Raw genomic sequence first — 57,188 nt, 5'->3', positions numbered from 1 at the left:
CCTGTGGGAGCGGGCTTGCTCGCGAAGGCGACCTGCCAAACACTACAAAACCCGCTGACACCCCACCCGCACAACCCCAACCGAACATCTATCCTTCATAAAGGTCAACCAAGGGAATACCGGGACCGGAGGATCGTTCATCGTGCATATCGCTGACATCACCATGTTCTACGCCCCTGCCAGCGGTGGCGTGCGCACTTATCTGGATGCAAAGCACCGTCGCCTGGGCATCAAGCCGGGCATTCGCCACAGTTTGCTGATCCCCGGATCGTCCTTGAGCGAGCAGGATGGCATCTTCACCGTTCCAGCCCCTGCCTTGCCCTTCGGCAAAGGCTATCGCTTCCCGCTGCGTCTCGCGCCCTGGCGCAATGTCCTGCAGGATTTGCAACCTGACCTGATCGAAGTCGGCGACCCCTACCTCACCGCATGGGCAGCGCTGGATGCACGGCGGCAACTCGATGTACCGGTCATAGGTTTCTATCACTCGGACCTGCCGCTGCTGGTCAGCAACCGCATGGGCAACTGGGTGACCAATAACGTCGAGGCCTATGTCAGCAAGCTCTACGGCAACTTCGACCGGGTCCTGGCGCCCAGTCGGGTCATGGCCGACAAACTCACCGGGCTTGGGGTCAGGAATGTGTTCGTGCAACCCTTGGGCGTCGACCTGCAAACCTTCAATCCCATTGCCAGAGACCCCGGGCTGCGGGTCGAGTTGGGCCTGGACGACAACACCCGGCTGCTGATCTTCGCCGGGCGCGGTTCCAAGGAAAAAAACCTGCCAGTGCTGCTCGACTGCATGAAACGCCTGGGCCGCCGCTATCACCTGCTGCTGGTTGGCTCGTCGATGCCGACAGCCGTGCCGTCCAATGTGACAGTGATCGACCAGTTCTGCCCGGCGCCACAGGTGGCCCGCCTGATGGCCAGCGCCGACGCCTTGCTGCACGCCGGCGATCAGGAAACCTTCGGTCTGGTGATACTCGAAGCCATGGCCAGCGGTATTCCGGTAGTGGCCGTGGCGGCCGGGGCTTTCGAGGAAATCGTCACCGAGGACTGCGGCCGGCTTTGCGCGCCGAACGATCCAGCCGCGATGGCCACCGCTGTTCGAGACCTGTTCGGCTCGGGCAGCGTAGCCCTGGGCCGCCAAGCGCGGTTACATGCCGAACGGCATTACGCCTGGGACACGGTGGTCACCAGTTTGCTGTGCCACTACCACGCCGTGCTCGGCAGCCAATGGCCGCTGACAGCCAATGGTTGAGTCCATGAACAGGCCCGCTTTACTGCTGGTACTGCACGACGTGGCACCCCCCACCTGGGCCGATTACCAACCGTTCGTCAAAGCCGTCGACGCCTTGGGGGACGTGCCGATCACCTGGCTGGTGGTTCCCGATTACCACAAACACAACAACCTGGACGCCCATCCGCCGTTATGCCGCCAGCTCAGTGCCAGGGTCGCCCGGGGCGACGAACTGGCACTGCATGGCTATTTCCATAGCGACGAGGGGCCGATGCCCCTCAATCCCCGCGACTGGTTCATGCGTCGGGTCTACACCCACGAAGGCGAGTTTTATCGTTTGTCACAAGAAACCGCCCTCACCCGCCTGCGCTCGGGCATCGAGATGTTCCACCGGCATGACTGGCCGCTGGAAGGGTTCGTCGCCCCGGCCTGGCTGATGAGCCAGGGCACTCGCCAGGCATTGCGCCAACTGCCGTTGAGTTACACCAGCGACTCGCAGCATTTATACCGGCTACCGGATTTCACCGCGATCGAGGCGCCGGGGCTGGTCTGGAGTGCGCGCAGTGCCTGGCGCCGGGGTGTATCGAAGCTCGTCAGCGACCACCGTGAACAACGCTGGCAGCACGCCCCGGTGATTCGCCTGGGCTTGCACCCGGTGGACATGCGCCACGAGTTCTCGCACCGATACTGGCTGCAAACCCTTGAACGCCTGCTCGATAATGGACGCATTCCGATGACCAAGTCCCAGTGGCTGGCGCTGCAAAACAACCGGGTGGGCTGCGCCGCATGAGTCGCGCCCTGCTATTGCTCGTCGGCCTGCTCGCGGCAGTGCTGATTCCGTTACTGTTGGGCGGCAGCGAAATCGGTTCCCGGCTGAGCGGTTTTCCGCTGCCGTGGCTGTTGATCATGTTCGGCATGATCCTGCTGTGCTGGGGGGTGAACACCCTGCGTTTGCGCCTGTTGCTGGGGGATCAACGCCACAAGGTCAGCCGGTTCAGGAGCCTTGGCGTGGTGATGGCCGCCGAATTTGCCTACTGCGCCACGCCCGGCGGCAGCGGCGGGCCGCTGACGATCATGGCGTTGCTGGCGCGTCACGGCGTGCGTCCGGCCAGGGGCAGTGCCGTGTTTGCCATGGACCAACTGAGCGACTTGCTGTTTTTCCTCTGCGCCCTGAGCGGGATTCTTGTTTACGCCCTGTTCCAGCACCTCAGTCAGCGCATGGAATGGATGCTGATGGTCAGTGCTGTTTCGCTGTTCGGCGGCTTGATCACCTGCGCCATGGTCGCCCGCTATCACCGCTCGTTGATTCGCCTGAGCGGTCGATGGCTCGCCCGAGTCAATGTCAAGGCAGCCACGCGAATGCGCTGGGCACGCAAGCTCCTGCAGTTTCTGGCGGCGTTCACCGACACGCTGAAATTGCCCGCGCAGACCTTGATCAAGGTTTTCGTCCTGACCTGTGTGCATTGGCTCCTGCGCTACAGCGTGCTCTATCTGGCGTTACGCGGGCTCGGCGCGGATTTGCAGTGGGCCTGGAGTTTTCTGATCCAGATGCTGGCGCTGAGCGCCGGGCAATTCAGCCTACTGCCGGGCGGAGCCGGGGCTGCGGAACTGACGTCGGCAGCGCTTTTGGCACCCATGGTCGGGAAATCCACGGCAGCCGCGGCGATTCTGATCTGGCGGGCGGTGACGTATTACTTCTATTTGCTGGTCGGTGGGCCAGTGTTTCTGCTGATGCTGGGGCGGCCGCTGCTGAAGAAACTGATGAAAATCAGGCAGGCCTGAAAAGATCGCAGCCTGCGATCTTTTTAATCCTTCCCGGTTTCATCGTCAGACTCCTGCTGCAGTTGCTTCCACAACTCGGCTGCCCCCGGAAACTCTGTACCGTCTTCAGGTCCCATGTCATCCGGGTCGTAGCGGCTCAGGCAACCTTCGCCCAGCGTGGCGGGAGCCTTGGATGTTGCTTTGTCCAGTGGATCGGCCATGGTCATGTCCTCGGTGCAAAAACGGCGAAGGGCCTGGAGCGATTGAACGCCCAGGCCCTTCGAATATCAACTGTCCCGCAGGTCTATCAGAAGACGACGGTTTTGTTGCCATGCACCAGCACCCGGTCTTCCAGGTGATAACGCAGGCCACGGGCCAGCACCATCTTCTCGACATCGCGGCCGAAACGCACCATGTCTTCGATGCTGTCGCTGTGGCTGACACGCACCACGTCCTGCTCGATGATCGGGCCGGCATCCAGCTCTTCGGTCACATAGTGGCAAGTCGCGCCGATCAGTTTCACACCGCGCAGGGAGGCCTGGTGATACGGCTTGGCACCGACGAACGACGGCAGGAAGCTGTGGTGAATGTTGATCACCTTGTGCGCATATTCGCTGCACAACTCGGGCGGCAGGATTTGCATGTAACGGGCCAGCACCACCACTTCGGCGTCGTGCTGTTTGACCAGGCGCGATACCTCGGCGAAAGCCGGCTGCTTGTCCTGCGGATTGACCGGGACGTGGTAGTACGGAATGCCGTGCCACTCCACCATGCTGCGCAAGTCATCATGGTTGGAAATCACGCAGGAGATTTCGCAGTCCAGTTCATCGCTGTGCCAGCGATGCAGCAAGTCGGCCAGGCAGTGCGACTCGCGGCTGGCCATCAGCACGACACGCTTCTTTTGTTCGGTATCGGTGATACGCCAGTCCATCGAGAACTCTTCGGCGATCGGGGCAAAGGCTTCGCGCAACGCTTCGATACCAAATGGCAGGGAGTCGGCACGGATTTCGTGACGCATGAAGAACCAGCCACTGAGATTGTCCGAGTGATGGCTCGCTTCAGTGATCCAACCGTTGTGTGATGCCAGAAAGTTACTGACTTTGGCAACGATGCCAACACGGTCCGGGCAAGAAATCACCAGACGAAAAGTGCGCATGAGGGGGAAACTCCAGAACTTCGCAAAGGCCGCCATTCTAGCGATTGCGCAGCAAAACTGCAGTATTGTTGACGTTTCGTCCTGCCGGAAGGTCGGTGCGGCTGGAGCGACAACACCCGTGCCGGTTCGTCCGGATGCTCTAGCGGTGCCGGGCAATTGTTAAATTATGTATATCTGACGGACCGGGATCACACTAATAACGGCATTACCAATGTGCACCCGAGACACAGCAACTAAATTAAATAAAGTTGTCTTAAATGTTTACTTGATGAAACACCGTGACTATTATTGCCGCACTGTCATCTGCCATCCAGCGTACAACATAAGGTAGTTCCCATGTCCTTGATCAACGAATATCGCGCCACCGAAGAAGCTATCAAAGAGCTGCAAGCCCGTTTGAAGAACCTGTCCCAAGACGACAAACTGCAAACCGAGCTGGAATTCGAAGGCAAACTGCGCACCTTGATGGGTGAATACTCCAAGTCCCTGCGTGACATCATCGCGCTGCTGGATCCAGAGTCGAAAACCAAGGCACCACGCGGCGGTGCAGTGAAAACTACCGGCACCAAGCGTGCTCGCAAAGTTAAACAATACAAAAACCCGCACAACGGCGAAGTCATCGAAACCAAAGGTGGCAACCACAAGACTCTGAAAGAGTGGAAAGCCAAGTGGGGCGGCGACGTGGTAGAAGGCTGGGCTACCCTGCTGGGCTAAGCCTCAGAGCCTGTCGCAGATGGATCCGTGACAAAAAAAGGAACGCCAGCAAATGCTGGCGTTTTTTATGCGCGGTATTTAAGCACCGGCAGGTTCGATTTCAAAGATGCAAACGCTGACGCAATCCCAGGACATAATCCTGCCACTCACCGAGCACCCCCTGCTGAAACGCAGTGGCACTAACGCTCAATTGGGCCGCAGCCTCTACAAAACTTTCGAGGGTATTTGGCGCCCCCCATCCGGGGTCTGACAAACGCTTCTGACAGAATATTCGCCAGCGCTCTTGCTCCTCGGCATTCAACGTATCGGGAAAGTTGCGTGCGCGATATCGAAATAATAATTCAGGCAAGCGTTCGTCATCGAAAGGCCACTGCTCTTGTGCCAACTGCATCGGGTCAACGGTTCTGACTTGTTCGCACAAACGCCGGTCCCGATCACCGATGAATCCATCGTATAACTGTTGCTCCGGATCCTGGCTCTGGGAAAAATCTTCGCGGGCATAAATCGCCAGGACTTTATCCAGCCAAACTTTCCGCGTGTCATTTAGCTGCAGCACTCGCTGCTGATACAACGCCATGTCCAGACCCAGGCGCTGCTGATCATCCTGGCGAAGTACCGACAACGGGGCCACCACCGGGCACTTGTTGATGTGAATCAGCTTCAACGGCACTGGCAACTCCCCCTCGGCCAGTTCGTCGTGGCGGGTATACAAGCGCTGACGCAAACTTTCGGCATCCAGGTCGAGCAGGCCCTGGGGGTCGAGGTGCAGGTCACAGACAATCAGGGCGTTTTTGTTGCGTGGGTGCCAGGCCAGCGGCAACACCACCCCCACATAGCTGCGCGCCGCCGAAAAGCGTCCGGAAACATGCACCAGCGGTTGCAGCAGGCGTATCTGGTCCATGACTTTTTGCTTGCTGCGCAGTTGGAACAGCCAGGCGTAGAGCTTTGGCTGTTTTTCCCGAATGAGGCGCGCCAGGGCAATTGTCGCGCGAACATCCGACAGCGCCTCGTGGGCATTGCCATGATCGATGCCGTTGGCCGCGGTCAGGCGTTCAAGCTTGAGGGTGACCCGCCCTTCGTCGTCCGTCGGCCATTGCAGGCCATCGGGGCGCAAGGCATAAGAGGCGCGCACCACATCGATCAGGTCCCAGCGGCTGTTGCCGCCCTGCCATTCCCGCGCATAAGGGTCGAAAAAGTTTCGGTACAGGCTGTAGCGGGTCATCTCGTCATCGAAACGCAGCGTGTTGTACCCCGCGCCACAGGTGCCCGGTGCCGCAAGCTGGGCATGCACCCGTGTCATGAAATCCGCTTCGCTCAAGCCCTGCGCCTGCAGTTGCCCGGGCGTGATTCCCGTGATCGCACAAGCGGCCGGGTGCGGCAGGATGTCGTCGCTGGGTTGGCAATACAGATTGACCGGCTCGTCGATTTCATTGAGATCGAAGTCGGTGCGCAGGCCGGCCATTTGCAACGGACGGTCGCAACGGGGATTGATGCCAGTGGTTTCGTAGTCGTACCAGAAGATGGAGGTCACGGGCGGTTCCTGAACTGAAGATCGGCAAAGTCTAGGCGTTCACCTCCCGCCACGGCCAGTAGTCTTGTCATTCAAGCAGCTTGCCCGGCTCACCATGCAATACATGGTTATGTCATTTCCCTGCGCCCCCGCCCCTCGAATAGGCTGCTAGCATCGGATAGACAGAGAATCCCGACCCAGGTCACATCATCAGGTTGCCCATGCTCGAGACCACAGCACAGCCACGGAATGCGCCGCTGTCACCCCCGCTGGATACGCGGTACCAGGTCGAAACGCCGGAGGGCGTCGACCTGCCACTGCGCCCGGCCGGGTTGATGGTTCGTGCGCTGGCGTTCGCCATCGATCTTGGTTTGCGCGGCCTGGTCCTTGGTGTGCTGTTCATTGCGCTGGCGATGCTCGGCAAATTGGGCGCCGGGCTGGGGTCGATCCTGCTGTTCGGGGTGAGTTGGTGGTACATGGTGCTGTTCGAGGTGCTCAACCAGGGGCGCTCGCCGGGCAAGCAATGGATGGGACTGCGGGTGGTGCACGACGATGGCACCCCGGTCGGCTGGTCCGCGTCGCTGCTGCGCAACCTGCTGCGCGTTGTCGACCTGTTGCCCTTCGGTTACTTCCTCGGGGCCATCAGCTGCCTGCAACACCCCCACTTCAAGCGCCTTGGCGATATCGCCGCCGGGACCCTGGTGATCTACCGCGAACGCTCGCACACCCGCCCCGAACTCCCCGAAGCCCAGCCCCGCCGCACGGCATTTGCCCTGACGCTCAGCGAGCAACGGGCCATTCTCGGGTTTGCCGAGCGCCAGGGCGAACTCTCCCGGGCGCGGGTCGATGAACTGGCTGCGATCCTCGCCCAACCGTTGCACGTCCCGGCCGCGCAGGCGGTGACCGAGCTCAATGGCATCGCCCGCGGCCTGCTGGGGCCGACATGAAGCAAAGCCTTTTTGAACGTCGGCACAAGGCCGAGTGGGACCGTTTCTGCGGGCTGCTCGAGCAGTTGGAACGGGACGGCAAGGTCACCGACACCGGCAGTTTCCCGAAGGACTACCGACGCCTGTGCCAACACCTGGCACTGGCACGGGAGCGTGGCTACAGCAGTTTTCTGATCGACTCGTTGCAGCAACAGGTGCTGCGCGGGCATCAACAGCTTTACCGTCACCGCAGCCGCCTGGGGGCCAATGCGCTGGCTTTCATCCTCGCGGATTTCCCGCGCCTGGTGCGCGAACAGTGGCGCTTCGTGCTCGCCGCCAGCCTGATGTTCTTTGTCAGCCTGGCCGGTTTCGGGGTGCTGGTGTACCTGTTCCCGGACCTGATCTACAACCTGATCCCCGCCGAACAGGTCAGCGAAATGCAAAGCATGTACGACCCCGTTGCCGGTCACCTCGGACGCACGGCGGAACGGGTCGCCAGTGAAGACTGGGTGATGTTCGGCTACTACATCATGCACAACATCGGCATTGCCTTTCAGACCTTCGCCAGCGGTTTGCTGTTCGGCCTGGGCAGCGTGTTCTTCCTGATTTTCAACGGCCTGATGATTGGTGCGGTGGCCGGGCACCTGACCTACGTCGGCTACGGGCAGACCTTCTGGTCATTCGTGATCGGTCATGGCGCTTTCGAACTCAGCGCCATCGCCCTGGCAGGCGCCGCCGGTCTGAAGCTGGGTTGGGCGTTGGTCGCCCCGGGGCGCCTGCCCCGCGCCGAGTCCTTGCGATTGGCGGCGCGCGAGAGCGTGCTGCTGATCTGCGGGGTCATGCTGTTCCTGTTGATCGCGGCGTTTATCGAAGCCTACTGGTCATCGATGACTCGCCCTTCGTACCAGACCAAGTACCTGGTCGGCGCGGCGCTCTGGTTGCTGGTGGTGGTTTATTTCGTATTCGCCGGACGTCGCCGCCATGCGCCTGAATGACGCCAGCGTGGTCATTCGCCCGCGCTCGACCTGGGAAGCCATGGACCTCGGCGTGCTCCTGAGCCAGCGCCACCGACGCCTGCTGATGACCAGTTGGGCGTTGCTCACGTTGCCGGTGTTCGCGTTGCTCAGTTGGGGGCTCTGGGACTCGCCTTCTCTCGCCGTGTTGATTTTCTGGTGGCTGAAACCGGCATTCGACCGTTTGCCCTTGTACATCCTGTCCAAAGCCATGTTCGGCGAAACACCCACGGTCAAGCAGGCCCTGCGGCAATGGCCGCGGTTGCTCAAAGGGCAATTGCTGGCCAGCCTGAGCTGGCGACGCCTGAGTCTGCAGCGCAGTTTCGTGATGCCGGTGGCGCAACTCGAAGGCCTGGACGGACAACAACGCCAGCAGCGTTTAGCGGTGCTGCTGCAGCGGGACGCCGGCGCCGCACGCTGGCTGACGATCATCGGCGCGCACCTGGAAGGCGCGCTGTGGATCGGCTTGATGGTGTTGTTCTATCTGCTGTTGCCACAACAGGTCGCGCTGGACTGGAGCTGGCAGTCGCTGATCTCTGCGGCCACCCAGGACTGGCGCTGGCTGGAACACCTGACCAACCTGTTTTATGCAATGGTGTTGGTGGTCTGGGAGCCGATCTATGTCGCCTGCGGTTTCAGCCTTTATTTGAACCGGCGCACTGTGCTGGAGGCCTGGGATATTGAACTGGTGTTCCGCCGGATGCGCCAGCGTCTGATCAGTGCGAGCAGCGTGCTGTTGATTGCCGTGATGTTGCTGATGTCACCTGCACACAGCGTGTGGGCCGCCGAACCGGCCATTTCACCCGACAGCCCACGCCTGCTGGACCAACCCCTGAACACCCAGGTCGCCAGGGACAGCATAAAGACAATCCTCGAACAGCCGCCCTTCAAGAACCGGGAAACGGTGACACGCTATCGCTTCAGCAAAGCCCCGCCGGACGCTGAAGCGTCCGGCGACGGGCAGACACCGCAATGGTTGAAGTCCCTGTTGAAGCTGTTTGAGGGACAGCACTTCAGAGCCTTGGCGAACCTGATTGAAATCGCGCTGTGGGCCATCGTCATCGGTGCTGTCGGCCTGTTGATCTGGCGCTATCGCGACTGGGTGCAGGCGTTCGTCAGCCGGCGACCGACCCTCGGCGCCAAAGCCGTGCACCCCTTGCCGCAGCAGGCGTTTGGACTGGACCTCAAGCCCGAGTCCCTGCCCGCCGACATTGCCACCCGCGCCGAAAGCCTCTGGCAGAGCCATCCGCGCGAAGCCCTTGGCTTGCTCTATCGCGCCCTGCTCAGCCGCCTGTCGCACGACTTCAACATCGCGCTCGAGGCCGCCGACACTGAAGGGCAGGTGCTGCAGCGCATCGAGCAATTACAGCAACCAGCCTTGCTGGCCTACAGCAAAAACCTGACCGGGCACTGGCAAGACATGGCCTACGGTCACCGCCTGCCCCCCGCACAGGTGCAACAGGAACTGTGTAACGGCTGGCGCGTGTTGTTCGACCCGGAAGCGCTCCGTTGAGTCGGCGCCGGGGGACGATCGCCATTGCCCTGCTCGCTGTGCTGGTGGCTGCACTGGGTGTTTATCTGTACCTCAAGGCAACCCCTTACCAGGTCGAAATCGACCACGGTCCTTCTCCCGAAGCCAGGGCCAACCCTTATCTGGCGGCGCAGCTGTTCCTGCGTCAGCAAGGCCTGAGCGTCGATCACGCCAACGGCCTGGACATCCTGCCCAGCCTCGATCCGCATCGACACAGCCTGTTGTTGCTCGGGGACCGCTACAACATGACGCCACGGCAGATCGACCAGGTGATGAACTGGACCCGGGGCGGCGGCCGGCTGCTGTTCGTCGCCGAGTCGTTGTGGGATGAAAAAATCGGCCACAGCAATGACCTGCTGCTTGACCGGGTACAACTGCGCCAGTCCTTGAGCAAAGACCTCAAGGAGTCGCCACCGGATGTCGGCGACGATCCTTACCCACAACTGACCAAGCTCTATCTGGAAGACGAAGACGCCCCGGCCTATGCCGGTTTCGATACCGCCTTCCATCTCGAAGACCCGAAAAACCTCGCCCAGGCCTGGGCCAACAGCGCCAGGGCGACGCACATGATGCAACTCGATTACGGACTCGGATCGATCATCGTGGTCACCGATGCCGACCTGTGGAAAACCCCGGCCGTCGAGCAATACGACAACGCCTGGCTGCTCTGGTACCTGACCGCCGACACCCGCGTGACGCTGATCTTCAATACCGATCACGACAGCCTGCCGACCTTGCTGCTGCGTGACTTCCCCCAGGCGCTGGTCGCGTTGTTCGCCTTGATCGGCCTGGGTTTCTGGCACTTTGGCGTGCGTCAGGGGCCGTTGCTGGAACCGGCACCGAAAGCACGCCGGCAACTGCAGGAGCACCTGCGCGCCAGTGCCGACTTCCTGTTGCGCCGCAACGGTCAAGCCGGCTTGCTGCAAGCCTTGCAGCAGGACATTCTGCGGCGCGTGCGCCGTCGCCATCCCGGCTTTGAACAACTCGCCGTCGCCGAACAATGGTTGGTGCTCGCACGCCTGAGCGGCCAACCCACACGCGCTATCAGCCAGGCCATGAGCCCGCGTCCGAATCAACGGCTTTCCAGCGTTGAATTCAGCCGACAGGTCGCCCACCTGCAATCCCTGAGGAACGCCTTATGATCTTTATGGCGATTCAGTCTTGGTCCATGGGAAATCAGTGCTCGCCATGAACCTTTCGCGAACATACTCCACAAATTGTTCGGCTGGCAGTGGCGGGGAAAACAGGAAACCCTGGTAGGTCTGGCAGCCATGCTTGACCAGAAAGGTGCGCTGAGCTTCTGTCTCCACACCTTCTGCAATCACCGAAAGCCCCAATATCTTGCTCAGGCTCACAATCGCGCAGGCGATGGCGGCGTCGTTGGAATCAACCAGCACATCTCTGATAAAGGACTGGTCGATCTTGAGTTGATCCAGCGGAAGGCTCTTGAGGTATGACAGTGACGAGTAGCCGGTTCCGAAATCATCCAGCGAAAGGCCTATGCCGATCTCTTTCAACTCGATCATTTTGGCGACAGTACCTTCCATATCCTCTATCAGCAGGCCCTCGGTCAGTTCCAGTTTCAATTTCTTCGGATCGGCCCCCGTGTATCTCAGTACTTGCAGTACCTCCTCGACGAAGTCCGGATGGTGAAACTGGCGGGCGCTGACATTCACAGCCATACCCAGCCGGGCGGTTTCCGAATGCTTTGCCCAGGCAACCAGCTGAGTACAGGCTGCCTGCAGCGCCCAACGGCCTAACGGCAGAATCAACCCCGTTTCCTCTGCCAATGGAATGAACTCGCCTGGAAACACGACTCCGCGCTCAGGATTCTGCCATCTCATCAGTGCCTCTGCGCCAATGATACGGCCCTCACTATTGACCTGCGGCTGGTAATGAAGAAGGAATTCGTTGTCCTGCAAGCCTTGGCGCAAGTCCACTTCCAGTCTGGCGCGTGCCGTGGCAACCGCCTGCATTTCCGGATCGAAGAAGCGCATGGTGTTGCGGCCCGCCGCCTTGGCGCGATACATCGCCAGGTCAGCGCGCTTCAAAATATCGTCCGCTGTGCTCAGCTGCCCCTGGAACAGCGCAATGCCGAGGCTGGGGGTGCTGTGGTGCTCATATCCATCCAACTGGTAGGAAATGTTCAGAGAGTTGAGAATCTTTTCGCCAATAGCCTTGGCCTGGATAGCGGCTTCTGGAGGATTTTCATTAAGGCCATCCAGCAGGACGACGAATTCGTCTCCGCCCAGGCGAGCCACGGTGTCGCTCTCGCGTATGCAGCCGCAAAGGCGCAGAGCAACTTGCTGCAGCAACATGTCGCCTCTGTCATGCCCCAGCGTGTCGTTCAGTGCCTTGAAGTTATCCAGGTCAATGAGAATTATCCCGCTCGTATGCAGCCTACGGGAGCTGCCCGCCAGCAGATGCTGTAACCGGTCCAACATGAGCCGCCTGTTGGCCAGCCCGGTCAACTGATCGTAGAAGGCCAAACGCTGGACCTCTTGCTCAGCGGTCTTACGGTGGGTGATGTCTGTATTGATCGACAGAACGGATTGCGGCTGGCCATCATCGTCTCGCACCAGGGTGCGATGACTTTCGAGCGTGATGGTGCAGCCATCCCGGCGTCTAAGTGTCACTTCGTCCGCCCAGTCACCCGTTTCTATCAGGCTGTTAGTGGCCGCATTGAATGCGGCGCTACCCTGGTAGATCAGCTCCTGTGCCGATTTGCCGAGTGCCTCTTCCTTTGACAGACCGTAGAGACGCTCGGCACTTTTGTTCCAGTACAGGATGCGGTTATCCATCCCGTGAACGACAATGGCGTCCTGGGCCTTGTCCAGCAGCGATGCTTGCTGGCGGGCCTGCTTCTCGCTTTCGCGCAGCACTGCCAGATAACCTTCCCTTTCAGCTGCTTGCGACTCCATTTCGCGCCTGATCTTGCCCCCGTAGATCATGGCCGCACTGACCATCAACAGCACGAACACCATGATCGCGTATTCGACCCGGCGCAGTTCTTCGACCGACTCAAGCTCCTCCTCCAGGAGCTTGCTTTGAATCAGGCCAACGCGATCGCGCACGGTACTGAGTGAGGCGAGCAACTGGGCAAACTTCCTGTCCATCGTTGCCATGCGTTTGCCAGCATTATCCGACTGCCCCTCCCTGAAGTAGGAAAAGATCAGCAAGGCCTCGTTCACCATTTCGACCATCGCGGCATCAACTGCACCCACCTCATCCTTCAATGCAAGGGTAAAGGCTTGGATATCTGCACTGTGTTCAGCCTCATGGGCGATCCGTTCTTCCAACTGTTTTTTAGCCATTGCCAAATGCTGGTTGAAGGCGCGCAAGGCTTCATTCATGTTCCGCGATTCGGCTTCAACATTATGTGTATCGAATACATTATTTCCCGGCGCATTGACTGTGGAAGCCAGGCTGCCCAGCGTTGAATAGCTCGACAGCTGTTGGACCCACGACTGGTTTGCCTTGATGGAGCGGTGATAGGTATCGACGATCAGGTGATTCAATAGCACGCTCAGCACAACAACCAGCACGTCGAATCCCGCAAGAAAAAAGTACATGCGGTGCCATTTGGTCGAGCGTGGCTTATTTGGACTGGTGGGTATGGCTTGCTTTGCGGCGCTTTTATCCCTGAAAGAATCCATTTCACAATCTCCAAACATAATCCTTCTAAATTGACCAATAGAAGCGGTATTCGGAAACCAATCAAGCTTTTGTGCCGACACTAAGAAATGCATTTGGCGATGCTAATTTCATGGTGAAATTTTTTACTCTCGGAAGCAGTCTCTTAATATTTCGGCGATAAAGCGAAATCATTTTCATTTGTTGTGTTTGACATCATCGTTTCAGGTAACGATTCTCCTCGCTCTCCATTGTAGAACTGAACGTCGGCAATCACTTTTGCCAGATGTTCTGTACCTTTCAATTTCCTCAGCCTCGTTCTGCACCTATGGCGAGCGTGCAGACCAAGCTTAGCTACTAATCTGCCATTATTCTGTTCGCCGACTGCTCCAGGTCGGTAGTAGCCCTTGATGGTCGGCAGCTTTGCGCTAGAAGCTGACCTTCGATCGAGGCAGGCAATGTCGGCAGTTGCACTTCAGGGTGGGCGAGTGACGGCTGAGATAGACTAACCTCCACCTCTGACGAATGCTCAAATGTGGGGTTGCCATGGGATTGCAATGAAGCAGATTGGCAGTCACTCACTCCTTCCACGCGTAAAAAAACACGTGAAAAAAGTTAGATTAGGTAAGTGACTGATTTATGGAAGATAAAACCAATGTAGCAGTTAGCAGGGCTCCGGAACCAATGAATGAGCCGATCGAGTCCGACGCAACGAGCCATGCCGCTCAACAGCGCCAACGTGCCGGCCATCTGGCCCAGGCCGTACGCAAAGAATTGCAAAAAGCCGTGATTGGCCAGGACAGCGTGATCGACGACGTGCTGACCGCGCTGATCGCTGGTGGCCACGTATTGCTCGAAGGCGTGCCGGGGCTGGGCAAGACCCTGTTGGTACGCGCCCTCGCCCGCTGCTTCGGCGGTGAGTTCGCGCGCATCCAGTTCACCCCGGACCTGATGCCCAGCGACGTCACCGGGCACGCGGTGTATGACTTGCAGACCGAGCAATTCAAGCTGCGCAAGGGGCCGCTGTTCACCAACCTGCTACTGGCCGACGAGATCAACCGCGCCCCGGCGAAAACCCAGGCGGCGCTGCTCGAAGCCATGCAGGAACGGCAAGTCACCCTCGAAGGCCAGCCATTGCCGATCCCTCAACCCTTCATGGTGCTCGCCACGCAAAACCCGATCGAACAGGAAGGCACTTACCCGCTGCCGGAAGCCGAACTGGATCGCTTCATGCTCAAGGTGCGCATGGATTACCCGGACGCCGAGCAAGAGCTGGACATGGTGCGTCAGGTCAGCCGCTCGACCCGGGCCGACATGCTCGATGTCCAGCCGATGCGCACCTTGTTGCAGGCCAGGGATGTGCTGGCCCTGCAACGCATCGCCAGCGACCTGGCGCTGGACGATCAGGTGCTCGATTACGCCGTGCGCCTGGCCCGCTCCACCCGCAGTTGGCCCGGACTGATCCTCGGCGCCGGCCCGCGCGCGTCCATCGCGCTGGTGCGGTGTGCCCGTGCCCGTGCGCTGCTGCGCGGCGGGGAGTTCGTGATTCCGGACGACATCAAGGGTTGCGCCCTGGCTGTGTTGCGTCATCGTGTGCGCATCGCGCCGGAACTGGACATCGAAGGGCTGGATGTCGATCAGGTGCTCCGGCAGATGCTCGACCAAGTACCGGCACCGCGGCAGTGAAACCCTCGCGCCTGCTATTGATCTGGTTAACGTCGCTACTGGCCATCGGCATCGTGCTCGGCAGTCTGCGGGCGTTGGAGCTGGCGGTACCGGCGAGCATCACGCAGATCAATTGGGGACTGCTCCTGGCATTGCTGGTCCTGGCCCTGCTCGATGCCTTTGGGCTGAAGCGACTACCCTCGCCCCGGCTGAGCCGTGAGATACCCGGCAGTCTGGCCCTCGGTCGCTGGAGCGATGTGCAACTGATCCTTGAACACGACTTTTCACAACCGCTGAGCGTACAGATCTTCGACCATGTACCCTCGGGCCTGGACTTCGAACTCCTGCCGCTGACTGTCGAGTTGCAACCGGGCCAGCACAGCCGAATCGACTATCGGCTACGTCCACTCAAACGCGGGCACTTCAGCTTTGAGCACTGCGAAATCAACCTGCCAAGCCCCTTGGGTTTGTGGTCAGACAAACGCATTCTCGATGCCGCGGACAACACCCGCGTCTATCCCGACTTCGCCCGCCTCTATGGCGGCCAGTTACTGGCTGTGGATAACTGGCTCAGCCAACTCGGCGTACGTCAACGCCAGCGTCGCGGCCTGGGTCTGGAGTTTCATCAGCTACGAGAATTTCGCGAAGGCGACAGCCTGCGCCAGATCGACTGGAAAGCCACCGCTCGCCAGCGCTCGCCCATTGCCCGGGAGTATCAGGACGAACGCGACCAGCAGATCATCTTCATGCTCGACTGCGGCCGGCACATGCGCAGCCAGGACGGCGAGCTTTCGCACTTCGACCATGCGCTTAATGCGTGTTTGCTGCTCAGCTACGTCGCGCTACGCCAGGGCGACGCGGTGGGCCTGAGTACCTTTGCCAGCGAGCAGCCGCGCTACCTTGCGCCGGTAAAAGGTACCAGCCATCTCAACACACTGCTCAATCGCGTCTATGACTTGCACAGCAGCCAACGTAGCGCCGACTACCAAGCCGCCGCTACGCAACTGCTGGCACGGCAAAAACGCCGGGCACTGGTGGTACTGGTGACCAACCTGCGCGAAGAGGACGACGATGAGTTGCTCCCGGCGGTCAAGCGCCTGAGCCAGCAGCACCAGGTGCTGGTCGCGAGCCTGCGCGAGAACGTGCTCGACACCTTGCGCCAGTCACCGGTACAGACCTTGCCCGAGGCGCTGGCCTATTGCGGGACCGTGGACTATCTCAATGCACGCGCCGAACTCCATGAGCGCTTGAACGCTCATGGCGTGTTGGTGATGGATGCGCTACCCGGCGAGTTGGGGGCGGCGTTGGTGACGCGGTATCTGGGCTGGAAAAGAGCTTGAGCCTGAGTGATCTCAAGCCGAGGCCGGCAACGACTGAAAACTGAAGTACTGCTTCAACGCCCTCACCAATTGCCCATACTCCGGCGGTGCCCGTTGCAGGCTGAAACCGGCGTCGTAATGTTGGGGGGTCGCGTCTTCGTGGCACCACAGGCAACAGGCCTGCAGGTCGATGATCCGCTGGCCGCCTTCGGTCGCCGGGATTTTCAGGCGCAGGTTGAAGTCCGCGCCGATCATCATTGGCAGCTGGCTGATCAGCATCAGCCCGTCTTCGGAGACATTGCCCAGGTAGCCGATGGGTTTGCCGGTGATACCGTTGAATACTTTCAGGAAATACGGCAGTTGATGCCGCTCGATTCGGCGGTCGGTGAACATGTGCGTTTTCGCTATGCAAGGCTCTTAAGCAGAGCCGCACTACTGCTTCGGAACGGGTACTCATTGAGTCTTGGCCCGCTCTCCCCGCTCCCGGTGCGCCAGTCCTTACGGCGCTGAGTCCTGCTTTTGCCGGTCACAGGTGTTGCCCCGATTCAGAGGCAAGGCTCTAAAACCGGTTCCTTGGACTATAGCTCACCGCCGCCGGGGAGCCAGCGATGGAATGCTCGCCTGCCATCAGAACTGCGTCGGTTTTACCGCCGCGGCACTGCGCAGCGGGTAGTGGCCCAGGCTCTGCAAGGTTTCCAGGCGGGCGCGGGCGCGGTAGGCGTATTCGCTTTGCGGATAGGCGGCAATAATGAACTGGTAGGTCTGGGCCGCGTCGATAAACATCTTCTGCCGCTCCAGGCACTGGCCGCGCATCATCGACACTTCCGGCCATACGTAAGGCCGCGCGCGGCTGTCGCGTTCGACCTTGGACAGTTCGAGCATCACCTGCTCGCAATTGCCCCGGTCATAGGCGCTGTAGGCATTGTTCAAGTGATGGTTCATTGCCCAACGGGTGCAGCCCGTGGCACTGAGGGCGCCGACGGCAAGGGCAGCAATGAGTACGAATCGCATGGGGATCTCCTGTCTTGAACGTTGTATCGACCCGTGGGCGAAAATCTTCAGGCTGCCTGGCGCAAAGTTGTCAGGTTCAATAAAGAAAGAAAAAAGTAGTGCATACGAACAATGACTACACCTTCGGAGCATAGTAGCCTCACTCAGCGCTTGAACTCAGGAGTCTTTGCATGTCCGTCCGTCGTACCAAAATCGTCGCCACCCTTGGCCCGGCCAGTAACTCGCCGGAAGTTCTCGAACAGCTGATTCTGGCTGGCCTGGACGTCGCCCGCCTGAACTTCTCCCACGGCACCCCCGACGAGCACAAGGCTCGCGCAAAGCTGGTGCGTGACCTCGCTGCCAAGCACGGCCGCTTTGTCGCCCTGCTGGGTGACCTGCAAGGCCCGAAAATCCGTATCGCCAAATTCGCCAACAAGAAGATCGAGCTGAAGATCGGTGATCAATTCACCTTCTCCACCAGCCATCCTCTGACCGAAGGCAACCAGCAAGTGGTCGGCATCGACTACCCGGACCTGGTCAAGGACTGCGGCGTGGGCGACGAGCTGCTGCTCGACGACGGTCGCGTGGTGATGCGCGTCGATACCGCCACGGCCACCGAACTGAACTGCACCGTGACCATCGGCGGCCCGCTGTCCGACCACAAAGGCATCAACCGTCGCGGTGGCGGCCTGACCGCTCCGGCCCTGACTGAAAAAGACAAGGCCGACATCAAGCTCGCTGCGGAAATGGAAGTCGACTACCTCGCGGTGTCCTTCCCGCGTGACGCCGCCGACATGGAATACGCCCGTCAACTGCGCGACGAAGCCGGCGGCACTGCCTGGCTGGTGGCGAAGATCGAACGCGCCGAAGCCGTGGCCGACGACGAAACCCTCGACGGCCTGATCAAGGCGTCCGACGCGGTGATGGTTGCCCGTGGTGACCTGGGTGTGGAAATCGGCGACGCCGAACTGGTGGGCATCCAGAAGAAGATCATTCTGCATGCACGCCGTCACAACAAGGCGGTGATCGTCGCGACCCAGATGATGGAGTCGATGATCCAGAACCCGATGCCGACCCGCGCCGAAGTGTCCGACGTGGCCAACGCCGTGCTCGACTACACCGACGCCGTGATGCTCTCGGCCGAAAGTGCCGCTGGCCTGTACCCGCTGGAAGCCGTTCAGGCCATGGCGCGTATCTGTGTCGGTGCCGAAAAGCACCCGACCAGCAAGACCTCCAGCCACCGCATCGGCAAGGAGTTCCAGCGCTGCGACGAGAGCATTGCGCTGGCGACCATGTACACCGCCAACCACTTCCCGGGCGTGAAGGCGATCATCGCCCTGACCGAAAGTGGCTACACCCCGCTGATCATGTCGCGTATCCGTTCCTCGGTGCCGATCTACGCGTTCACCCCGCACCGCGAAGCCCAGGCTCGCGCGGCAATGTTCCGTGGCGTGTACACCATCCCGTTCGACCCGGCTTCGCTGGCACCGAACGAAGTCAGCCAGAAGGCGATCGACGAGCTGGTCAAGCGCGGCGTAGTACAGAAAGGCGACTGGGTCATCCTGACCAAGGGTGACAGCTACCACACCACCGGCGGCACCAACGGCATGAAGATCCTGCACGTTGGCGATCCGATGGTCTGAGTGACCGGTTGCTGAAAATCAAAAGCCCCGCCATGTGAATGGCGGGGCTTTTTGTTTTCTTATCCATTTTTTGTTTTGCCTGATCCGCCCCCTTCGCGGGCAAGCCCGCTCCCACAGGGGTTTCCGTTGGACACAGGTTTTGTGAACAACACCGGCTACTGTGGGAGCGGGCTTGCCCGCGAAGGGGCCGGCCCTGACACCGCAAGTTCAATGCCGCTTGATAAACCCGGTCAACGCCGCCAACGCTTCCGGCGAACGCAACCGCTGGGTGAACAACGCCCCCTCCTCTTCAATCACCTTGCGCAACAACTCCCGATCCGGCGCTTTCATCAGTTGCTTGCTGATCCGCACCGCTTCCGGCGGCAGCGACTCAAAGCGCAAGGCCATCTCCCGTCCCTTGGCCAAGGCCTCTTCGCCACTGCCCAAGGCCTCATTGGCAATGCCCCAGGCAGCCGCCTGTTCACCGCTGAAACCTTCACCCAGCAGCAACAACTCCGCCGCTTTGGCCTGCCCGAGCAAGCGCGGCAGGATCAGGCTGGAACCGAACTCAGGGCATAACCCGAGATTGACGAACGGCATGCGCAGGCGCGCATCGCGGCTGACGTAGACCAGATCGCAATGCAGCAACATCGTCGTGCCAATGCCCACCGCCGCCCCGGCCACGGCGGCGATCACTGGCTTGCGGCATTCGAGCAGATTGAGCATGAACTGGAACACCGGGCTGTCGAGGCTGGTCGGCGGTTGCTGGATGAAATCGGCGATGTCGTTGCCGGCGGTGAAGCATTCGGCAGAGCCGCTGATCAGTACGGCATTGATCCCCGGGTCGTTGTCGGCCTGTTTCAGCGCCTCGGCCAGTTGGCTGTACATGGCGCGGGTCAGGGCGTTTTTCTTGTCCGGGCGATTCAGGCGCAGGGTCAACAGGCCGCGTTCGCGTTCAACTTGGATGGCATCGGTCATGGCAGGACTCAGCGGTGCGAAGTCAGAAGATTTCATTGTGGCGAGCGAGCTTGCTCGCGCCGGGCTGCGCAGCAGCCCCAAAAACCTGTGAGCGCTGCGCACTCAAGCGCGAGCAAGCCCGCTCGCCACAACAGCGGATTCAGCGCTCAACCACGGGGCAGGAACACATCGGCCAGCAGTTGATTGCGCGGCAAGCCCGCCAGGTACAGGCGCCGGGCAAAGGCATCGACACTGTCGGGGGCTCCGCAGAGTAAGGCCAGGGTTTGCCGGGACACAAGCCGCAGTTGCGCCAAAGCCGCTGGCAACTCGGCCGGGGTCCAGAGTTCGACACTCAGGTTCGGACGGCTGGCGACCATGGCCTGCAGAGGCTTGGCCAGGTAGTGCTCATCGGCATCATGGGCCAGGTGAATGACACGGATGGCACCCTGGTGATCCTGACGCAGCGCTTCGCGCAACACACCAAACAACGGACCCAACCCGGTGCCGGCTGCCAGCAACCACAATGGCCGGGTATGCCAGTCCGGATCGTAATGCAAGGCACCGCCGCGCAATTCACCGAGACGGATCGGATCGCCGATGCGCAATTGTCGGGCGGCATCGCTGAACTCCCCGGGCTGGCGGCAATCGAGATGAAACTCGAGAAAACGGTCTTCCTGCGGCAGGCTGGCAAGGGAATACGGCCGCGCCACGTTACCCGCCCACAACACCAGGTGCTGGCCGGCGCTGTAGCGCAACGGTCGCTGCGCGATCACCCGCAAGCGCAGCACCGTGGTGCTCAGCCAATCGACGGCGGCGACCTCGGCCGGTTGACCATCGACCTGCGGGTCGAAAGCATGCACCTGCAAGTCCTCGACCACCTGGCACTGGCACGCCAGGCGCCAACCCTGTTCTCGCTGCTGCGCACTCAGGGCATCCGGCCGGCTGTCGCTCGGCAGGCCCCGCACACATTGCACCAGGCACGCATGGCAACTGCCGGCGCGGCAACTGTAGGGCACCGGCACGCCGTTCTGATTCAGCGCGTCGAGCAGATTTCTGCCCGCCGCTACCGACCAGTGGCGCTCGCCAACCCGCAACTCAGGCATCGACGTTCTCCCACGCCGCCGCGCATCGGTTACGACCGTCACGCTTGGCCCGATAGAGCGCCTGATCGGCCCGTTGCAGCGCGTCATCGAGGTCGTCGCCCAACTCCAGCAGGGTCATGCCGGCGGACAGGCTGAGATTGCGCACATTCAGACCGATCAACTCGACATCGGTGAAGGCGATGCGCAGCCGTTCGCAGCACGAAGTCAGACTGTCGGCATCGCAATCGGGCAGCAGCACCACGAATTCTTCGCCGCCGTAGCGAGCCAGAACATCGCTGTCACGCAGGCACGCGGTAGCAACGCCGGCAAAGGCTTGCAGCACCTGATCGCCGGCGGCATGCCCGTGCAGATCGTTGATGCGTTTGAAATGGTCGAGGTCGATCAGCGCCAGGCCATGTACGACACCGGCTTCCATGGCGTTCAACTCGCGGGAAGCCAGGCGCAGGAAATGCCGGCGATTGAACAGGCCTGTGAGTTCGTCGGTGGCCACCAGGTCTTCGAGCTGGCGCATCATCCCGCGCAAGGTGTCCTGGTGCGCCTGCAAGGCAAAACGCCGCTGACGCATGCGTTGTCGTGAAGCCTGGACGTAGCGGGCATACAACACCAGCCACACCAGCACGATGAACAGCACGCACACCTGCAACACCGCCATGGCCGGGTCGGGCAACTGGAAGTGGTAGCCCTCCCACAGAGTGATCGCGCTGAAGCTGAAGAACACCAGCAATGCGCATCGCACAAAGGATCGGCGTGACAGATGGAACAGGCCGAACAGCAGGATAAGAACGTAAAACACCAGGAACGCCCCCCGGGCTTCGTCCAGATGGGCGATCAGCCAGGTTTGCCAGCCAAGCCCCAACAACACTTGCGCCTCGGTCAGGCTGGGGTCGGCGAAACGCAGGTTGCAGCCGCTGTAGAACACCGCGAACAGGATGGCCTGGCTGGTCACGACCAGTGCGCTGCCGATGGCGACACTGGCCAGCGGCGCGTCGTAGTGACCGGTGAAAAACGCCAGCCACAGCAATAGCAATGCCAGGGCATAGGTGCCGGCCGCGAGGGCGAAACGTTTGAGCAACAGGCGCTGGATGGCGTTATGGGTCAATCGTTGACTCACCAATTGAAAGGAGACTGACAGAGCGTCCTACTCTACAGACCGAATGTCACTTTAGTGGCGTGGCCGATAAATGACCATTCAATTTTCGGGATGACCCGATTCCCCTGCAGGAGCTGCCGCAGGCTGCGATCTTTTGATCTTGCCCCTTAAAAGATCGCAGCCTTCGGCAGCTCCTACAGGGGCCAGGTACGACAATGAGACCAAGGTTTGACCACTGGCGCGTGTGCCGCTCAACGAGGCGCGGTATACTGCCGCGCCTTTTTAGCGTCGCGCCAGCATGCCCGGCGTGCCTTGTGACCCTGAGGGTCAGCCTCAAGCCTCAAGCTTCAAGCGGCAAGTTCAGAGCGGAACGCGCACTGCTTCAGCTTGCCGCTTGAAGCTTATGGCTTGAAGCTGCCCCATTGAATGTTCCCGTCTTTTAGAGGAGCGCGACTCATGACCGTGATCAAGCAAGACGACCTGATTCAGAGCGTTGCCGACGCCCTGCAGTTCATTTCCTACTACCACCCCGTGGATTTCATCCAGGCGATGCACGAAGCCTACCTGCGCGAAGAATCGCCAGCGGCCCGTGACTCCATGGCGCAGATCCTGATCAACTCGCGCATGTGCGCCACCGGCCACCGTCCGATCTGCCAGGACACCGGCATCGTCACCGTGTTTGTCCGCGTGGGCATGGACGTGCGCTGGGATGGCGCCACCATGGGCCTGGACGACATGATCAACGAAGGCGTGCGTCGCGCCTACAACCTGCCGGAAAACGTCCTGCGCGCTTCGATCCTCGCCGACCCGGCGGGCGCTCGCAAGAACACCAAGGACAACACCCCGGCAGTCATCCACTACTCCATCGTTCCGGGTAACACCGTGGAAGTGGACGTGGCAGCCAAGGGCGGCGGTTCCGAGAACAAGTCGAAAATGGCCATGCTCAACCCGTCCGACTCGATCGTCGACTGGGTGCTGAAGACCGTCCCGGAAATGGGCGCCGGCTGGTGCCCACCGGGCATGCTCGGCATCGGCATCGGCGGTACTGCCGAGAAAGCCGCCGTCATGGCCAAGGAAGTGTTGATGGAATCCATCGACATTCACGAGCTCAAAGCTCGCGGCCCGCAGAACCGCATCGAAGAAATGCGCCTGGAGCTGTTCGAGAAGGTCAACCAGCTGGGCATCGGCGCCCAGGGCCTCGGTGGCCTGACCACCGTGCTCGACGTGAAGATCATGGACTACCCGACCCACGCCGCTTCGCTGCCGGTGTGCATGATCCCGAACTGCGCCGCCACCCGTCACGCGCACTTCGTGCTCGACGGTTCCGGCCCGGCCTCGCTGGAAGCGCCACCGCTGGACGCCTACCCGGAAATTGTCTGGGAAGCCGGCCCGTCGGCCCGTCGCGTCAACCTCGACACCCTGACCCCGGAAGACGTGCAGAGCTGGAAGCCGGGCGAAACCGTCCTGCTCAACGGCAAGATGCTCACCGGTCGCGACGCTGCGCACAAACGCATGGTCGAGATGCTGAACAAGGGTGAAACCCTGCCGGTGGACCTGAAAGGTCGCTTCATCTACTACGTCGGCCCGGTCGATCCGATCGGTGACGAAGTGGTTGGCCCGGCAGGCCCTACCACCGCGACGCGGATGGACAAGTTCACCCGTCAAATCCTCGAGCAGACTGGCCTGCTGGGCATGATCGGCAAGTCCGAGCGTGGCCCGACCGCGATCGACGCGATCAAGGACAGCAAGGCCGTGTACCTGATGGCCGTCGGCGGCGCCGCTTACCTGGTCGCCCAGGCGATCAAGAAGTCCAAGGTGCTGGCGTTTGCCGAACTGGGCATGGAAGCGATCTACGAGTTCGAGGTCAAGGACATGCCGGTGACCGTTGCAGTCGACAGCAAGGGCGAGTCCGTACACATCACCGGTCCTGCCATCTGGCAGAAAAAGATCAGTGAAAGCCTGGCGGTGGAAGTGCAATAAACGGCACTGATGTCTGCTGAAAAAACCGGTTTGTCGGCGACGACAGGCCGGTTTTTTTTCGGCTGGATCTCGATACTCCGGCGAGAGCAGAGCGCCCTTCGCATGCTATGGTGCCTTCCCCTATTTTGGCCTGTTGCTCACTGCATGTTGCCGACCTCCCGAACCCTGCGCCTGGCGCTCTACACCCTGCTCATCATCGCCGGCGCCGCCATCGCCGCGACCCTGGCCATGCGCCACGCCGCGCGCCAGTCAATGGTCGAAGACGCCGCCCGAGCCAATCAGCAACTGGCGCTCTATGCCACGTCGCTGCATACCCTGATCGAACGTTACCGCGCCCTGCCCGCCGTGCTGGCGCTGGATCCGGAGTTGCGCTCGGCACTCAAGGGGACGGTGAGCCCCGGGCAGCAGGATGCGTTGAACCGCAAACTGGAAAAGATCAACGGCGCCGCCGAATCCTCGACCCTGGAATTGCTCGATCGCACCGGCCTCGCCGTAGCGGCGAGCAATTGGCGTTTGCCTAGCAGTTATGTCGGCCACAACTACGGTTTCCGTCCCTATTTCAACCAGACCCGCACTCAGGGCACCGGGCGTTTTTACGCGGTAGGCGTGACCAGCGGGATTCCCGGCTACTTCCTCTCCAGCGCGGTCAGCGATGACGACGGGCAGTTCCTCGGCGCCATGGTGGTGAAACTGGAATTTCCCGAACTGGAACGCGAGTGGCGCCAGGGCAGCGACACGCTGTTGGTCAGCGACGCGCGCGGGATCATCTTCATCGCCAACCAGCCGGGCTGGCGCTATCGCCTGCTCAAGCCGCTCGGCGACAGCGATCACGCCGAACTCAAGGCCACCCGCCAATACGACAAGCAGCCCCTGACACCGCTGGAGTTTCAATCGTTGCGGCGTTTCGACGACAACAGTGACCTGGTCCGGGTCGATGGCCCGGACGGCAAGGCGGACTACCTGTGGGAGTCCCTGCCGCTGACAGCCGAGGGCTGGACCCTGCATCTGCTGCGGCGCCCGCAAGTCGCCTTCGAAGACAGCCGCAATGCCGCCCTCGCTGCTGCCGGCTTGTGGCTGACCCTGGTGTTCCTGCTGCTGTTTCTCAATCAGCGCTGGCGTCTGGCCAGACTGCGTCAGCGCAGTCGCGAAGAACTCGAACGACTGGTAGAAGAACGCACCCGCGACCTGCGCACCGCCCAGGAGGGTCTGGTGCAGTCGGCCAAACTCGCGGCGCTGGGGCAGATGTCCGCGGCCCTGGCCCATGAAATAAACCAGCCACTCACCGCCCAGCGCATGCAGTTGGCGACCTTGCGCCTGCTGCTCGACCACGGCCGGGTCGACGACGCCTACAAAGCGCTCAAACCGGTGGATGAAATGCTCACGCGCATGGCCGCCCTCACCGGCCACCTGAAAACCTTCGCCCGCAAAAGCCCCAGCGGTTTGCGCGAACGCCTGGACCTGGCGACAGTGGTGGACCAGTCGCTGCAACTGCTCGACACCCGGCTGCGCGACGAACAGGTCAGCACCGTGTTGCACCTGACCCGTCCGGCCTGGGTGCGCGGCGATGCGATTCGCCTGGAACAGGTGCTGATCAACCTGCTGCGCAACGCCCTCGATGCGATGCAGGACAAACCCTGCAAACGCCTGGAAATCCGCCTCGAAGCCGACGAACAATTGTGGCGCCTGAGCGTGATCGACAACGGTGGCGGTATCGCCGAAGAGAACCTGTCCAAGGTGTTCGATCCGTTCTTCACCACCAAACCGGTGGGTGATGGTCTGGGCATCGGTTTGGCCGTATCGTTCGCCATCGTCCACGAATCCGGCGGGCGCCTGACTGCCGACAATCATGACAAAGGTGCCGTGTTTACCCTGACCTTGCCCATCGACCAGGAGGTGCATGAACCATGCTGAACTCAGTGATGGTGGTGGACGACGAAAGCAGCATCCGCAGTGCCGTCGAGCAATGGTTGAGCCTGTCGGGTTTCGAGGTGCAGCTGTTCAGCCGCGCCGATGAATGCCTGGCGCAATTGCCCAGGCACTTTGCCGGGGTGATTCTCAGCGATGTGCGCATGCCCGGTATGACCGGCCTGGAACTGCTGGCCGAGGTGCAACGCCGGGATGCCGATTTGCCGGTGATCCTGTTGACCGGCCATGGCGACGTACCGATGGCCGTCGAGGCCATGCGCGACGGCGCCTACGATTTCCTCGAAAAGCCCTTCAGCCCGGAAACCCTGCTCGGCAGCCTGCGCCGCGCCCTCGACAAGCGCCGGCTGGTGCTGGAAAACCGCGCACTGCACGAGCAGGCAGACAACCGCGCCAAACTCGATGCCACGCTGCTCGGCGTGTCCCGTGGCCTGCAGACCCTGCGCCGGCAGGTGCTGGACCTGGCAGCCCTGCCGGTGAACGTGCTGATTCGCGGGGAAACCGGTAGCGGCAAGGAGCTGGTCGCACGCTGCCTGCATGACTTCGGGCCGCGAGCCGACAAGCCCTTTGTCGCACTCAATTGCGCGGCCATCCCGGAGCAACTGTTCGAGGCCGAACTGTTCGGTCACGAGAGCGGTGCGTTCACCGGGGCGTCCGGCAAGCGCATCGGCAAACTCGAATACGCCGACGGTGGCACGCTGTTTCTCGATGAAATCGAAAGCATGCCGCTGGCCCAGCAGGTGAAATTGCTGCGGGTGTTGCAAGAGCAGAAGCTTGAGCGACTGGGTTCGAACCAGAGCATTCGCGTGGATTTGCGCATCATTGCCGCGACCAAACCGGACCTGCTCGACGAAGCCCGGGCCGGACGTTTTCGCGAAGACCTGGCCTATCGCTTGAACGTCGCAGAACTACGACTGCCGCCCTTGCGCGAACGCCGTGAAGACATCCCGCTGCTGTTCGAATCCTTCGCCCAAAACGCCGCCGAACGGCTGGGACGTAAATTTCCACCGTTGAGCGGTGCGCAGTTGAGTCACCTGCTGAGCCACGACTGGCCAGGCAATGTGCGCGAACTGGCGAACGTCGCCGAGCGTCAGGTGTTGGGGCTTGGTGAGCCTGTACCGGCAGGGATCGAGCCCGGTCAGTCACTGGCGGCGCAGCAGGAGGCCTTTGAAGCACAGTGCCTGCGCGCGGCGTTGACCCGGCACAAGGGTGATGTCAAGGCGGTGCTTGAAGAGCTGCAACTACCCCGGCGAACCTTCAATGAAAAGATGCAGCGGCATGGGTTGAGCAGAGAGATGTTCCTGTAGCGTCTGAACTGGCCTCTTCGCGGGCAAGCCCGCTCCCACAGTGGATCTGTGTACGCCGAACATTGTGGGAGCGGGCTTGCTCGCGAAGAGGCCGGCAAAGGCAATATAAATACCCCTCCTGTTAAGCAAATTTCCGCTCATCACCCACCAAAAATAAGCGGATTTCCGCTCACCAAACCTTCTTCCCCCCTCTAAACCGGCCCTCTCACCCTTGGCACAGCTCCTGCTATAGCCCCTGCAGGCTGCGTTTAAACGCGCTCCACAAAAACAATTAAACGAAGGATCCTTCAATGGATAACTCCAACTCCCTGCCGCTTGGGTCGGCTGCCGTGCCGGCCAAAGAAAGAACCACGTCCAGCCGCATCAAATCGATCTTCAGCGGTTCGGTCGGCAACATGGTCGAGTGGTACGACTGGTACGTCTACGCCGCCTTCTCCCTGTACTTCGCCAAGACCTTCTTCCCCAAGGGCGACACCACCGCCCAACTGCTCAACACCGCCGCGATCTTCGCCGTGGGCTTCCTGATGCGTCCGATCGGTGGCTGGCTGATGGGGCTGTATGCCGACAAGGTCGGGCGCAAAAAAGCCCTGATGGCCTCGGTGTACCTGATGTGCTTCGGCTCGCTGCTGATCGCCCTGAGCCCGAGTTATGAAGTCATCGGCATCGGTGCGCCGATCCTGCTGGTGTTCGCGCGCTTGCTGCAAGGCCTGTCGGTGGGTGGCGAATACGGCACCTCCGCCACTTACCTCAGCGAAATGGCGACCAAGGAACGTCGCGGCTTCTACTCCAGCTTCCAGTACGTGACCCTGATCTCCGGCCAGCTCATCGCCCTGGCGGTGTTGATCGTGCTGCAACAACTGCTGACCACCGAAGAGCTGTACGCCTGGGGCTGGCGCATCCCGTTCGCCATCGGCGCGCTGTGTGCCGTGGTGGCGTTGTACCTGCGTCGCGGCATGGAAGAGACCGAGTCCTTCACCAAGAAGGAAAAAGCCAAGGAAAGCGCCATGCGCACCTTGATGCGTCACCCCAAGGAACTGATGACCGTGGTCGGCCTGACCATGGGCGGTACCCTGGCGTTCTACACCTACACCACGTACATGCAGAAATACCTGGTGAACACTGTCGGCATGAGCATTTCCGACTCCACCACCATTTCCGCCGCCACGCTGTTCCTGTTCATGTGCCTGCAACCGATCGTCGGCGGGCTGTCGGATAAAATCGGTCGCCGGCCGATCCTGATTGCCTTCGGCATCCTGGGAACCCTGTTCACCGTGCCGATCCTCACCACCCTGCACACCATCACGACCTGGTGGGGTGCGTTCTTCCTGATCATGGCGGCGCTGATCATCGTCAGCGGCTACACCTCGATCAACGCTGTGGTGAAAGCCGAACTGTTCCCGACCGAAATCCGCGCCCTGGGCGTGGGCCTGCCGTACGCACTGACCGTTTCGATCTTCGGCGGCACCGCTGAATACATCGCGCTGTGGTTCAAGAGCATCGGCATGGAGACGGGTTACTACTGGTACGTGACCGCCTGTATTGCCGTGTCGTTGCTGGTGTACATCACCATGAAAGACACCCGCAAACATTCGCGGATCGTCACCGACTGATCACCGACCGGCGCTCACCGCAACGGTGAGCGCCAGGCCCTTCGCGGACGGTTTCGCGAAGGGCACCATTCGTCTCCCCCTCCACCAGGATAATCATCGGTTAATGCACCGGCAGCAGCCTGCAGCTGAGTGCATCCAGATCGACAGGACGCACGTATATCCGTTACAGGCCTCGAAGGAGTGCCTGAACGCACCCATAGCGAACGTACCTGGAGTACCTGCCATGAAAACCCGATTGATCCTTGCCCTGACCCTTTCCGTGCTGGCTGCCAATGCCTTTGCTGCCGACGGTTACGACAAGACCGGTTCGGCCTCCTACGGCTCCGGCACCAGCGCGGCCATCGAACGCAACCACTCTGAAGCCTATGCCTCTGACGGTTTCGACAAAACCGGCAGCGCAGAAGCTATCGGCTGAATGTGGAGGGAAATTCACAGCCCGGCTTCGGCCGGGCTTAGTCTTTTTTGGAGGAACACAAAGCCTGGTAATCACATAAAACCTGTGGGAGCGGGCTTGCTCGCGAAGACGGCGGCAGATCCAACATCAATGTGACTGGCACACCGCTTTCGCGAGCAAGCCCGCTCCCACAGAGCGATCTAGTCATTCCAGGTACCGAATCCGACTGGAAATCTGCGGCGCGTGCTTGCACCATGCACGTCTCCCCGCCAGCTCTGGAAATTCCACCCAATGCCCGACGACATCCACTTCTACGAACCCGCCAACGGCCACGGCCTGCCCCACGATCCGTTCAACGCCATCGTCGGCCCGCGCCCTATCGGCTGGATCTCTTCTCAGGATGCCGAAGGCCGCTTGAACCTGGCGCCCTATAGCTTCTTCAACGCCTTCAACTACATTCCGCCGATCATTGGTTTTTCCAGCGTCGGACGCAAAGACAGCCTGAACAACATCGAACAGACCGGCGAGTTCGCCTGGAACCTGGCCACGCGGCCGCTGGCCGAGCAGATGAACCAGAGCAGCGCCATGGTCAGGCCTGAGGTCAACGAGTTCGAACTGGCCGGCCTGACGACCGTTGCCTCGAAAGTCATTCAGGTGCCACGGGTGGCCGAAAGTCCGGTGTCCTTCGAGTGCAAGGTCACGCAGATCATTCAGTTGCAGCGAGCGGACGGCAATGTGGTGCCGAGCTGGCTGGTTCTCGGCGAAGTGGTCGCCGTGCATATCGCCAAATGGCTGTTGAAGGATGGGGTATACGACACCGCCGCGGCAGAACCGATTCTGCGCGGCGGCGGGCCGGCGGATTATTTCCAGCTGGGGCCTGAGGCTTTGTTCAAGATGTACCGCCCGGGGGCGGTGAAGTGATCACCAGAGCAGGTCGGCGTCTTCTTTGACGTCCTTGAGGTGGGTCAGCTCTTTGGCCGCTGCCAGGTCGGCGTCATGGGCGGTCTTGAAGATCTGGCCTTCCAGCACTTTGTGAAAACGCGGAGCGCCGGAACCACCCAGCGCCTTGACGGCGATAGCGGCGTGGTAACCACCCTCGCCCGGTACTACAGCGGAAACAGCTTCGAAGTGATCAAAGGCTTTACGTGCCATGTCGCGCATCCTGGCTGATTGAGAATGCCGTCATTAAACCCTCAACCGGCCAGTTTGTGTACCTCCAGTGCGGACTGTCCCAGGGCCTGCGCCGCCGAGACATCCTTGAAGGTGTGGAAATCCAGACTGTTGACCACCAGTTCCTGCACCAGTTCGGCAAAAATCTCCATCGCCGGCGTGCTGAAGTACGCGGTCATGGCCTGTTGATCGCTCCAGAAACCGGACACCAGCCACAACTCCGGATCGCATTGCGAATGCTGCAAGCTAAAGCTCAGGCAGCCTGGCGCTGCGCGGGACGGTTCGATCAGGGCGCTGAGACGCACACCGAGTTCCGCAGAGCGCCCGGCGCGCGCTCGAACGAAGGCCATATGACTGACGGGGATTTGCGTGGACATGTTCAACCCTCCCGGGGAGTCGCGTGGCAGCCGGGGGACGGGCTGCGACAGGATCAAAGGTTAAGGGCCGCGACGCCTGTCTCGTTAGTCGATTCCTGCCGGTGCATTGCACAATCCTGCGAAACTGCACGACAAGCCTGTAACAAGCTGTAAAACCCTGTCACGGTTCTGCCATACGAGTTTCAAGCAAGTTCTTGCGGCACAAGGCTCTAGTGGCTACACCGCCGGTCGCCACCATGCAGAATCAGGCAAGCATCCGGCAGGATGTGTCTACCGCTGCCACTTGCACAAACATATGCTCTGCTCCATTCCCTCCATGCCTGCCGAGGATGCCGCGCATGTCGTCGCTCGATCACTTTCAAGCCCCGCTGGACACCGACATGGAAAAGCAGCGCGCGGAACTGGCGGCGATCATCCGCCGCAACACCGCCGAAGATGGCAGTTATGCCACGGCCATCGGCTCGCTGTTCATGTCCCGCCACAGCCAGTCCCACGAGTTTGCCCCGGTGCTTGCGCAACCGGCACTGTGCATCATGGCCCAGGGGCGCAAGGAAGTTCAGTTGGCCAACGAGTACTTCAATTACGACCCGTTGAACTACCTGGTGGTCTCGGTCTCGATGCCGCTCAGTGGACGGGTGGTGGATGTCTCGGCCGAGGAACCGATCCTGGCCCTGCGCCTGGACATCGATCCGGCGGAAATCACCGCGCTGATCGCTGACGCCGGCCCCCTCGGCGTGCCCACCCGGCCGACCGGGCGCGGGCTGTATGTCGAGCGGCTCGACACCGTCATGCTCGATGCTGTGCTGCGCCTGGCACGGCTACTGGACACGCCGAAAGACATTGCCATGCTCGCGCCGCTGATTCGCCGGGAGATCCTCTATCGACTGCTGCGCAGCAAACAAGGGCATCGGCTGTACGAAATCGCCATCGCCAACAGTCAGAGCCATCGCGTCAGCCAGGCGATCAAATGGCTCAATAGCCATTTCGAACAGCCGTTGCGCATCGATGATCTGGCGAAGGAAGTGAACCTGAGCGTGTCGACCCTGCATCACCGCTTCAAGGCGATGACGGCGATGAGTCCGTTGCAGTATCAGAAGCAGTTGCGCCTGCAGGAAGCGCGGCGGTTGATGCTGGCCGAAGGGCTGGAGGCTTCGGCGGCGGGGTATCGCGTCGGGTATGAAAGCCCTTCGCAGTTCAGTAGGGAGTACAGCCGGTTGTTCGGGGCGCCGCCGTTAAGGGATCTGGCGCGGTTGCGGTTGACGGTTTGATCCGGATCCAGTGGTGCGGCGGCTGACGCCTTCGCGGGCAAGCCCGCTCCCACACTGGATTTGTGAACGCCACAAGTCAAATGTGGGAGCGGGCTTGCCCGCGAAGAGGCCAGCTCAGGCGCTACAAGTTCTGGATCAGGCCCCAAGTACCCGGCAAGCCTCCGCCGGCAAGGTCACCGACACCGGGTGACCGACGCTCAGGCCAAAGCCCTGGCACGGCGTGCTCAGCGCGGTAAACGACACCCCGGAACACTCCACCGTGGTCTCGATGGTCGCGCCGATATCGCGCACGAAGGTCACCTTGCCCAGCAAGCGGTTGCCCGCCGTCGCCTGTGGCGCCGACAGTTGCAGGTCTTCCGGACGAATCAGCATCTTCACCTTTTCCCCTGCCGCAACGCTCGTGCAGATCGGCACTTGCAGCGCATCGCCACCCGGTAGGCTGACCTTGCCGTTGCCCAGCGCCGTGGCCGGGAAGATGTTGCCCGAACCGATGAAGTCCGCGACGAATTCGTTGGCCGGGTGCCGGTAGATTTCAATCGGCGTACCCACTTGCTGAACCCGGTGTTCACCCAGCACGACCACGATATCGGCCATGGTCATGGCCTCGCGCTGGTCGTGGGTCACCATGATGGTGGTGATGTTCAGGCGCTGTTGCAGTTGACGGATTTCCACCTGCATCGATTCACGCAGCTTGGCGTCCAGCGCCGACAACGGTTCGTCGAGCAGGAGGATTTTCGGGTGATTGGCAATCGCCCGGGCAATCGCCACGCGCTGGCGTTGTCCGCCGGAGAGCTTGGCCACCGGACGATCAATCATTTGCTGCAACTGGATCAGCTCCAGCAACTCCACCACCCGCGCCTGCTGGTCGGCCTTGCTGACTCCGCGCAGTTTCAGCGGATAGGCGATGTTCTCGCCCACGGTCATGTGCGGGAACAGCGCCAGGGACTGGAACACCATGCCGAAGTTGCGCAGGTGCGCCGGGGTGTGGCCGATGTCTTCACCGTCCAGGCGGATCTCGCCGCCGGTCAGGGTTTCAAGGCCGGCAATCATGCGCAGCAGCGTGGTTTTGCCACAGCCCGAAGGGCCGAGGAAACACACCAGTTTGCCCTCGGGCAAATGCAGGTTCACATCGGTTACCGCGCAGGCCGAGCCGTAATGTTTCTCGACGTTTTCCAGAATCAGACCAGACATTTGAAGTACCTCAAGAAATCAGAACGAAACGCCACCTTCACCAACCAGCTTCTCCAGCGCCCAGATCAGGACGAAGTCGATCAGCACGATCAGCACGGCAAACGAAAATACGGTGGGGTCGAGCGAAGACACGGTGCGGCTGTACATCCAGATCGGCACGGTCATCACATCGATGGTGTAGAGGAAGTAAGTCACGGTGAATTCGTTGAACGAGACGATGAACGCCAGCAGCATGCCCGCCAGGATCCCCGACTTCATCAACGGCACCACCACATCGACAATCGCCCGCAGCGGTGAAGCACCGAGCATCTGCGCGGCCTCCTCGACTTCGCTGCCGATGGAGAGCATCGCTGCCGTGCAGTTCTTCACCACGAACGGCAGTGCCAGGATCACGTGGGCAATCACCAGGCGCGAGGTGGTCATGTGGAACGGCAGGCTGTCGAACACCAGCAGCAATGCCAGCCCCAACACCACCATCGGGAACACCAGCGGCAACGACATCAGTTGCAAGGCCACGGCCTTGCCGCGGAACTCGCAACGGGTCAGCGCGTAGGCCGCCGGCACTGCGATGATCGTGGCGAAAATCATGGTCAGGCACGACACCAGCAGGCTGGTGCTCATGGCCTGGCCGAGGCTCAGGACGTCGCTGGCGTCCGGCGACACGAAGGTGTGCCAGGCGGCCTTGTACCATTGCAGGCTGTAGCTGCTCGGCGGGAAGTCGAGGTTCGACGCGCCGCTGAACGACATCACGATCATGGTCAGGATCGGCAGCACCGCCAACAGCAGGATGAAGCCCGAGAGGATGCCGGCGAGCTTGCCGGTCTCGCCAGGCAACAGCCCATAGCGCTTCTTGGTCAGGGTACTCATTGGGAAGCCTCCAGCATGCGGCGACGACGGCCAGTGATGTATTCGGACAGGGTCATGATCGCGAGTGTGGTGACGATCAGCACCACGCCGGCAGCGGATGCGGCAGGCCAGTTCATCAGCGGGGCGATCTGGTCATGCACCATCACCGCCAGCATCGGCACGCGGCGGCCACCGAGCAGCAAGGGCACCACGAAACTGCTGGCGTTGTAGGCGAACACCAGGGTCGCACCGGTAATGATCCCCGGCAGACTCATCGGCAACACCACCTGGCGGAACACCTGGAAGCGACTGGCGCCGAGGGTGGCAGCGGCTTCTTCGTAGCTGCGGGCGACGCCGCGCATGGCGCTGGCGATCGGCAACACGGCCAGCGGGAAGGCGGTTTGCACCAGGCCCATCAACACGCCGTTCTGGTTGTACAACAGCATGATCGGGCGCTTGATCAGGCCCAGGCCCATCAGGGTCTGGTTGAGCATGCCGCCTGGGCCGAGGATCACCAGCCAGCCGTAGCTTTGCAGTAGCAGGTTGACCAGCAACGGCAGCAACACCGCCGCCAGGAAGATCCGCCGCACGAACGGCGAGGTCAGGCGCGACATGGTGTAGGCCACCGGGATCGCCAGAATCACTGCGATCACCGCGCTGATCAGCGCCAGGCGCAGGGTCAGCATCAGGGATTTGAGGTAATAGGGTTCCAGCAACTGGGCGTAGCTGGCCAGGCTGAACCCGGACCATTCCGCGCCTTTGGTGCCCACGCTCATGCGCAGTACCAAGAGGCTGGCGGCAATCAGTACGCCAAGAAACAGCATCGACGGCGAGAGGAAAAGCCAGGCGCGCGTCGTTGGCGAAACACCCCGAGCGGCGCGCACGGGAGCGGCACTCACCGGATGGGTCAGAGGTTGGTGTTCCATAGCAAAGGGTCTCGTCAATGGAAAGCAGCTGACAAACACAAGACCTGAAAGCACAGCGTTTCTAATGTGGGAGCGGGCTTGCTCGCGAAGAGGCCGTGTCAGCCGACATCAATGTTGAATGTCACACCGCATTCGCGAGCAAGCCCGCTCCCACATTTGATTTGTGGCGCTTCAAGGGCTTGCGAGCGGCACTCGATCAGGAAGAAAAGATTTCCGTGTAACGACGAATCCATTGGTCATGCACAGTCGCAAGGAAGGCGTTGTCGTGCATGATCGCCTTCTCGGCAATCTGCTCCGGCGTGAGGATGTACGGGCTCTTGCGCGCTTCGGCGGAGATGATCGCCTTGGCGTTGACCGGGCCGTTGTAGATGTCTTCAGCCATCTTGCCCTGCACCAGTGGGTCCAGGGAGTGGTTGATGAAGGCATAGGCCATGTCGGTATCGCCCGGACGGTTCTTCGGCATCACCGAGAGCATCAGGTCGGTGTAGAAACCTTCCTTCATGCCAAAGGTCGCGCCCAGGCCGTAGTTCGGATCGCGGATCTGTTTCGGGAAGAACGCCGGTGCGTACAGGCCACCCATGTCCAGGGAACCGGTGCGGAACAGTTCGGCGATCTGGTTCGGGTTTTCACCCAGGGTCACCACACGATCTTTCAGCTCGGCGAGTTTCTTGAAGCCAGGTTCGATGTTGTGCTCGTCACCACCGGCCAGTTTGGCGGCGATGATGATCAGGTCCATGGCCTCGGTCCAGTTCGGCGGTGGCAGGAAGATGTTCGGCGCCGCGTCGGCATCCCACAAGGAGGCGTAGCTGGTCGGGGCTTCTTTCTGGGTGCGGGTGCTGTAGACCAGGCTGTTGCACCACAGCAGGTAACCGATACCGTGGCCATTGGCGCCGGTGCGGTATTTCTCCGGTACATCGACCAGGTTGGGAATGCGGTTGAGGTCAGGTTTTTCCAGCAGGTTGGCGGCAGCCAGACCTTCGGCGCCCACGCCTGCCAGGGTGATGATGTCGTACTGCGGACGATCACCGCCGGCCTTGAGTTTGGCGACCATTTCCGAGGTACTGCCGGTGCGGTCAGCGATGACCTTGCAGCCGTACTTGTCTTCGAACGTCGCGGCGATGTTGCGCAGTGCAGCCAGGCCGGTGTCATCGGACCAGGTGAGCAAACGCAGGGTCTTGCCGGCAAAGCGTGTGTCGCTGGCATTGGCCTTGATGAACGGCATGCTCATGGCTGCCGCTGCAACCGAGGCTACGCCCACGGTCTTGATGAATTGACGTCTGTTCAGATCATGCTCGCCCATTACGGACTCCCTTTGTTTTTGTAGGTATAAGGCAGGTCGAAACTGTTGCATCCGCGCGACCGGATCAGCGTTGGCCCCTCTATTTTCGGGGGGTTGGCTGAGCCAGCGAGTTCATCCTGAGGTTGTGTAAAACAGCTGACTATCGATAAAAACTCATTGAAGCCATGACGCCAGTGCATGCCTCATGTAGGAGCGAGCTTGCTCGCGATGGGTGCACTGGCGCCGCGTACATTCAGGCGCCCCACGTCATCGTTGACGTCCATCGCGAGCAAGCTCGCTCCTACACAGTGATCGGTGTCAGACGGCCCGGATCACGTGTTTGATTTCCTGGAAAGCCTGCAAGCCCCAGGGCCCCAATTCGCGGCCGATGCTGCTCTGCTTGTAGCCGCCCCAGGCGGTCTGCGGGAAGATCACCTGCGGTGCGTTGATCCACACAAGCCCCGCCTGCAAAGCATTGGCGACGCGGTCGGCGGTCTCGGCATTGCGCGTGACCACACTGGCGACCAGGCCGAACTGGCTGTCGTTGGCCAGGGCAATCGCCTCGGCTTCAGAGGCGAAACTGCGCACGCAGATCACCGGGCCGAAAATCTCTTCACACCACAACGCACTGTCGAGGGGCACTTCGGTGAAAACTGTCGGCTGCAAAAAATATCCGCGCGGCAGGTCCGCCGGGCGATTGCCACCGCAAACCAGTTTGGCGCCGGCGCTCAAACCACGATCGATGTGGCCCAATACGCGCTGGTATTGCGCCTGATTGACCAGCGCGCCCATTTCCACGTTGGGGTCGAACGGGTCGGCCACGCGAATCGCTTCGGCACGGGCCTTCACGCGGCTGAGGAATTCATCGGCCAGCTCATCGGCGACCAGCACGCGGCTGGTGGCGGAGCACATCTGCCCGGCGTTGAAGAAACCACCGCCGCAAGCCACTTCCACCGCCAGGTCGAGATCGGCATCGGCCAGCACCAGCAGCGATGATTTGCCGCCCAGTTCCAGGCTCACGCCTTTGACGGTTTCCGCCGCCCGCTGCATGACCTGCACGCCAACGGCGTTGCTGCCAGTGAAGGAAATTTTCGCGATACGCGGATCCGCCGACAATGGCGCGCCAACGGCCAGGCCGGTGCCACACACCAGATTGAACACGCCCGCCGGCAAGCCGGCTTCTGCGATGATCGTTGCCAGTTCCAGCTCTGGCAGCGGCGTGACTTCCGAAGGCTTGAGCACCACGCAGCAACCGGCGGCCAGGGCCGGGGCGAGTTTCCAGGCGGTGGTGACCATCGGGAAGTTCCACGGCACGATCAGGCCGACTACGCCGCACGGCTCGCGGCGCAAACGCGCACTGAAGTCGTCGCTCGGCAATTCGATGGCGCTGTCCTGTTTCGCGTCCAGCCCTTCAGCCAGACCGGCGTAGTACTCGAACGTGGCGATCACGTCATCGACGTCGATCGCGGCTTCGAATTGCGGCTTGCCGTTGTTGCTCGACTGCAAGTGCATCAGTTTTTCACGGTTGGCCTGCACGCCCGCGGCAATTTTGCGCAGGATGGCAGCGCGTTCGGCGCCGCTGGTTTTCGACCAGCCGGCGAACGCCTGGGTCGCCGCACTCACCGCTTGATCAACTGCACGCTCATCGCCGCCATTGACCGTGGTCAACAGGGCTTCGGTCGCCGGGTTGATCACGCGCAGGTGTTCATTGCCGGCCGACCATTGGCCGTTGATGTACAGGCCATCCAGGGTAGTCGGGAACGTCATTTCGACACCGCCTTCATCCACTCGGCCTGGTCGATTTCAATCAGGGTCGGGCCCTGGCGATCGTGGGCCACACGCAATGCGCCGCGCAATTGCTCGACACTGCTGACGGCTTCGGCCGCACAGCCCAAGGCCTTGGCTACACCGATGAAGTCCGGGGTGTAGATGTCCACGCCGACCGGCTCGATGGCACGGTTGACCATGTATTTCTTGATCTCTTCGTAACCCTGGTTATTCCACAGCAGCACGATGACCGGAGTGCGCGCTTCAACGGCGCTGGCCAGTTCCGGCAGGGTGAACTGCAGACCGCCGTCACCGATCAGGCACACCACTGGCGGGCGAGCACCGTCTTTAGCGCTGCCGCCGAGCCAGGCACCAATCGCCGCCGGCAAGGCGTAACCGAGGGTGCCGTAACCGGTGGACGAATTGAACCAGCGACGCGGACGCTCCGGGTTGAACGTCAGGTTGCCGGTGTATACCGGTTGGGTCGAATCACCGACGAACACCGCGTCCGGCAGCTCGTGCAGGACGGTTTCAAGGAAACGGGTCTGGGCCAGGGTCGGTGCGTCCCAGGTGGTGGCCAGGTCTTCACGCAGACGAGCGGCCCGTACCTGGCCCCAATCGTTGCCGCGTTCGGCCAGAGACTTGTGCGACAAGGCGCTGAGCAAGGCCTGGGCGGCGTTGCGCGAGTCGGCCACCAGCGCCACGTGCGGCGGGTAATTGCGCACGGTCTGGTCCGGGTCAATGTCCACGCGCAGCAACTTGCCAGGAATCTCGAAGCCACCGGCGAAGGTCACGTCGTAGTCGGTCTCGGCCAGTTCGGTGCCGATGGCCAGGACCACGTCGGCCTCGGCGACCAGCGCCCGGGTGGCGACCAGGCTCTGGGTCGACCCGATCAGCAACGGGTGGCCGGAGGCAAGCATGCCCTTGGCATTGATGGTCAGGGCGACCGGCGCGTCCAGCAACTCGGCCAGCGCAGTCAGCTCGGCCGCCGCGTCGATGGCACCGCCACCGGCGAGAATCAGCGGACGCTTGGCGTTGGCCAGCAATTCGGTCATGCGCGACACGGCACTCGGCGAAGCACCGGCGCGGTCGATGTTGACCGGCAGGCTGCTGAGCAGCTCGTCAGCGTCTTCGACCAACACGTCCAATGGAATTTCAATGTGCACCGGACGCGGACGGCCTGCCTGGAACAGCGCAAAGGCGCGAGCCAGCACAACCGGTAATTCCGACGCCGACATCAGGGTGTGGGAGAACGCCGCGACACCGGCGCACAGTGCGCCCTGGTTCGGCAGTTCATGCAGCTTGCCGCGACCGCCGCCCAACTGGCTGCGCGATTGCACGCTGGAGATCACCAGCATCGGGATCGAATCGGCGTAGGCCTGGCCCATGGCGGTGGTGATGTTGGTCATGCCAGGGCCGGTGATGATGAAGCACACGCCGGGTTTGCCGCTGGTGCGGGCGTAGCCGTCGGCCATGAAGCCGGCGCCCTGCTCATGGCGCGGCGTCACGTGGTTGATGCTCGAACGGGCCAGCCCGCGATACAGCTCCACGGTATGAACCCCCGGAATGCCGAACACCTGCTCGACTCCGTAGTTTTCGAGTAACTTGACCAATACTTCGCCGCACGTCGCCATGTCTTTGCCCTTTTTGTTCGTTTGAGACGCCGGGCATGCGCTGTGTTTATGATGGATTCGCAGGCCCGGGAATGGCCTCATTGGAACGGGCGACACGTAGCCGCAACAATGGATAAAAAGTCATACTAGCCATGTCCTCACGTCATACCTTGGATCCCAATGAAACGACTGCCTCCCCTGCCGGCGCTGCACACTTTTCTGATTACCGCGCAGTGCTGCAATTTCACCCGGGCCGCCGAACAACTGCACATCACCCAGGGCGCAGTCAGCCGCCAGATCGCCGGGCTGGAAGATCACCTGGGTTATGAGCTGTTCATTCGCCAGGCCCGAGGCCTGGACCTGACTGCCGAAGGACGGGAGTGGTTGCCCCGGGTGCAGCAGATTTTCGGCCTGATCGACGAGGCCGTGGAACAGATCGGCGAGAAGCGCGAAACCCTGCAACTCAAGGCACCGACCTGCGTCATGCGCTGGTTGCTGCCGCGCCTGCTGCAATGGCAAAGGGAACGCCCGGACGTGCCGGTGGAACTGACCACCACGGTCAAGCATGGCGTGGATTTTCATCTCGAACAGTTCGATGCGGCGGTGATGTACGGCGCACCGCCGGACCATTCATTGATGTCGCAAAAACTCTTCGATGAACAACTCACGCCGGTGTGCTCCAGACCGATGCTCGAAGGCCCCATGCCCCTGCAGACACCCGCCGATCTGCAACAACACCTGCTGCTGCACCCAACCCGCGATGAACGGGACTGGAAGGCCTGGTTGAAGGCCGCGGATGTGAATTTGACCAATGTGGGCAAGGGCCAGCATTTCGAAACACTGGACCTGGCGATGTCGATGGCGTCCCAGGGAACGGGGGTGGCGATTGGCGACTGGTCGCTGATCGGCGATGACCTGAGTGCCGGGCGGCTGGTCACGCCATTCGAATTGAAGGTGAAAACAGGTCTTGCGTATTACCTGGTGTTCCCGGAAAAACCCGGGCCTTCGCCCAAACTGCGCGAACTGATGGAGTGGTTGGTGGAACAGGCGCGATGAACCTTGGCGTTGGCCCATTCAATCGGACAGGCCATGCGCGAAGCATGGCCTTTTGCTGATATCACCACTCAGCTTTTTTTGATGGACTTCAAGTAATTCAAGAATACTTCAAAACGCTCGGCAGTGCCCTTCAATGTCGGCACATCTGCGATCGATTTGGGGTTGTTTACCCGGAGAAAATCCGAGTATGCCTCAGCGACCTTTGCGACTTGCTCCGACCAACTTGAAAGTACCGAATCCAATGCGCCCAGTTCATCCAACGCACCGAGCTTGCGCTGCAACTCGCATATTTGTAATTGATCCGACTTGATGCTGGCGTTCAGCTCGTTCATTCTCTCACGCACTGCGTCCCGCGCTTGGGCGAGGTCGGTGAATTGACGCCCCCGGTCGAGCGCTTCAAAGTTACCTTGAAGCTTGTTCAATACTAGCTTCAAGAATTCCTTATCCGGTTTCCCGGTGGCAACCAACTTTATTGCGGCCTCGATTTCTTCTGCACTTGGCAGCAGACTACTGACAATATCCCGCCAGCCCGGGGCCTTGAATTTCTGGATAGCGTCGTCGATAAACTGCTTATCCTTCTTTAACGTCTCCAGGTCGCCCTCGTCAGCCCCGATGCGCTGTTCAATAGCGTTCACTTCACTATCAAAGGTACGACGTAAACTAATGGTCGACTCGGCAAAACGGGTCGCAACAAAATCTTCGGTTACCCGAACTAAATATTTATTGGCAACCACTAATGCGATCTGAGACTCAGCAACCCGTGCGACCCCATGCTCCAGCATCCGACTAACGTGCTCATCTTTCTGCAAGGCAGTCAATGCAATATTGCTATTCAGTTCCTCAATACTTGCCAACGTTTCTTCCAAGCCAGAGTTGGCCAATAACGCAGCAACCTTCTTGACATCATCAAACAACTGCTGATGTGCATCATTCAGCTCACTACTGACACTCAATAATTTCTCACGTGACGAGGGCAAAAAATCAAATCCGCCGTCACTCACACTCATATTCAATCGATCCTTGGCACGTCTCATTGCGCCGGTATCGGGCACCACATAATGATTACTTGTAATAGTTTCATGGTCTTTCATAGCAGAGTTCCTCCTTGAACCATAGTATTTACTTACCCTCAACAACCTGATTAAAAACCGTAGACAGCGCGTGAGCATGCCCTTGAATAGTTCTCCACGGATTAAAAATCGCCTGAAGGTTCAGCACCAACAAAATCAAATCCATCTCACTCGCGCCGTCTTCGAACCCTTCCAAAGACACACCCAGACTATTCCAGACAATACCGAGTACATCCTCAATGCATTTGATACCAATTTCAGCATCTTTCATTAATGCATGCATCTCGGAAAAATTTGTCGTCAGCGTTATTAAACTTTGAGACAGGCGAGCAGCCGACATCTGAACAACCAATCGATTCTTTTGCTCTAGCAATTCATTTTTCTGCGCTCTGGTTTTTTCAGCTTCGGCGCCGAATATACCGCCTGTCACTATCAGACCCAGTGGACCGAATACCAAACCAGCAAAGGCATACCCTACCTGATAGTCATACTCTGTTTGCTTTTCAGCAATTGTCTCATCAAGCTCTTTTATTTGTTTACGAAGTGCATCAACACCTTCATTTTTGTCGATGTTCGCCTCATCGACAGCGTTCATTTTGAGTGAAAGCTTGATCAATAACTCGTCCGATATCTTTCGAGAAAACTCAATAGCCAAAGCATTGACATCAGCAACCGCAAGGTAAAATTCCGCAACATCTTTTCTTGCAAACTTAAGGGCCCTATGGAGGCTTTCAACACGCTTTGTTTCGGTACTACTAAGTGGAATTGACGCTAGTTGTTTTTTTTCATCATCACTCAGTGAATCTATATTGCCTTCCACGCGCCTGTAGGTTTCGGATGCCTTCAAGAGATTGATGATCGCCGATCCGCTTTCAAAAAAATTTCTGGCAAACAAGTCCAGTCTGTTTCCGATGTTTTTAGTCTCTCGCTCCAAGGTTGCCCAAGATAAAGCATGCGAATGAATTTCCTGATAGAACTGCTGCATGCTTGTCGGTTCAAGCAGCGGATGCCCTGCGTTTTTGTACCCAAGATAATTTTCAATATCACCGATATTGACTGGCAACGAAAGCCCAGCACGAACATAACGCTTAATCATTACCACATGATTTTTTTTGACAATAAATGTTTCATCATCAATATTTTCCGCCTTTTTTTCAAAGTATTGCACAGGTACAAATCTGGCAGCATCAACTATGCTATTAATACCTTCCAACTGTGAAAGAACCTGTTCCCCCGTGACCTCCAATTCCTTGGCAGCCGTCTCCAGATCAATTTCCATATATTCCCCACGATTGAGTTAATATTCATACGCATCACAAAGCAACGAATAGAGCTCATGACCATAGAATAATACCCCCCCCAACAACCGACCTACTATCATCCGCCCACACCAAACTACGTAGGACTTATCACCACCGATTAAAAATCGCTCAAATAAAAACAACCTCAAACCCAACTACATCAGAGATATTTATATACCCCACCAATACACATGGAACTTTTATCATTTATGCGAACTCTCAAGACGTTCAAAAAACGCCCACACAACAAAAAACACGAAGTACATTTCATTGTCGACGGGGAAAATGACCTGAGCTTCGAGCTACTATTGAATTTTATGTTTCCTACACAAACACCCCGAACATTCGAGGTGTTTGTACAAGTCTATTCCCACCTGCGTGGGAACAATTAGCGACTTACCACTTCATCTCGCCCTTGGCGACTTTGGCGCTCAGTTCCAGGGAGCTTTCATCGCCCAGTGCCGGGAAGCGTTTTTTCATTGCCGCAATCAGTTCAGCAGAATCCCTGGCCTTGGCAGTTTCTTCGTCGAAGGCCTTGATGTAATTGGCGGTGAACTGCACGGCGGCCAGGGAGCGACCGCTCTCGCCGAGGTAATGGCCCGGCACCACGACCTGCGGTTTCAGGGTTTCAATGGAATGCAGCGTAGCCAACCAATCGGCATGGGACTGCGGCGTTTGCGTATCGGCCATCCACACGTGGATGTTTTGCGCCACCACAACACCACCGACGACCGCCTTGATCGACGGAATCCACACAAAGCTGCGATCCGGTTGCGGCCCCTCAAGTCCAAGCACCTGCAACTTCTGTCCTTCAAGGACCAGGCTGTCGCCCTTGAGCACGTCCGGCACGATGGTTTTGGCCGGCACATCGGCGCCCATTTTCGGCCCCCAGAAAGCCAGTTTGCCTTCGACGGTTTGCTTGATGTGATCAACGGTCGGCTGCGAGGCGAGGACCTTGGCCTTGGGGAACGCGGCCGTCAGGGTGTCGAGGCCGAAGTAGTAGTCCGGGTCGCCGTGACTGATGTAGATGGTGGTCAATTGCTTGCCGCTGGCGCGGATTTTTTCCACCACCTGCTCGGCCTGGGATTTGCCGAATTGGGCATCCACCAGAATCGCTTCCTTTTCGCCGCTGACCAGCACCGAGGTCACCGGGAAGATGGCTTTTTCGCCAGGGTTGTAGACATCCAGCGTCAGGGGCGAGGCGGCTGCATGGGCGGCGAAGCCGAGGGCGGCACTGGCCAGTAAAACGCGCTTGAGGGTGGTGAAACCGATCATTTGTTGCTCCGTTGTCCGAATGCCGTGCTTGGCGGATGCCCTTTTTTGTAGGAGCGAGCTTGCTCGCGATGGTCGCAAACGATGACGCGTATTTATCGGGGGATACGCGGTGTATTTGAATTCATCGCGAGCAAGCTCGCTCCTACAGGGGAACAGAGCTTAGTTGCCTGACTCGGTACAAAAAATGCGATGCTTGAACATAGTTTGTTTCTGAAAGCGGGCAAATCATGGATCGTCTTCAAGCAATGCGTGTGTTCGTCACGGTGGTCGACCTCGGCAGCCAGTCGGCCGCCGCCGATCACCTGGAGCTGTCACGGCCGGTGGTGTCGCGGTATCTGGCGGAACTGGAAGATTGGGTTGGCGCGCGCCTGATGCATCGCACCACACGCAAGTTGAGCCTGACCGCCGCCGGCAACGAGATCCTGCCCCGCTGCCGGCAGATGCTCGACTTGTCCAGCGACATGCAAGCCGCCGTCAGCGAACCGGACGACGCACCGCGCGGCCTGCTGCGGATCAGTGTCAGCACCTCGTTCGGTCAGGCGCAACTGGCCGATGCCATGGCCGCGTACGTCAAGCGCTACCCCGGCGTCAGCGTCGACATGCAGATGCTCGACCGCACCGTGAACCTGGTGGATGAGCGCATCGACCTGGCGATCCGCACCAGCAACGATCTGGATCCGAACCTGATCGCCCGCCGCCTGACGGTTTGCCGCTCGGTGATCTGCGCTTCCCCTGCTTACTTGCGCGAACATCCGGTGCCGCAACGGGTCGAGGACCTGAGCCTGCACAATTGCCTGACCCACTCCTACTTCGGCAAAAGCCTCTGGCATTTCGAGCAGGACGGCGAGCAGGTTTCAGTACCGGTGCAGGGCAACATCAGCGCCAACGAGGCCAGCACACTGTTGCGCGCAACGATCGCCGGCGCCGGGGTGGCGATGCTGCCCACCTACCAGGCCGGCGTGCACATTCACAGCGGCGAATTGATTCGCCTGCTGCCGGCGGCCGAACCCCGGCAAATGAACGTGTATGCGGTGTATGCCTCACGCAAGCACATGCCGGTGGCGCTGCGCAGCTTGCTGGACTTTCTGGTGCTCAGATTTCCGGAGGTACCGGAGTGGGATGTGGGCCTGTAACCCGATCAATATGTGGGAGCGGGCTTGCTCGCGAAGAGGTCGGTACATCCGACGCAAATTTTGTGCATGAAATACCGCCTTCGCGAGCAAGCCCGCTCCCACAGGGGGCATCAGTATTCTGAATACCGCGCTATTGCTGGCAACCCACCAGCGCTGACCTATGCTCAAAGTAATACCGAAAGGTATTGGTTCAGAGGTCAACGCCATGAACATCAGAACAAGAAGATACCTCGCGATCTTCATCACCTGCGCGGTCACGCTCGGGCTGTATGGCGCTGCCGCCTGGCGCGTCGAGCAACTGCGCAACCAGCCCCGTGAAGCCGCGAGCTGCAACTTCGAGCGCTGCATCCCCCACAACGCCACCCTCAACGCCCTCCGGTAACGAAGGGGGTCAGGCTTCGTTGTCCTGATCGGCCTTCAAGCGGTCACGGAAGGCCTTGGGCGAAATCCCCACACGACGCCGGAACAGGCGCGTGAAGTTGGTCGGATCGGAAAACCCCAACACGTCGGACATTTCATAAATGGTCATGCTGGTGTAGGTCAGCAAGCGCTTGGCCTCCAGCAATTGCCGTTCGTGCATGATCTGCAACGCCGGTTGCCCCGCCAGCTCACGGCAGGTGCCGTTGAGGTGCGACACGGAAATCCCCAGCCGGTGCGCCAGATCCTCGACCTTGACGTGCTGGCGATAAGTCTCTTCCACCAGTTGAATAAAGCCGTTGAGGTATTCCCGGGCCCGCTGCGGTCGCGCCATGGCGGTGCGACGCTGGATCACCTGGCGGCTGACCCACACCACGATTACGCTGACCAGCGAATGCATGAGCATTTCCCGCGCCGGTTGATGGCTGTTGTATTCGCTCTGCAGGGCACTGAACAGGCTGTTGAGGTACTCGGCGTCCTTGCCTGCCGGGTAACTTTCGGCCTGGGCCAGGGCATTGACCGAGTGTCCCAACTGCATCTGCAGATGGGCGATCAGCGGCGCGGCCAGGGTCACGACAAAGCCCTCCACGTCTTCGCAAAAGCGAAAGCCATGAACCGACAGCGGTGGCAGGATCTGGATCCCCGGTTCCACCAGTTGCGTACGTTGGCCTTCGATTTCAAGCTCTGCCTGACCTTTGAATACGAAGAGCAGTTGGCATAAATCAGCGTGGCGGTGGGGTTTGATTTCCCAATGATGTTCGCGGCTGCGTTTGGAAATGGTCTCACAGTGCAGCAAGTCCGGGGTCGGCCAATCCAGGCTTTCACCGTAGAGCTTGAACACCGGAATCGAAGGCAGGTCAGGCTTGTTCATCACTTCAATCCAGGCCTCGGAGTTTGATGGCGGGCGATAATCGCACCGATTGGCAGAATGTACAGCTTTCGGCTCAGTTTTCACCTTCAATTGACAGACTCGCAAGGGAAAAATGCAAGCACTCGATCCATAAAAATCATTCACCGCCCCTGGTCGCGTGAAGCTTGCGAGTCATAAAAACAATGAAAACGCTGAAAACCCAGGTCGCCATCATTGGTGCCGGCCCTTCAGGCTTGTTGCTCGGCCAATTGCTGCACAACGCCGGTATCGACACCCTCATTCTCGAACGTCAGACCCCAGACTATGTACTGGACCGAATCCGCGCCGGCGTGCTTGAACAAGGCATGGTAGAGCTGTTGCGCCAGGCCGGCGTGAGTCAGCGCATGGACGCCGAGGGGCTGGTGCATGGCGGCTTCGAACTGGCCCTCGACGGGCGCCAGGTGCACATCGATCTGCACGCCCTCACGGGTGGCAAAACCGTGATGATCTACGGCCAGACCGAGGTCACCCGGGACCTGATGGCCGCCCGTCGGGAGGCCGGCGCGCAAACGATTTACCAGGCAGCCAACGTCGTTCCACACGGTATGAAAACCGATGAAGCCTTTGTCACTTTTGAGAAAGATGGTGAGACCTGGCGACTCGATTGCGACTATATCGCCGGTTGCGACGGCTTCCATGGCGTGGCGCGGCAATCGATTCCTGCCGAGAGCCTGAAAGTCTTCGAACGGATCTACCCCTTCGGCTGGCTCGGGATCCTGGCCGATACCCCACCGGTCCACGACGAACTGGTCTACGCCCGCCATGAGCGTGGTTTTGCCCTGTGCAGCATGCGCTCGCCGACACGCACCCGTTACTACCTTCAAGTACCCACCAGCGATCATGTCGATAACTGGTCGGATCAACGCTTCTGGGATGAACTCAAGACGCGGTTGCCACAAGCGTTGGCAGACAAACTGGTGACCGGCCCGTCCATCGAAAAAAGCATCGCGCCGCTGCGCAGCTTCGTGGTCGAACCGATGCAATACGGGCGGATGTTCCTGGTCGGCGATGCGGCGCACATCGTTCCGCCCACCGGCGCCAAGGGCCTGAACCTGGCAGCCAGCGATGTGAGTACGCTGTTCAATATCCTGCTCAAGGTTTACCGTGAAAAACGCGTTGATCTGCTGGAGAAATACTCGCAAATCTGCCTGCGCCGGGTGTGGAAGGCCGAGCGGTTTTCCTGGTGGATGACCTCGATGCTGCACCGTTTCGAGGACCACGATGCCTTTAGCCAGCGCATTGCCGAGTCGGAACTGGACTATTTCATCGGTTCCGAGGCGGGTCGAAAAACCATTGCGGAAAACTACGTCGGGCTTCCTTATGAGGCTATCGAATAGCCTGCTATCGACTTACACTGGCGAGCATCCCCGCTCGCCTTGCCTCGTGCGGGTCAATCAATGCCCGCAGGTTTTCCCGTGACCAATCTCCATCAGCCTGAAACGCCCAAACCCGCCATCCGCAGCGTGCTGATCGCGCTGATGCTGGCGATCTTTCTCGGGGCGCTGGACCAGACCATCGTCGCCGTGTCGATGCCGGCCATCTCCGCACAGTTCAAGGACGTCAGCCTGCTGGCCTGGGTGATTTCCGGCTACATGGTGGCCATGACCGTGGCGGTGCCGATCTACGGCAAATTGGGCGACCTGTACGGGCGGCGCAAGTTGATGCTGTTCGGCATGGGCCTGTTCACCCTGGCGTCGGTGTTCTGCGGTATGGCCCAGAGCATGGAGCAACTGGTTCTGGCGCGGATCTTCCAGGGCATCGGGGCCGGCGGAATGATTTCGGTGAGCCAGGCGATCATCGGTGACATCGTGCCGCCACGGGAGCGCGGTCGTTATCAGGGTTATTTCAGCAGCATGTACGCGGTGGCCAGCGTGGCCGGCCCGGTGCTCGGCGGTTACATGACCGAATACCTGTCCTGGCGCTGGGTGTTCCTGATCAACCTGCCGCTGGGCCTCGGTGCCTGGCTGGTGGCCCATCGCACGCTGGTGGGCCTGCCGGTTCCGCAACGCAAACCGGTCATCGACTACCTGGGCACCGTGTTGATGATCATAGGGCTGACGGCATTGTTGCTGGGCATCACGCAGGTCGGTCAGGGTCATTCCTGGCGCAGTGCCGAAGTGCTGGCGCTGCTCGCTTGTGCGGTACTGGTGCTTGGACTGTTCGTGGCGCACGAGCGGCGGGCACGGGAGCCGTTGCTGCCCATGCATCTGTTCGCCAACCGCCCTGCGATCCTGTGCTGGTGCACGATTTTCTTCACCAGTTTCCAGGCCATCTCGCTGATCGTATTGATGCCGCTGCGCTTCCAGAGCGTCACCGGCGCCGGGGCCGACAGCGCGGCCCTGCACCTGCTGCCGCTGGCCATGGGCTTGCCGATTGGCGCGTATTTCGCCGGCCGCCGCACCTCCGTGACCGGACGCTACAAACCGATGATCCTCACCGGCGCCTCGCTGATGCCCATCGCGATTACCGGCATGGCATTCAGCCCACCGCAGGCGTTCGTCGTGAGCAGCTTGTTCATGCTGCTCTGCGGGATTGCCTCAGGCATGCAGTTCCCGACATCGTTGGTCGGCACGCAGAACTCGGTGGACCAGCGAGACATAGGCGTCGCCACCAGCACCACCAACCTGTTCCGTTCGCTGGGCGGTGCCGTGGGTGTGGCGTTGATGTCGGCGCTGCTGCTGGCTTTGTTGCAGGATTCAAGTTTTGCGCACCTGGCCGGCTCGTCGCTGATTGCCGAAGGCAGTTCGGGGAATGTGTTGCTCGACGGATTGAACGCCGCACCGGGTGAGGCGCAGAACGCCTTGCGTGCTGAATTGCTGCTGACGTTCCGGCACTTGCTGACGGTCAGTGCGGTGGTGTCGTTGCTGGGGCTGGCGGCGGCGATTGCCATGCCGAACATGTTGTTGCGCGGGCGCGAGGACAAGGTTCGATAGGTAGACCGAGTTGCCTGTATTCGCGAGCAAGCCCGCTCCCACAGTTGACCGCGTGCTGATGAAGAACTCGGTCTAATGTGGGAGCGGGCTTGCTCCGGGCGGCGTTCCGACGAAGGCGTCCTCATTGAAACCCTAAAATCAAGGGCTGTAATACCCCACAGCCACCAGAAAATGCCCGACCTTCTTCAGGTAGGCATGCTTGTTCTCGACCTTGCCGGTCACCGGGTTTTTCCAGCGGTATTCGTATTCGCCGTAATCCTGTTTGGCCATCAACGCCAGAATCGGCTCGCCCACCGGCTTGCCTTCCGGGTCTTCGATCTTGCTGAAGTCGGTATTGATCAGCCGCAGGTTGGTGCCGTGGGCCACATAACGCCGGGTGTCCAGGTCGACGACAAACACATACAGGTCATCCTGCAGGTAGCCGCCCTTGAGGGAATTGATCGCCGTCAGGGTGCCCCTTTCGTCCCTGGCCAGATCGGTTGCCGCTTTGTTCAGCAAGGCCATGGCCTGTTCAGCGGAGGCTCGGGGCAGGTAATAACCGACCGCCAGAATCCTCTGGCCGATGCGCTGGTAGTAGACATGCTTGCGCTCGACCTTGCCGTCGCTCCAGTTCTGCCAGCGATACTCCGCCTGCTGAATGCCATTGCCCTCCGGCACCTTCAGGGCGTCCTTGAAGGTTTTCTGCAAGTCCGGAGCCAGCACTTGCGACACGTCCCGGCCAATCAACGCCGACGACGGTCCGCCGCTGGCTAGCATCACGCCCTTGGTGTCGAGCACAAAGACGTAACGGTCCTTGTCGACAAACTCGCCCTGGCGACTGAACGCCGCAAAGGCCTTGTCGCCGTTCTGATGGTAGTAGGCCAAGGCTTTTTCCAGCAGAGCGATGGCCGCCTTGCTGTCATCCTTTTCCGTCCCGGCGGCTTGTGCCTGGCCCAGGCACAGTAAAAACATGCCGAACAGCAAGGCGGACTTATGCAGAAACCCCATTGCGCATCCCTCGTTCCTGATGGTGTTTCAAGAGCGTAGACGGCAATGGGGGAGGCATGGATATTCAGGAAAACAACGGAATGCTGTGGTGCGCTGGGCTTTTGTGGCGAGGGGGCTTGCCCCCGTTGGGTGGCGAAGCCGCCCCAAATCCATTCGCCGCGGTTTGCCAGATAAACCCCGGTACCTGATTTACGACTGCTGCGCAGCCGAACGGGGTGGTGCGGCATTCCGACAAGCCCCCTCGCCACAGCAAGCCCCCTCGCCACAAGTGCTCGTATTACTGCCGGGCGCGCAACTGCTGTTGCAGGTTCTGGATCTGCGCCTGAAGGGTATTGATGTTGCGGGTGACCTGGCTGCGGAAGGCATCGAACTCAGCGGTATTGGTCGCGCCCGGTGCGGCGGCCGGACGGTTGTCCTGCACGCTCTTGAGCACGACGATATCTTGCTCGAGACGCTCGATGGCAGCGCTCGGGTTGCCTTGCTTCTTCAGGGCGACGATATCGGCACCCAGGCTTTTCAACTGTGCATCGAATTTTTCCGAGTCGGACGGAGCACTTTTCAGGGCGGCCACTTCAGCACTCAAGGCTTTGACCTCAGCCTGCAACTGCGTATTGACCGCCTGATGTTCGGTGCCCTGGGCAGTCATCAGTGCAAGGCGCTTGTCCACTTCGGTAGTTTGCGCAGTCATTTGCGCCAGCCGCTTGTCCAGGTCCGAGGCCTGGCCGGCCACACCTTGCTGCTGGGTGCTCTGATCCTGGAGCTTGCCTTCCAGCTGGCGGATTTGCAGCTTCAAGGCCTCGCTGTCGGTGGTGACACTGGTCTGGCTGGCCACGACCTTTCCGGAAATGTCCTGCAGGCGCCCTGCCGCTTCCTCGCTGATTCGCGCGAAACTTTCCTGGGTCGCCACCAGTTGCTGTTCCATCAGGGAGATCTGCTGAAAGCTCCACCAGGCCAGGCCCGCGAACGCAAAGAACAACGCCCCGACCAACGCCCACAGGGGACCGGTACTCGCCGCCTTGACCTTCACCACCGGCGCCGTGCGCGAATGCACGACCGTGCGAGCAGTGGGCGGATAATCGTCATCGAGAACGTCTGCACGCAAGCTCGGTACATCGTCGAAGTCGTCGTTGGCATCGTTTCGCATGGACATTGAATCAACCTTTGTGAATCACATAATGGCTTTATGCCGCGCAGTATAAACCCCACTGCCGCAACCATTGACCCCCAAGCCCGTATCCGGTTCAGAAATGGCGCGCTGTTCGAGCCTCAGCGAATATCCTGCGCCTTCCACCAGCCACAGAATTCATCAAGCGCCGTCCAGAGGCTGACCTTGGGATCGTAATCCAGATAATGCCGGGCGCGACTGATGTCCAGGGTGAAATTTTTGTTCATGACTTGCATGCCCAGGCGCGACAGCGTCGGTTCGGGACGCCCCGGCCACACCTTGCACACGCCCTCGTTGAGCGCCGCCACGCTGTAGCCCAGGCCGTAGGAACGGTAACGGGTGACCTGTGGGACGTCCATTTTGCGCATGACGTAATTAACCACGTCCCACAAAGGAATCGGCGTGCCGTTGCTGATGTTGTAAGCCTTGCCCAGCGCGGAACCGCTGGCCAGCAAACTGCTGAGCAACGCCTCGTTGAGGTTTTGCACGCTGGTGAAATCCACTTTGTTCAGACCGTTGCCGATGATTGCCAGGCGCCCCTTGCGCTGCATGTTCAACAGGCGCGGGAAGATGCTCATGTCGCCGGCCCCGGTCACGAAACGCGGGCGCAGGGCCAGGGTTTCGAGACCGAACTCCTGGGCGCCGAAGACTTTTTGCTCGGCCAGGTACTTGGTGGCGGCATAAGGGTGTTTGAAGCGCTTGGGCACCTGCTCTTCGGTCAGGCCCAGGTGGTCTCGACCATCGAAATAGATCGACGGCGACGACAAATGCACCAGTCGGCGTACCCGTTGCTTGAGGCAGGCTTCGACCACGTTCTCGGTGACCTGGACGTTGCCCTGATGGAAATCCTGATAACGCCCCCATAAACCGACGGCACCGGCGCAATGCACCACGGCCTCGACGTCCGAACACAGTTCGCGCGCCAGTTCCGGGTCGCTCAAGTCGCCCTGGATGAATTCGGCCCCGCGGCGTACCAGATGCTCCACACTCTCGGCCCGGCGACCGTTGACCCGCACGTCCAGGCCCTGCTCCAGGGCAAAACGCGCAAAGCGTCCGCCGATGAAGCCGCTTGCGCCGGTAACCAGAATCTTCATGAATTGCTCCAACAAATGCAGCCGCGAGCTTCAAGCGGCAAGCTGCAAGTTAAAAACGGACCGCAAGCGCTTCACTTGCAGCTTGCAGCTTGCAGCTTGACGCTTAAGGCTGCTCCCAGGGCACCAGACATTGCTTGGATGCGCTGACCAATTGATCGGTGAGCAGCCCCAGCAACTGACCGCCATTACGCCAATGATGCCAGTACAGCGGCACATCGATCGGCTTATCTGGCAATAACTCCCGCAACACGCCCCTTTCAAGTTGCTCGCGTACCTGCAGTTCCGGAACCAGGCCCCAGCCCAGGCCGGCTTCGGTCAATCGAATAAAGCCTTCCGACGACGGGCATAAATGGTGTTCGAAACCACCCTCGACGCCGAGGGACGCAAGATACCGATGCTGCAGGAAATCGTCCGGCCCAAACACCAGCGCCGGGGTGCGGGCCAACTGATCGGCGCGTACGCCTTGCGGAAAATGCCGGGCAATAAAGGCCGGGCTGGCCAGCGCACGGTAACGCATGGCTCCCAGCAGCACGCTGCGCGCGCCTGCCACCGGACGCTCGCTGGCGCAGACACAGGCTGCCACCTCGCCAGCGCGCATGCGCTTGAGGCCGACGGTCTGGTCTTCGACCACCAGATCCATCAACAGATGCTGTTGCGCGCAAAACTCCCCCACCGCCTGCGCCCACCAGGTGGCCAGGCTGTCGGCGTTCAGGGCGATCCGCAGGCGTTCCGGCAGGCCCTCTTCATCCAGTGCCGGCACCAGGCTTTGCAAATCCCGTTCAAGCAAGCGCACCTGCTGCACGTGGTTGAGCAACCGCCGACCGATTTCCGTCGGCGTTGGCGGTGTAGCTCGCACCAGCACCGGCTGGCCAACCCGCGCTTCCAGCAGCTTGATGCGCTGGGATATCGCCGACTGCGACAGGCCCAGCACCTGGGCGGCCCGTTCAAAACCGGCTTGTTCGACCACGGCGGCCAAGGCAGAAAGCAATTTATAGTCGAACATCAGTTTTCCTAATGAGCGATCAGCAAGATTGGTTTTTCTTATACAGCTTTCACAGGGACAATGACCAGCAAGAACTCTTGAACAAGGAACACCACATGGCTGGCGAAACTTCATTGGCAACGCTGCTGCGCAGCATGAGCCCGCAACTCAATGCCGGCGAATACGTGTTCTGCACCCTGCGCGACGGCCAGTTGCCTGCAGACCTGGAGATTGTCGGCAGCTTCCGCGAGCAGGAAGGCCTGACCGTGATACTCGAACGCTCCCAAGCCGAAAAAGCCGGGTTCAGCTTCGACTACGTCGCCGCCTGGATCACCCTGAACGTGCATTCGGCACTCGAAGCGGTTGGCCTGACCGCCGCGTTCGCCACGGCATTGGGCAAGGCCGGCATCAGTTGCAACGTGATTGCCGGCTACTACCACGACCATTTGTTTGTCGGCCAGGCCGACGCCGACCGTGCCCTGCAGGTGCTGCGGGATCTGGCAGCCAACGCGGAGTAAAAAATCATGTGGCAAAGTTATATGAACGGCCTGTTGGTGGCCTTTGGCTTGATCATGGCGATCGGCACCCAGAATGCGTTTGTCCTCGCGCAAAGCCTGCGGCGTGAACATCACCTGCCGGTCGCGGCACTCTGCGTGGCCTGCGACGCCCTGCTGGTGGCGGCCGGGGTGTTCGGCCTGGCGACGGTATTGGCACAGAACCCGACATTGCTGGCCATCGCCCGCTGGGGCGGTGCAGCGTTTCTGTTGTGGTATGGCACCCAGGCACTGCGCCGGGCCTTTTCGAAACAGAGCCTTGAGCAGGGCGAGGGTCAGACCGTACGCTCGCTGCGGGCGGTCATGCTCAGCGCACTGGCGGTGACCTTGCTCAACCCGCACGTCTACCTGGACACCGTCTTGCTGATCGGCTCCCTGGGCGCACAACAAACCGAGCCCGGCGCTTATGTGGTCGGCGCGGCCAGTGCCTCGCTGCTGTGGTTCTTCACCCTGGCGCTGGGCGCGGCCTGGCTGGCACCCTGGCTCGCCCGCCCCGGTACCTGGCGAATTCTCGATCTGTTGGTGGCGGTGATGATGTTTGCCGTAGCGCTGCAATTGATCGCGGCCATCTGATTGGCGGAACCTCTATTCCACACAGTTGTTGCGTGGTTATGCCGCCCCCCCGGTGCTATGATCCGACTCCCTGCGCCGCAAAGAGTACAAACTCCCCGGCGCTTGTCTGGCCGCCCGTGATCGGCCTTGCGCTCACCGCAACTGACCTGATTAGGAGAATCATCATGGCTTTCGAATTGCCGCCACTGCCGTACGCACACGATGCCCTGCAGCCGCACATTTCCAAGGAAACTCTGGAATTCCACCACGACAAGCACCACAACACCTACGTCGTGAACCTGAACAACCTGGTGCCAGGCACCGAGTTCGAAGGCAAGACCCTGGAAGAAATCGTCAAGACTTCCTCGGGCGGTATCTTCAACAACGCCGCACAGGTCTGGAACCACACTTTCTACTGGAACTGCCTGGCGCCAAACGCCGGTGGTCAACCAACCGGCGCTTTGGCTGAAGCCATCAACGCAGCTTTCGGTTCGTTCGACAAGTTCAAGGAAGAGTTCAGCAAGACTTCCATCGGCACCTTCGGTTCCGGTTGGGGCTGGCTGGTGAAGAAGGCTGACGGTTCCCTGGCCCTGGCCAGCACCATCGGCGCCGGCAACCCGCTGACCAACGGCGACACCCCGCTGCTGACCTGCGACGTCTGGGAACACGCTTACTACATCGACTACCGCAACCTGCGTCCGAAGTACGTCGAAGCGTTCTGGAACCTGGTCAACTGGAAATTCGTGGCTGAGCAGTTCGAAGGCAAAACCTTCACCGCTTAAGCACGACGCCAGTCAAAAAACCCGGCTTTTCAGCCGGGTTTTTTATTGCCCGGGATTTTTCAGCGTTCGACAGGGCCCCTTCGCGAGCAAGCCCGCTCCCACATTTGATCTGTATACGACCCGATCCAGTGTGGGAGCGGGCTTGCTCGCGAAGAACGATGACGCGGTTAGCCTGCCAACTACTGCGGATCGAGGTTATCCAATGCGCGACTCACCGCCAGCTCCGCCAACATGACAATCTGAGAAATGGCCAGCGCTGTGTTGCGCTGGGGGCCATTCAGGTAGGTCGCGAAATCACTCGCCAGGACATTGGCTGAAGCCAGTGATTCACAGGCGTGGGCAAGAAGGGTTTCAGTGTCCATGTCGGGAACGATCATGAACATGGTGTGAGGGCTGTAGGGTTTGGTGGTGCTGGGGGGATCGGGGATTAATTTATCCACTGAAATATTCCTATGCGGTGGGTGCCACCCATAGCCGTTCTCACACGGCAAAGAGGTGGCAGCTATGTGCGAGGTGAGAAAACCGGTCATAGGCACCCGGCCAGACAAAAGTCTGCCCGCACACAGCCGCCATAACGCATTTACAGACAGCGGATAAGCTGGCGGCAATTATGCGGATACTGGCACTGGATGACTATGACTTGCCGGGTTCTCACACCCGATCGCTGAGTTTTCAGCGACAGTCAGAGGCTATTGAGTCCGCTTCCGACGGGCAACCTGAAAACTGCGTGGGAAACTTCTGGCGCTTTCCTACACCGCGCCATCTCGCAAAAACGTAACGCGGAGCGCACTTGGCAGCACTCCCACGCGGGCGTGTGGAAACGATGTGTTGAGGTGTGGCTGAAAATGCAATGTCGACTGTCCCGCCATCTTCGCGAGCAGGATCGTTCACATTGGGCCCCCGGTTTTTAGCCGGGACTTCTGGCCACTGAAGCCCCCCTGTAGGAGCGAGCTTGCTCGCGATGGACGTCAACGATAACGCGTACTGCCAGAACGCCCGCGTTGTCCTGGCGTTTTTCGCGAGCAAGCTCGCTCCTACAGGGCCGAGCGTTAGTTCGCCTGCCGCTCTTGATCTTGATGAAACAAGCCTCCCCCCCTTGCCC

52 protein-coding genes are annotated in these 57,188 nt (G+C 60.2%); 26 read left to right on the top strand and 26 right to left on the bottom strand.

What is annotated here, in order from left to right; all coding sequences use genetic code 11:
* Positions 1-142: 142 nt before the first annotated feature.
* Genes gpgS through gpgF form a run of 3 tightly spaced genes read left to right on the top strand, consistent with a single transcriptional unit; the run spans position 143 to position 3,016 of the window.
* Positions 143-1,255 (top strand): N-acetylglucosaminyl phosphatidylglycerol synthase, encoded by a 1,113-nt coding sequence (gpgS, locus tag AC3WN7_RS23590; protein ID WP_095965406.1) that lies wholly within the window; start codon positions 143-145, stop codon positions 1,253-1,255.
* Positions 1,248-2,024 carry an N-acetylglucosaminyl phosphatidylglycerol deacetylase gene (gene gpgD / locus AC3WN7_RS23585; RefSeq protein ID WP_102675234.1) on the top strand — a complete coding sequence of 259 codons (777 nt, stop codon included), beginning with the start codon at positions 1,248-1,250 and terminating at the stop codon, positions 2,022-2,024. The genes gpgS and gpgD overlap by 8 nt, the downstream gene beginning before the upstream one ends.
* Complete coding sequence (gene gpgF / locus AC3WN7_RS23580) at positions 2,021-3,016, top strand: glucosaminyl phosphatidylglycerol flippase (RefSeq protein ID WP_095965408.1); 996 nt, start codon at positions 2,021-2,023, stop codon at positions 3,014-3,016. The genes gpgD and gpgF overlap by 4 nt, the downstream gene beginning before the upstream one ends.
* Positions 3,017-3,039: 23 nt before the next feature.
* On the opposite strand, the gene AC3WN7_RS23575 is transcribed toward gpgF, so the two are convergent.
* Both AC3WN7_RS23575 and purU read right to left on the bottom strand, forming a co-directional pair.
* Entirely contained in the window at positions 3,040-3,216 is a 177-nt protein-coding gene (locus AC3WN7_RS23575; protein WP_172435704.1) for a hypothetical protein, read from the bottom strand.
* Between the two features lie 86 nt (positions 3,217-3,302).
* A complete protein-coding gene (purU, locus tag AC3WN7_RS23570; RefSeq protein WP_007977367.1) occupies positions 3,303-4,151 on the bottom strand; it encodes a formyltetrahydrofolate deformylase in 849 nt (282 codons plus the stop codon).
* 336 nt (positions 4,152-4,487) lie between these two features.
* Between purU and mvaT the strand changes: the two genes are divergently transcribed.
* Positions 4,488-4,865 (top strand): histone-like nucleoid-structuring protein MvaT, encoded by a 378-nt coding sequence (gene mvaT / locus AC3WN7_RS23565; RefSeq protein ID WP_007933316.1) that lies wholly within the window; start codon positions 4,488-4,490, stop codon positions 4,863-4,865.
* A gap of 100 nt (positions 4,866-4,965) precedes the next feature.
* Here mvaT and sbcB read toward each other — a convergent pair whose 3' ends face one another.
* Entirely contained in the window at positions 4,966-6,396 is a 1,431-nt protein-coding gene (gene sbcB, locus AC3WN7_RS23560; protein WP_102675235.1) for an exodeoxyribonuclease I, read from the bottom strand.
* A gap of 200 nt (positions 6,397-6,596) precedes the next feature.
* Here sbcB and AC3WN7_RS23555 point away from each other — a divergent pair, with 200 nt between their 5' ends.
* The 4 genes from AC3WN7_RS23555 to AC3WN7_RS23540 are packed head-to-tail and all read left to right on the top strand — an operon-like array spanning position 6,597 to position 10,987.
* Complete coding sequence (locus AC3WN7_RS23555) at positions 6,597-7,322, top strand: RDD family protein (RefSeq protein WP_095965410.1); 726 nt, start codon at positions 6,597-6,599, stop codon at positions 7,320-7,322.
* Complete coding sequence (locus AC3WN7_RS23550; RefSeq protein ID WP_102675255.1) at positions 7,319-8,296, top strand: stage II sporulation protein M; 978 nt, start codon at positions 7,319-7,321, stop codon at positions 8,294-8,296. The genes AC3WN7_RS23555 and AC3WN7_RS23550 overlap by 4 nt, the downstream gene beginning before the upstream one ends.
* On the top strand, positions 8,283-9,827 hold the full coding sequence (locus AC3WN7_RS23545) for a DUF4129 domain-containing protein (RefSeq protein ID WP_095965411.1): 1,545 nt from the start codon (positions 8,283-8,285) through the stop codon (positions 9,825-9,827). Before AC3WN7_RS23550 ends, AC3WN7_RS23545 begins: the two co-directional genes overlap by 14 nt.
* A complete protein-coding gene (locus AC3WN7_RS23540) occupies positions 9,824-10,987 on the top strand; it encodes a DUF4350 domain-containing protein (RefSeq protein ID WP_102675236.1) in 1,164 nt (387 codons plus the stop codon). Before AC3WN7_RS23545 ends, AC3WN7_RS23540 begins: the two co-directional genes overlap by 4 nt.
* A gap of 3 nt (positions 10,988-10,990) precedes the next feature.
* Here the strand turns inward: AC3WN7_RS23540 and AC3WN7_RS23535 are convergent, their stop codons facing one another.
* A complete protein-coding gene (locus AC3WN7_RS23535; RefSeq protein WP_095965413.1) occupies positions 10,991-13,501 on the bottom strand; it encodes a putative bifunctional diguanylate cyclase/phosphodiesterase in 2,511 nt (836 codons plus the stop codon).
* Between the two features lie 661 nt (positions 13,502-14,162).
* On the opposite strand from AC3WN7_RS23535, the gene AC3WN7_RS23530 reads away from it, so the two are divergent.
* Both AC3WN7_RS23530 and AC3WN7_RS23525 read left to right on the top strand, forming a co-directional pair.
* A complete protein-coding gene (locus AC3WN7_RS23530) occupies positions 14,163-15,164 on the top strand; it encodes an AAA family ATPase (RefSeq protein WP_102675237.1) in 1,002 nt (333 codons plus the stop codon).
* The gene (locus AC3WN7_RS23525) at positions 15,161-16,483 is read left to right on the top strand and encodes a DUF58 domain-containing protein (protein ID WP_095965415.1); all 1,323 of its coding nucleotides are present in this window, start codon (positions 15,161-15,163) and stop codon (positions 16,481-16,483) included. The genes AC3WN7_RS23530 and AC3WN7_RS23525 overlap by 4 nt, the downstream gene beginning before the upstream one ends.
* 12 nt (positions 16,484-16,495) lie before the next feature.
* Here AC3WN7_RS23525 and AC3WN7_RS23520 read toward each other — a convergent pair whose 3' ends face one another.
* Complete coding sequence (locus tag AC3WN7_RS23520; protein WP_095965416.1) at positions 16,496-16,855, bottom strand: PilZ domain-containing protein; 360 nt, start codon at positions 16,853-16,855, stop codon at positions 16,496-16,498.
* Between the two features lie 234 nt (positions 16,856-17,089).
* Positions 17,090-17,473: a tetratricopeptide repeat protein gene (locus AC3WN7_RS23515; RefSeq protein ID WP_015096630.1), complete on the bottom strand. Its 384-nt coding sequence runs from the start codon at positions 17,471-17,473 to the stop codon at positions 17,090-17,092.
* Positions 17,474-17,643: 170 nt separating this feature from the next.
* On the opposite strand from AC3WN7_RS23515, the gene pyk reads away from it, so the two are divergent.
* A complete protein-coding gene (gene pyk, locus AC3WN7_RS23510; RefSeq protein WP_007978464.1) occupies positions 17,644-19,095 on the top strand; it encodes a pyruvate kinase in 1,452 nt (483 codons plus the stop codon).
* A 207-nt stretch (positions 19,096-19,302) separates the two neighbouring features.
* Here pyk and AC3WN7_RS23505 read toward each other — a convergent pair whose 3' ends face one another.
* The 3 genes from AC3WN7_RS23505 to AC3WN7_RS23495 form a co-directional block, all read right to left on the bottom strand.
* On the bottom strand, positions 19,303-20,052 hold the full coding sequence (locus tag AC3WN7_RS23505) for an enoyl-CoA hydratase-related protein (RefSeq protein WP_095965417.1): 750 nt from the start codon (positions 20,050-20,052) through the stop codon (positions 19,303-19,305).
* Positions 20,053-20,198: 146 nt separating this feature from the next.
* Entirely contained in the window at positions 20,199-21,134 is a 936-nt protein-coding gene (locus tag AC3WN7_RS23500; RefSeq protein ID WP_102675238.1) for an iron-sulfur-binding ferredoxin reductase, read from the bottom strand.
* A complete protein-coding gene (locus tag AC3WN7_RS23495) occupies positions 21,127-22,233 on the bottom strand; it encodes a GGDEF domain-containing protein (RefSeq protein ID WP_095965419.1) in 1,107 nt (368 codons plus the stop codon). Before AC3WN7_RS23495 ends, AC3WN7_RS23500 begins: the two co-directional genes overlap by 8 nt.
* A gap of 447 nt (positions 22,234-22,680) precedes the next feature.
* Here AC3WN7_RS23495 and AC3WN7_RS23490 point away from each other — a divergent pair, with 447 nt between their 5' ends.
* The 6 genes from AC3WN7_RS23490 (at position 22,681) to AC3WN7_RS23465 (ending at position 30,359) form a co-directional block, all read left to right on the top strand.
* Positions 22,681-24,204 carry a fumarate hydratase gene (locus AC3WN7_RS23490; protein ID WP_102675239.1) on the top strand — a complete coding sequence of 508 codons (1,524 nt, stop codon included), beginning with the start codon at positions 22,681-22,683 and terminating at the stop codon, positions 24,202-24,204.
* 144 nt (positions 24,205-24,348) lie between these two features.
* Positions 24,349-26,115, top strand: coding sequence for a sensor histidine kinase (locus tag AC3WN7_RS23485; protein WP_095965421.1), 1,767 nt, complete (start codon positions 24,349-24,351; stop codon positions 26,113-26,115).
* A complete protein-coding gene (locus AC3WN7_RS23480) occupies positions 26,109-27,434 on the top strand; it encodes a sigma-54-dependent transcriptional regulator (protein WP_102675240.1) in 1,326 nt (441 codons plus the stop codon). The genes AC3WN7_RS23485 and AC3WN7_RS23480 overlap by 7 nt, the downstream gene beginning before the upstream one ends.
* A gap of 290 nt (positions 27,435-27,724) precedes the next feature.
* Positions 27,725-29,044: an MFS transporter gene (locus AC3WN7_RS23475; RefSeq protein WP_007978480.1), complete on the top strand. Its 1,320-nt coding sequence runs from the start codon at positions 27,725-27,727 to the stop codon at positions 29,042-29,044.
* A gap of 223 nt (positions 29,045-29,267) precedes the next feature.
* Positions 29,268-29,459, top strand: a complete 192-nt coding sequence (locus tag AC3WN7_RS23470) for a hypothetical protein (RefSeq protein ID WP_102675241.1) — start codon at positions 29,268-29,270, stop codon at positions 29,457-29,459.
* 270 nt (positions 29,460-29,729) lie between these two features.
* Positions 29,730-30,359 carry a flavin reductase family protein gene (locus AC3WN7_RS23465; RefSeq protein WP_102675242.1) on the top strand — a complete coding sequence of 210 codons (630 nt, stop codon included), beginning with the start codon at positions 29,730-29,732 and terminating at the stop codon, positions 30,357-30,359.
* On the opposite strand, the gene AC3WN7_RS23460 is transcribed toward AC3WN7_RS23465, so the two are convergent.
* Positions 30,360-30,590: a hypothetical protein gene (locus AC3WN7_RS23460; RefSeq protein ID WP_015096640.1), complete on the bottom strand. Its 231-nt coding sequence runs from the start codon at positions 30,588-30,590 to the stop codon at positions 30,360-30,362.
* Between the two features lie 41 nt (positions 30,591-30,631).
* Positions 30,632-30,985, bottom strand: coding sequence for a putative quinol monooxygenase (locus AC3WN7_RS23455; RefSeq protein ID WP_095965425.1), 354 nt, complete (start codon positions 30,983-30,985; stop codon positions 30,632-30,634).
* 338 nt (positions 30,986-31,323) lie between these two features.
* On the opposite strand from AC3WN7_RS23455, the gene AC3WN7_RS23450 reads away from it, so the two are divergent.
* A complete protein-coding gene (locus AC3WN7_RS23450) occupies positions 31,324-32,253 on the top strand; it encodes an AraC family transcriptional regulator (RefSeq protein ID WP_102675243.1) in 930 nt (309 codons plus the stop codon).
* Positions 32,254-32,388: 135 nt separating this feature from the next.
* Here AC3WN7_RS23450 and AC3WN7_RS23445 read toward each other — a convergent pair whose 3' ends face one another.
* The 6 genes from AC3WN7_RS23445 to AC3WN7_RS23420 form a co-directional block, all read right to left on the bottom strand.
* Positions 32,389-33,444, bottom strand: coding sequence for an ABC transporter ATP-binding protein (locus tag AC3WN7_RS23445; protein WP_102675244.1), 1,056 nt, complete (start codon positions 33,442-33,444; stop codon positions 32,389-32,391).
* An 18-nt stretch (positions 33,445-33,462) separates the two neighbouring features.
* A complete protein-coding gene (locus AC3WN7_RS23440) occupies positions 33,463-34,311 on the bottom strand; it encodes an ABC transporter permease (RefSeq protein WP_102675245.1) in 849 nt (282 codons plus the stop codon).
* A complete protein-coding gene (locus AC3WN7_RS23435; RefSeq protein WP_046042160.1) occupies positions 34,308-35,216 on the bottom strand; it encodes an ABC transporter permease in 909 nt (302 codons plus the stop codon). The genes AC3WN7_RS23440 and AC3WN7_RS23435 overlap by 4 nt, the downstream gene beginning before the upstream one ends.
* Positions 35,217-35,412: 196 nt before the next feature.
* Complete coding sequence (locus AC3WN7_RS23430; RefSeq protein ID WP_007978499.1) at positions 35,413-36,516, bottom strand: extracellular solute-binding protein; 1,104 nt, start codon at positions 36,514-36,516, stop codon at positions 35,413-35,415.
* Between the two features lie 297 nt (positions 36,517-36,813).
* The gene (locus AC3WN7_RS23425; RefSeq protein ID WP_095965429.1) at positions 36,814-38,262 is read right to left on the bottom strand and encodes an aldehyde dehydrogenase family protein; all 1,449 of its coding nucleotides are present in this window, start codon (positions 38,260-38,262) and stop codon (positions 36,814-36,816) included.
* On the bottom strand, positions 38,259-39,896 hold the full coding sequence (locus AC3WN7_RS23420; RefSeq protein WP_095965430.1) for a 5-guanidino-2-oxopentanoate decarboxylase: 1,638 nt from the start codon (positions 39,894-39,896) through the stop codon (positions 38,259-38,261). Before AC3WN7_RS23420 ends, AC3WN7_RS23425 begins: the two co-directional genes overlap by 4 nt.
* Positions 39,897-40,055: 159 nt before the next feature.
* Here AC3WN7_RS23420 and AC3WN7_RS23415 point away from each other — a divergent pair, with 159 nt between their 5' ends.
* The gene (locus AC3WN7_RS23415) at positions 40,056-40,931 is read left to right on the top strand and encodes a LysR substrate-binding domain-containing protein (protein WP_095965431.1); all 876 of its coding nucleotides are present in this window, start codon (positions 40,056-40,058) and stop codon (positions 40,929-40,931) included.
* Positions 40,932-40,999: 68 nt separating this feature from the next.
* Here the strand turns inward: AC3WN7_RS23415 and AC3WN7_RS23410 are convergent, their stop codons facing one another.
* The 3 genes from AC3WN7_RS23410 to AC3WN7_RS23400 all read right to left on the bottom strand — a co-directional run bounded on the left by AC3WN7_RS23410 (position 41,000) and on the right by AC3WN7_RS23400 (position 44,577).
* Positions 41,000-42,022 (bottom strand): alpha-xenorhabdolysin family binary toxin subunit B, encoded by a 1,023-nt coding sequence (locus AC3WN7_RS23410; protein WP_102675247.1) that lies wholly within the window; start codon positions 42,020-42,022, stop codon positions 41,000-41,002.
* A 28-nt stretch (positions 42,023-42,050) separates the two neighbouring features.
* Positions 42,051-43,280, bottom strand: coding sequence for an alpha-xenorhabdolysin family binary toxin subunit A (locus AC3WN7_RS23405; RefSeq protein ID WP_102675248.1), 1,230 nt, complete (start codon positions 43,278-43,280; stop codon positions 42,051-42,053).
* A 418-nt stretch (positions 43,281-43,698) separates the two neighbouring features.
* Positions 43,699-44,577, bottom strand: a complete 879-nt coding sequence (locus AC3WN7_RS23400) for an MBL fold metallo-hydrolase (protein ID WP_102675249.1) — start codon at positions 44,575-44,577, stop codon at positions 43,699-43,701.
* 227 nt (positions 44,578-44,804) lie between these two features.
* Here AC3WN7_RS23400 and AC3WN7_RS23395 point away from each other — a divergent pair, with 227 nt between their 5' ends.
* Entirely contained in the window at positions 44,805-45,710 is a 906-nt protein-coding gene (locus tag AC3WN7_RS23395) for a LysR family transcriptional regulator (protein WP_207258483.1), read from the top strand.
* A gap of 205 nt (positions 45,711-45,915) precedes the next feature.
* Positions 45,916-46,092 carry a hypothetical protein gene (locus tag AC3WN7_RS23390; protein ID WP_172435705.1) on the top strand — a complete coding sequence of 59 codons (177 nt, stop codon included), beginning with the start codon at positions 45,916-45,918 and terminating at the stop codon, positions 46,090-46,092.
* Between the two features lie 9 nt (positions 46,093-46,101).
* Here AC3WN7_RS23390 and AC3WN7_RS23385 read toward each other — a convergent pair whose 3' ends face one another.
* Positions 46,102-46,998 carry a helix-turn-helix domain-containing protein gene (locus tag AC3WN7_RS23385; RefSeq protein WP_095965437.1) on the bottom strand — a complete coding sequence of 299 codons (897 nt, stop codon included), beginning with the start codon at positions 46,996-46,998 and terminating at the stop codon, positions 46,102-46,104.
* A 191-nt stretch (positions 46,999-47,189) separates the two neighbouring features.
* On the opposite strand from AC3WN7_RS23385, the gene pobA reads away from it, so the two are divergent.
* Together pobA and AC3WN7_RS23375 are read left to right on the top strand one after the other, a co-directional pair.
* Positions 47,190-48,374 carry a 4-hydroxybenzoate 3-monooxygenase gene (pobA, locus tag AC3WN7_RS23380; RefSeq protein ID WP_173862140.1) on the top strand — a complete coding sequence of 395 codons (1,185 nt, stop codon included), beginning with the start codon at positions 47,190-47,192 and terminating at the stop codon, positions 48,372-48,374.
* Positions 48,375-48,452: 78 nt separating this feature from the next.
* Complete coding sequence (locus tag AC3WN7_RS23375; RefSeq protein WP_102675251.1) at positions 48,453-49,970, top strand: MDR family MFS transporter; 1,518 nt, start codon at positions 48,453-48,455, stop codon at positions 49,968-49,970.
* A gap of 138 nt (positions 49,971-50,108) precedes the next feature.
* Here the strand turns inward: AC3WN7_RS23375 and AC3WN7_RS23370 are convergent, their stop codons facing one another.
* From AC3WN7_RS23370 to AC3WN7_RS23355, 4 genes are all read right to left on the bottom strand, one after another.
* Positions 50,109-50,957, bottom strand: coding sequence for a cache domain-containing protein (locus AC3WN7_RS23370; protein ID WP_102675252.1), 849 nt, complete (start codon positions 50,955-50,957; stop codon positions 50,109-50,111).
* A 277-nt stretch (positions 50,958-51,234) separates the two neighbouring features.
* On the bottom strand, positions 51,235-52,107 hold the full coding sequence (locus AC3WN7_RS23365) for an ATPase (RefSeq protein WP_095965441.1): 873 nt from the start codon (positions 52,105-52,107) through the stop codon (positions 51,235-51,237).
* Between the two features lie 116 nt (positions 52,108-52,223).
* Entirely contained in the window at positions 52,224-53,216 is a 993-nt protein-coding gene (locus AC3WN7_RS23360) for an NAD-dependent epimerase/dehydratase family protein (protein WP_102675253.1), read from the bottom strand.
* 103 nt (positions 53,217-53,319) lie between these two features.
* Complete coding sequence (locus AC3WN7_RS23355) at positions 53,320-54,219, bottom strand: LysR family transcriptional regulator ArgP (protein ID WP_102675254.1); 900 nt, start codon at positions 54,217-54,219, stop codon at positions 53,320-53,322.
* Between the two features lie 95 nt (positions 54,220-54,314).
* Between AC3WN7_RS23355 and AC3WN7_RS23350 the strand changes: the two genes are divergently transcribed.
* The 3 genes from AC3WN7_RS23350 to AC3WN7_RS23340 all read left to right on the top strand — a co-directional run bounded on the left by AC3WN7_RS23350 (position 54,315) and on the right by AC3WN7_RS23340 (position 56,086).
* Positions 54,315-54,716 carry an ACT domain-containing protein gene (locus tag AC3WN7_RS23350; protein WP_095965444.1) on the top strand — a complete coding sequence of 134 codons (402 nt, stop codon included), beginning with the start codon at positions 54,315-54,317 and terminating at the stop codon, positions 54,714-54,716.
* A 6-nt stretch (positions 54,717-54,722) separates the two neighbouring features.
* Positions 54,723-55,325, top strand: coding sequence for a LysE/ArgO family amino acid transporter (locus tag AC3WN7_RS23345; RefSeq protein ID WP_015096661.1), 603 nt, complete (start codon positions 54,723-54,725; stop codon positions 55,323-55,325).
* 164 nt (positions 55,326-55,489) lie between these two features.
* On the top strand, positions 55,490-56,086 hold the full coding sequence (locus AC3WN7_RS23340) for a superoxide dismutase (RefSeq protein WP_008022038.1): 597 nt from the start codon (positions 55,490-55,492) through the stop codon (positions 56,084-56,086).
* A 179-nt stretch (positions 56,087-56,265) separates the two neighbouring features.
* Here AC3WN7_RS23340 and AC3WN7_RS23335 read toward each other — a convergent pair whose 3' ends face one another.
* A complete protein-coding gene (locus AC3WN7_RS23335) occupies positions 56,266-56,526 on the bottom strand; it encodes a DUF6124 family protein (protein WP_095965445.1) in 261 nt (86 codons plus the stop codon).
* Positions 56,527-57,188 lie beyond the last annotated feature (662 nt).

The organism is Pseudomonas sp. FW305-70 (assembly GCF_058783925.1).
Note: the sequence above shows the minus strand (reverse complement) of the source record. Positions and strands in the feature narration are given on the sequence as shown.

Bases quoted from the DNA above. Each gene is read 5' to 3' on its own strand.
- gpgD (WP_102675234.1), top strand. From the start codon at position 1,248: ATGGTTGAGTCCATGAACAGGCCCGCTTTACTGCTGGTACTGCACGAC.
- gpgF (WP_095965408.1), top strand. From the start codon at position 2,021: ATGAGTCGCGCCCTGCTATTGCTCGTCGGCCTGCTCGCGGCAGTGCTG.
- AC3WN7_RS23575 (WP_172435704.1), bottom strand. From the start codon at position 3,216: ATGGCCGATCCACTGGACAAAGCAACATCCAAGGCTCCCGCCACGCTG.
- purU (WP_007977367.1), bottom strand. From the start codon at position 4,151: ATGCGCACTTTTCGTCTGGTGATTTCTTGCCCGGACCGTGTTGGCATC.
- mvaT (WP_007933316.1), top strand. From the start codon at position 4,488: ATGTCCTTGATCAACGAATATCGCGCCACCGAAGAAGCTATCAAAGAG.
- AC3WN7_RS23555 (WP_095965410.1), top strand. From the start codon at position 6,597: ATGCTCGAGACCACAGCACAGCCACGGAATGCGCCGCTGTCACCCCCG.
- AC3WN7_RS23550 (WP_102675255.1), top strand. From the start codon at position 7,319: ATGAAGCAAAGCCTTTTTGAACGTCGGCACAAGGCCGAGTGGGACCGT.
- AC3WN7_RS23545 (WP_095965411.1), top strand. From the start codon at position 8,283: ATGCGCCTGAATGACGCCAGCGTGGTCATTCGCCCGCGCTCGACCTGG.
- AC3WN7_RS23535 (WP_095965413.1), bottom strand. From the start codon at position 13,501: ATGGATTCTTTCAGGGATAAAAGCGCCGCAAAGCAAGCCATACCCACC.
- AC3WN7_RS23530 (WP_102675237.1), top strand. From the start codon at position 14,163: ATGAATGAGCCGATCGAGTCCGACGCAACGAGCCATGCCGCTCAACAG.
- AC3WN7_RS23520 (WP_095965416.1), bottom strand. From the start codon at position 16,855: ATGTTCACCGACCGCCGAATCGAGCGGCATCAACTGCCGTATTTCCTG.
- AC3WN7_RS23515 (WP_015096630.1), bottom strand. From the start codon at position 17,473: ATGCGATTCGTACTCATTGCTGCCCTTGCCGTCGGCGCCCTCAGTGCC.
- pyk (WP_007978464.1), top strand. From the start codon at position 17,644: ATGTCCGTCCGTCGTACCAAAATCGTCGCCACCCTTGGCCCGGCCAGT.
- AC3WN7_RS23505 (WP_095965417.1), bottom strand. From the start codon at position 20,052: ATGACCGATGCCATCCAAGTTGAACGCGAACGCGGCCTGTTGACCCTG.
- AC3WN7_RS23500 (WP_102675238.1), bottom strand. From the start codon at position 21,134: ATGCCTGAGTTGCGGGTTGGCGAGCGCCACTGGTCGGTAGCGGCGGGC.
- AC3WN7_RS23490 (WP_102675239.1), top strand. From the start codon at position 22,681: ATGACCGTGATCAAGCAAGACGACCTGATTCAGAGCGTTGCCGACGCC.
- AC3WN7_RS23485 (WP_095965421.1), top strand. From the start codon at position 24,349: ATGTTGCCGACCTCCCGAACCCTGCGCCTGGCGCTCTACACCCTGCTC.
- AC3WN7_RS23480 (WP_102675240.1), top strand. From the start codon at position 26,109: ATGCTGAACTCAGTGATGGTGGTGGACGACGAAAGCAGCATCCGCAGT.
- AC3WN7_RS23475 (WP_007978480.1), top strand. From the start codon at position 27,725: ATGGATAACTCCAACTCCCTGCCGCTTGGGTCGGCTGCCGTGCCGGCC.
- AC3WN7_RS23470 (WP_102675241.1), top strand. From the start codon at position 29,268: ATGAAAACCCGATTGATCCTTGCCCTGACCCTTTCCGTGCTGGCTGCC.
- AC3WN7_RS23465 (WP_102675242.1), top strand. From the start codon at position 29,730: ATGCCCGACGACATCCACTTCTACGAACCCGCCAACGGCCACGGCCTG.
- AC3WN7_RS23460 (WP_015096640.1), bottom strand. From the start codon at position 30,590: ATGGCACGTAAAGCCTTTGATCACTTCGAAGCTGTTTCCGCTGTAGTA.
- AC3WN7_RS23455 (WP_095965425.1), bottom strand. From the start codon at position 30,985: ATGTCCACGCAAATCCCCGTCAGTCATATGGCCTTCGTTCGAGCGCGC.
- AC3WN7_RS23450 (WP_102675243.1), top strand. From the start codon at position 31,324: ATGTCGTCGCTCGATCACTTTCAAGCCCCGCTGGACACCGACATGGAA.
- AC3WN7_RS23445 (WP_102675244.1), bottom strand. From the start codon at position 33,444: ATGTCTGGTCTGATTCTGGAAAACGTCGAGAAACATTACGGCTCGGCC.
- AC3WN7_RS23440 (WP_102675245.1), bottom strand. From the start codon at position 34,311: ATGAGTACCCTGACCAAGAAGCGCTATGGGCTGTTGCCTGGCGAGACC.
- AC3WN7_RS23435 (WP_046042160.1), bottom strand. From the start codon at position 35,216: ATGGAACACCAACCTCTGACCCATCCGGTGAGTGCCGCTCCCGTGCGC.
- AC3WN7_RS23430 (WP_007978499.1), bottom strand. From the start codon at position 36,516: ATGGGCGAGCATGATCTGAACAGACGTCAATTCATCAAGACCGTGGGC.
- AC3WN7_RS23425 (WP_095965429.1), bottom strand. From the start codon at position 38,262: ATGACGTTCCCGACTACCCTGGATGGCCTGTACATCAACGGCCAATGG.
- AC3WN7_RS23420 (WP_095965430.1), bottom strand. From the start codon at position 39,896: ATGGCGACGTGCGGCGAAGTATTGGTCAAGTTACTCGAAAACTACGGA.
- AC3WN7_RS23415 (WP_095965431.1), top strand. From the start codon at position 40,056: ATGAAACGACTGCCTCCCCTGCCGGCGCTGCACACTTTTCTGATTACC.
- AC3WN7_RS23410 (WP_102675247.1), bottom strand. From the start codon at position 42,022: ATGAAAGACCATGAAACTATTACAAGTAATCATTATGTGGTGCCCGAT.
- AC3WN7_RS23405 (WP_102675248.1), bottom strand. From the start codon at position 43,280: ATGGAAATTGATCTGGAGACGGCTGCCAAGGAATTGGAGGTCACGGGG.
- AC3WN7_RS23400 (WP_102675249.1), bottom strand. From the start codon at position 44,577: ATGATCGGTTTCACCACCCTCAAGCGCGTTTTACTGGCCAGTGCCGCC.
- AC3WN7_RS23395 (WP_207258483.1), top strand. From the start codon at position 44,805: ATGGATCGTCTTCAAGCAATGCGTGTGTTCGTCACGGTGGTCGACCTC.
- AC3WN7_RS23390 (WP_172435705.1), top strand. From the start codon at position 45,916: ATGAACATCAGAACAAGAAGATACCTCGCGATCTTCATCACCTGCGCG.
- AC3WN7_RS23385 (WP_095965437.1), bottom strand. From the start codon at position 46,998: ATGAACAAGCCTGACCTGCCTTCGATTCCGGTGTTCAAGCTCTACGGT.
- AC3WN7_RS23370 (WP_102675252.1), bottom strand. From the start codon at position 50,957: ATGGGGTTTCTGCATAAGTCCGCCTTGCTGTTCGGCATGTTTTTACTG.
- AC3WN7_RS23365 (WP_095965441.1), bottom strand. From the start codon at position 52,107: ATGTCCATGCGAAACGATGCCAACGACGACTTCGACGATGTACCGAGC.
- AC3WN7_RS23360 (WP_102675253.1), bottom strand. From the start codon at position 53,216: ATGAAGATTCTGGTTACCGGCGCAAGCGGCTTCATCGGCGGACGCTTT.
- AC3WN7_RS23355 (WP_102675254.1), bottom strand. From the start codon at position 54,219: ATGTTCGACTATAAATTGCTTTCTGCCTTGGCCGCCGTGGTCGAACAA.
- AC3WN7_RS23350 (WP_095965444.1), top strand. From the start codon at position 54,315: ATGGCTGGCGAAACTTCATTGGCAACGCTGCTGCGCAGCATGAGCCCG.
- AC3WN7_RS23345 (WP_015096661.1), top strand. From the start codon at position 54,723: ATGTGGCAAAGTTATATGAACGGCCTGTTGGTGGCCTTTGGCTTGATC.
- AC3WN7_RS23340 (WP_008022038.1), top strand. From the start codon at position 55,490: ATGGCTTTCGAATTGCCGCCACTGCCGTACGCACACGATGCCCTGCAG.